Genomic DNA, 57,671 nt, shown 5'->3' on the forward strand with positions numbered 1-57,671 from the left:
TAATTCAAATACCTAAAGTATTTCCCATTCTTTTTGGAATCCTATTGTATACTGCCGTAACGCTAGTAAGTCATTACAACAAGAGCACTACTGAAACTATCAATCAACTATTCAATACCAATGTAGAAATTTCAATCAATATTCAACAATTAGATGTTGTTTTATTGGTTATTGCATTAGTAGTATCCATAAAATGTATCCTTTTCTTATTTTACGATAACATTCAAAAAATAAGCACTTCCTCTAAATATTTGTATTTATTAGGATATATAATGTTACCTTTTGTGTTTATCACTAAAATTTCTTTTGGGATAAATGATTATAATCCTAAAATTATAATTGGTTTATTTATTCTAATATGGACCAATGATACTTTTGCTTATATTGTTGGAAAATCAATAGGACGAACTAAGTTATTCGAAAAAATATCACCTAAAAAAACTATTGAAGGATTTTTAGGCGGAATACTTTTTGCCGTTTTAGCAGGATATTTAATCTCAAAATATTACATAAAAGCCAATCCTGAGTTTAGTGATAGATCCATCCTCATCTGGACATCTATTGCAGTTATTGTGGGAATTGCGGGAACAATAGGAGATTTAATCGAATCCAAATTCAAGCGTATCGCCGGTGTAAAAGATAGCGGAAGTATAATGCCCGGTCACGGAGGCATCCTAGATCGTTTAGATAGTGTTATATTTGTAGCACCAATAATTTTTTTATTTTATCAAATCTTAAACTATGTTTCATAAAGAAGGAACCCAATCTATTTTATTAGGCACAATTTTCACGGCTGTTGTCCTTTTACTGTCTGATAATTTTATAGACATCATTTGGCTTAAAATGGCCATTCAAATAGCAGCATTGCTACTGTTGATTATCATCTTACAATTTTTTAGAAATCCCAAAAGAGCGGCTATTAGCAATGAAAATCAAATCCTTGCTCCTGTAGATGGCAAAGTGGTAGTTATTGAAGAAGTATATGAAGGCGAATATTTCAAAGACAAACGCTTACAAATATCCATTTTCATGTCTCCAATAAACGTACATGTTACGCGTTATGGTTTAAGTGGACTTGTGAAATTTAGCAAATACCATCCTGGTAAATTTTTAGTAGCTTGGCATCCAAAGGCAAGTGAAGAAAACGAAAGAACAACTATTGTAATCGAAAATAAAACTTTCGGAGAGGTCCTGTACCGTCAAATTGCAGGTGCACTTGCAAGAAGAATTGTAAATTATGCCGAAGAAGGCATGCAGGTTATTCAAGGAACTGATGCTGGTTTTATAAAATTTGGCTCAAGAGTAGACATCTTTTTGCCTTTAGGCACCCCCATCAATGTCAGTTTAAATGAAAAAGCAATAGGAGGAAAAACAGTTATTGCGACCAAAGCATAATGATTGAAAAAAATTTAGATACTCGATTTCTGGAAGCAGTTAAAATAGCCGCTGACATGACTCAAGCTTCCTTACCGCAAGATGTACAGTTGCGGCTGTATGCTTATTACAAGCAAGCGACCTTGGGAATCTTAGATCTAAAACAAACCTCTTCCTACCATTTAAGAGATGCCTTCAAAACAAATGCGTGGATGCAAATAAGCCACCTGACAGCAGATGAAGCGAAACAGCAGTACATTGAAATGATTGAATCGCTGTTAAAAAAATAGTTCATTATGAAAAACAAATTATTTTTAATTCCTATTTCCTTTCTATTCGTTATTTCCATTTCTTGTAATAACAAAAAATTAATAGAAGTAGTTGAAGTTCCTTTACCTACCGTAGCTGAACAAACCACTACTATTATTGCTTCGCCTGATGACGTAAAAGCAAACGAAGGGTCATTTCAAATGGAAAAACTACCCTACGCATACGATGCTTTAGTACCCAGTATATCTTCAACCACTTTAGAAATGCATTATTCTAAGCATTATTTAACCTATACTAATAATTTGAACAAAGCAGTGTTAGGAACCCCACTAGAGAACCTAACCATAGAAGAAGTATTAACTAAATTAGATCCTAATGATGCTGCGCTTCGCAACAATGCGGGTGGATTTTACAATCATTCTTTGTATTGGAAATGCATGGCACCAAAAGCGGGTGGTCAACCTACAAATTCATTAGCTAAGGCAATTATTAGAGATTTTGGTTCATTTGAAAACTTTACTACTTTATTCAAAGTCGAAGCTACAAAACAATTTGGTTCTGGTTGGGCCTGGTTACTCATTGATCGCGCAGGAAAACTTCAGGTGACCAGTACATCAAATCAAGACAATCCTTTGATGCGAAATGCGCTTGTTTCTGGCACTCCAATACTAGCTTTAGATGTATGGGAACATGCCTATTATTTAGACTACCAATACCGCCGAAAAAATTATATCGATGGCTTTTTCAATGTGATTAACTGGCAAAAAGTACAAGAAAATTACGATGCTGTCGCAAAAAAATAATTTCTTCTTGTTTACAAAAAAAGCTGATAAATATTTATCAGCTTTTTTTTTGATTGTCAAACGCTTTCTTACAATTGATAAATAAAAGATTCTGATGGAGCAATTGTAATTTGTACTTTCCCTTCCCCATTCACTACCTGCAACAAAGCGGAACTTTTATTGTACAATTGGTCTGTTATAGTGTACTTTCCATCTTTCAAATTCCATTTTTCAATGATATCAGCAGGGATTTTTAATTCGAAATTGCTAGTGGTAAGCCATGAAAAATTAGTAATAACAATTAATTTTTGCGCAGCTGACCAGCGAGTGAAAGCATAAATTCCCGAATCATATCCCGCAGTAGTTTGGCGGTTCACCATTTGAATATCTTGAAATTTTCCCATTAAAGCCGAACTATTTAAAGAGAAATTCAATATTCTTTTATAAAAATCACGCAACTCTTTTTCGTCTTTTGTCAATAGACCGCCATCAAATGCACCTCCATTCATCCAACGCTGATGACTAGGAACTCCAATATAATCAAAGATTGACGTTCTGGAATGAGTCCCAAAACCAGCATTCTCATTTCCTGCTTCTCCTACTTCTTGGCCAAAATAAACCATCGTGGGAGAACTACTTATTGTCGTTGAAACGACCATCAATGGTTTTCCTTTTTGTGGTGTTCCGGCAAATTCTGGACTAGCCAAACGTTGCTCATCATGGTTGTCCAGAAAATGCAACATGTGATGCTCTATATCTGCCATTCCGTTTTGAATAGCTGATAATCCATCAGGCAACGCTCTTCCTTGTATGACATCTTTCAATTTATCGTAGGTTTCTACTTTATCATATAAGTAATCCATTTTACCCAAGTGGATGTAATTGCGATATTCTTTAGGATTATAGACTTCAGCCAACAAAAAGGCGTCTGGATTTTTTACTTTAATAGCGGAATTCATATAGCTCCAAAATTCGAACGGAACCATTTCGGCCATATCAAATCTAAAACCATCTACTCCTTTAGCGGTCCAATACAAAGCAATATCTTTAAATTTATCCCAAGAATCTGGAACGTCTTTTCCATTCCAAAAAGCATCATGTTCCTGATACGATTTCGTGTCAAATCCAGTAGGAAGTTCGGGAAAATCTTTGGATCCATCCGGGCGAATCCCATAATTTATTTTGACGGTTTCGTACCAGTCATTTTTATCTGGTTTAGCCATACGAGAACCATTTCCTGTCCATTTAGCTGGGTTTTCTTCAAACCTCCCATCTATTAATGGATTACTTTCTCCATTTAATGGTTTTGCCGCATCTGGAATTTCGAAAGAAGTATTTGGAATATAATAGAAGTTGTTGTTTCTTTTGTAATCTACCGTTACATCATCCGCTGCACCAAAATCTTTAACGCCCGACGGATTAGTCTTACCCTCGTATTGGCGCGCTATATGATTAGGAACAATATCTATAATCACTTTTAATCCTGCTTTATGAGTCCGGGCAATTAAGGACTCAAATTCCTGCAAACGATTCGCCGGATTTACTGCTAAATCTGGGTTTACGTTGTAATAATCCTTCACGGCATAAGGAGAACCCGCTCTACCTTTGACTACTTCTGGATCATCATTCGAAATTCCTATTGCGGTGTAATCCCGAATTAAAGCATGATGTGGAACTCCAGTATACCAAACATAAGTAACGCCTAAGTCCTTAATTTCATGTAGCGCTTTATCTGTAAAATCGTTAAACTTCCCTACTCCGTTTTCTTCAATAGTTCCCCATGGTTTATTGGTGGTAACTTTATTCCCAAATAATCGGGTAAAGACCTGATAAACCACTTCTTTTTTACCAGAGACGTCCTCTTTCTTTTCTCCATTCATTTTTAAATCTTTTGTTTTACAAGCCGATGCTAAAAGTACCGCACTTATCCCTGCAACAATAGTTATTTTTTTCATTGTATAAAAATATTTATGATGATTTCAATTCCTTTATCGTAAACTAAATATCAATTTTTAAATTTACTATTTTTTAAATAATCTCCGTCGATACGCATTAAAATTTAAGATTTGTATTTAATTGAGACGGAAACTACAACGAAGGAGTTTCATTAATTGTTAATAACTTTCAAAAGATGAAACATTCGCTATTAAGGCCCTTTGGACTGATTATAAATAATTCCTAATATGGATTAGGATTGTTTCCTTTTTCATAAATTTGACAAAAATTAAATCCATTGAAGAAATCGCTGTTTTTCCTTCGTTATTGTCTCCTACTGCTAATTACAAATTTAGTTTTGGCGCAAGCCCCGAAAAAAATTATAGTAGAAAACTCTGATTTTGCTGATGTAAATCAAGTAGAAATTCCTGATGCTTTATTACTTATAGGGAACGTTCGCGTGAATCATGATGGCGTTGTAATGACATGCAACAAAGCGTATTATTTCCAGAAGGAAAATTACATCAAGGCCTTTGGAAATGTACAAATGGTGCAAGGCGATACTTTATTTTTAAACAGCAAATATGCAGAATACAATGGAAATGTAAAAAAAGCTTATGCTTCTGGAGATGCTGTGATGAGTTCACCAGACGCAACTTTGGTAACAGAAATAATCAATTTTGACCGAAATATTCAAGAAGTATTTTACGATACTCCTGGAACAATTACAAACAAAGACAATACCCTCGAAAGTAATTCTGGAAGATATTATGTGAAACAAAAAAAATTCCAATTCCTGACGGCAGTTACCATCACAAATCCAACGTATGTCATAAAATCAAATCACTTAGATTATTTCAGTAATTCTGGGCATTCGTATCTTTTTGGACCTTCCACGATAACCAGTAAAGCCAATTATATTTACACTGAAAAAGGGTTTTATGACACCAAAAAAAATCTGGCCCATTTCCTGAATAAATCCTTCATTAAATACGATGATCGAGTGATTAAAGGCGACAGTTTGTATTATGACCGAAATCGGGAATTTGCATCAGCCACGCGCAATGTTAAAATAACAGATTCTATCAATCGTGGCATCGTAAAAGGACATTATGCCGAAGTATATAAAAAACTGGATTCCATGTATGTAACGAAAAGAGCTGTTGCGGTTAATTTTGTCGAAAATGACTCTGTTTACATCCATGGGAAGAAATTAATGGTAACCGGCAAAGAAGGAAACCGAGTCATTAGAGCATTCAATAACGTCCGATTTTATAAAACGGATTTGAGCGGCAAATGCGATTCAATACATTCGAGCTCAAAAACTGCTTTGACAAAAATGATTGGAAATCCAATACTTTGGAATGGAGAAAGTCAAATAACAGGCGATATCATGCATCTTATAGGCAATAACACCACCCAAAAGCTAGATTCACTAAAAGTCCTTGAGAACACCTTTATAGTCTCTAAAGACACCATAGGAACGGGCTATAATCAAGTCAAAGGACAAAATCTCTACGGTAAATTTGAGGAAGGAAAACTGCGTGACGTGGACATTGTCAAAAATGCCGAAGTTATCTATTATATGCGAAATGAAGCGCAAGAACTCATAGGCATCAATAAAAATGTAAGTAGTAAAATTAATCTCCTTTTAGAAAAAAATGAGATCGAAACCATTACTTTCTTTCAGCAAGTAGATGGCGATATTTACCCCGAAAAAGATTTACCTGAAAATGCAAGAAAACTGAGAGGGTTAGTATGGCGCGGAGACGAACGAATAAAATCGAAAGACGACCTCTTTCCACCCGAAGAAAATGAAGATAATGAAAAAATAGCAAAAGCAACTAAATCAGCCGAAGCTAAAGAGGCTATTCCTATGAAAATTCGGAAGGAAACTCTGAATTACGATAAGAAGAAAGTGAAAAAAAAGTAAAAAGTAAAGGGAACAGTGAAAAGTCTCAGTATTCAATCTAGGACACAGGGACAAAAAAACATCTTTTAAAACTACGTAAACTTTACAAACTTTGCAAAGTTAGCGGTTAAATTTCTAAAAAATTGAATAGTGATTTCTTAAAATACCAAGCACAAACAACTCCTTATCCATTGGGTATGGAAATCTCGCATGCCATAGGTTCATATATCTATGATACCGCTAATAAAAAATATTTAGATTTTGTTGCTGGAGTTTCTGCTTGTGCGCTTGGACATCAGCATCCAAGAGTTAATCAAGCCATAAAAGAGCAATTAGACAAATATTCACACGTGATGGTTTACGGTGAATATTCTCAAAGTCCGGCAGTCGAATATTGCAAATTATTAGCATCATTGCTACCCGCTCCTTTGGACAAAACTTACTTGGTAAATTCCGGCACAGAAGCGATTGAAGGCGCTCTAAAACTCGCCAGACGAACCACAGGAAGAAGTCAATTAATTTCGTGTCACAACGCTTATCATGGGAATACCATGGGCTCGATGAGCGTGATGGGTTTTGAAGAACGCAAACAAGTTTTCCGTCCTTTGGTACCTGATGTCGATTTTATCACTTTTAATAACGAAGATGATTTACAAAAAATCACCACCAGAACTGCAGGAATCATTTTAGAAACCATTCAAGGTGGTGCAGGATTTATTCAACCCCATGATGATTTTCTTAAAAAAGTTCGCCACCGCTGTGATGAAGTAGGCGCGATAATGATTCTGGATGAAATTCAACCTGGTTTTGGAAGAACTGGAACGCTTTTTGGATTCCAAAATTACGATGTTGTACCTGATATTGTAGTAATGGGCAAAGGAATGGGTGGCGGGATGCCCGTAGGTGCTTTTACCGCTTCAGCTACCATGATGGATCTCCTTAGTGATAATCCTAAATTGGGACACATCACCACCTTTGGAGGCCATCCTGTCATTGCGTCAGCGTGTTTGGCTACTTTGCAAGAAATCACTGAGACCAACTTAATGCCTGAAGCCTTAGAGAAAGAAAATCTATTCCGATCACTTTTGGTACATCCTTTGATAGAAGAGATTAGGGGAAAAGGTTTAATGCTTGCCGCAATGACCATAAGTGCCGATATTACGAACGAAGTGATTCTCCAATGTCAAGACAAAGGGCTCATTTTATTCTGGTTACTATTTGAAGGATGCGCCATCCGAATCACGCCACCGCTTACCATTTCTAATGAAGAAATCCGAGAAGGTTGTGCAATCATGCTAGAAGTAATGGATTCGATTTTGAATAAAAAATAGTTTCTTTAGGAGAATCCTGCGGGCAAACGTGCGGACTCTTATCCCATCCTAAAGAAAAAATTGCCGTTTTTTACCTTCGTTTAGAGAAGGACAGTAAAAAAGATTTCCACATGTATCAAGCATGGAAATCAGTACTAAACCAGCCCGGATTTTGTTAATTAAATTGTTTAAAACAATTCCCGTTCCTCCTCACATTAACAGTAAGGATGCCTACTTTTAATAAGGCCAAATTCTAAAAAAACAAAGATGCAATTAAGCAACGAAGAAGAAGACTATAACTTATCCCTGTCTAAATTTGAGTCGATGTTGAAAACCAACAAAGTGCTCTTTTTTGACTCCGAAGAATTTGAAGAAATTATTCTTCATTATCTCGATATGGGTAAGGCCGCATTGGCAAAAAAAGCGCTAAAGCTAGCATTAGACCAACACCCAAAATCAACTGGACTGAAATTAGTTCAGGTGGAGATGTTAGTCTTTGATGACAAACTGGAATTAGCCGAAAAATTATTGAATGAGTTGTATGCTATTGAGCCAACGAATGAAGAAATTTACATTCAAAAAGCCAATATCTATTCAAAAAGAGACCAACACGAAAAAGCCGTTGAGTTATTAAGAATCGCCTTAAAATACACGGATGATAATGCTGATGTCTATAACTTAATAGGGATGGAATATCTTTTTATGGACAACCTTGAAATGGCAAAAGAAAGCTTCATCAAATGTTTAGAGGAAGATCTAGAAGACCAATCTGCATTGTATAACGTAGTGTATTGTTTTGAATTTTTAGATCAAAACCAAGAGGCTATCAGTTATCTAAAAAAATACATCGACAAAAATCCGTACAGCGAAATCGCTTGGCACCAGCTGGGTAGGTTGCATTATGGAGTTAAAGAATATGAAAATGCCATTCGGGCCTTTGATTACGCTACATTAATTGACGATGAATTCCTAGGTGCATTCATGGAAAAAGCAAAAGCTTTTGAACGATTAAAAAAATATGAAGAAGCTATTGAAAGCTACAGCAGAACCATCGAATTAGATGATGCAACTTCGTATGCGCTGCTGCGCATGGGAAAATGCTATGAAAAACTAGGTAATTCTGTTTTAGCCTTAAAATACTTTAATGAAACGGTACATGAAGATCCCCTTTTAGACAAGGGATGGATTGCTATAACTGATTTTTATGTTCGCCAGAAAAACTTTCAAAAAGCGCTGTTTTATGTCAATAAAGCATTGGCAATTGACAATCAAAATAGGTTGTATTGGAAACGTTTTGCTTCCATAAACAAACAAATGAACTTTTTTGAAGAAGCGGAGTTTGGCTATAGAAAAGCAGTAGAGTTTGGTGATCATTCTTTAGAAACTTGGTTGTTCTGGGTAGACATATTACAATTTTTAGGAGAATTCGAAAGTGCTATTCAGACTTTATTGCAAGCATCCGAATATTTTCCAGAAGAGAATGAAGTGGAATACCGTTTAGCAGGGTTGTACTTTATGCTAACGGATACTACAAAAGCAAAATTCCATTTAAGCAATGCCTTGCGACTGAATTTTGAAAATTATATTCTTTTGGAAGATTTATTTCCAGTAGTTTGGGCAAAAAAAATGGTACAAAATTATATTGCAAAACATAAAAAATTATAATGGTTGATATCGTTAGAAAGCGCTTTGGATTAGTAGGTCGCAACATAAGTTATTCTTTTTCGAAAGGGTATTTTACCGATAAATTTGATAGCGAAAACTTTGAAGGTTGCACGTATGAGAATTTTGATATTCCAGAAATAAATGCCTTTCCCGAAGTTGTTAAAAACACACCCGACCTCAAAGGAATGAGTGTCACTATTCCGTATAAGGAAGCTGTAATTCCATTTTTGCATAAACTTTCGAAAAAAGCGCTATTAATTGGCGCTGTTAATACGATTAAAATCACCAAAAAAGGAAAGTTGAAAGGGTACAATACGGATTATTATGGTTTTAAAAAATCATTGCAACCGTTACTGGAACCACATCATAAAAAAGCACTGATTTTAGGTACCGGAGGCGCATCTAAAGGAGTTGCTTTTGCTTTAGACGAACTAGACATTCCCTATACTTTTGTTTCAAGAGAAGCCAGTGAAACGGCAATTGACTACAGCCGAATCAACGCAACAACATTTGATAATTACCAAATAATAATAAATGCTACACCGGTGGGAACGAGTCCAAATGTAGCTGCCTTCCCTTTACTTCCGTATGAATTTTTCACTGCGAAGCACATAGCTTATGATTTGATATACAATCCTGCCGAAACGCAATTTCTACAAAAAGCTGCAGCACAAGGAGCCAAAATTAAAAACGGCTTAGACATGCTGATTTTTCAAGCCGAAAAAGCATGGAAGATTTGGAATAAGTAGTAAAAAGCTACTCAAAGAATATACAAATTGTCTTGTTTTAAAATTGTAATACTCCTATTATGGTACTACATTTTTAAAACAAGACGTTTTTTTTATAACTAAATAAAAGACAGATTGAGGTTTGCCGTAAAGGAGTTGCTTATTTAATGCTTTAATTTGATTGATAATCAAATATTTGCCATTAATTTAACAACTTAAATTATGATCAAAAGAACAATTCTCATCGAAAGCAAATCTTCAATCACTACAAAAAATCAACAATTAGTAATCAAATCAGAAATAAGAGAAAGTACTATACCAATAGAAGACATTGGCTTTCTAGTACTTGATCATGTTGAAATCTACTTGAGTATTCCTGCCATGAATCTAGTTGTTGAACATAATACCGCTATTATTATTTGCGGTAGCAACCATCTTCCCAATGGAATGTTTCTCAACCTCAACAGCCATCATATTCAGCAAGAAATATTCAAAAATCAGATTGAAGCTTCCATTCCACTTAAAAAACAATTATGGCAGCAAACTATTGTTGAAAAAATTAAAAATCAAGGAGAATTACTAGCCAAGATAACGGCTAGCAAAAACACTTTTGAATTTCTAGCCAGTAAGGTTCTGAGCGGAGACACATCAAATATGGCAGGCGTTGCGGCACAACAGTATTGGAAAAATTTCCCGCTACCCAATCATGAAAAAGATGGAATAAAAAGAGAACGTTATGGCGATTATCCAAATAATTTTTTGAATTATGGTTATGCTATCTTGAGAGCTGCGACCGCACGAGCACTTTCTGGAAGCGGTTTATTGAATACTTTAGGAATCCATCATAAAAGTAAATACAATGCTTTTGCTCTTGCGGATGATATTATGGAACCTTTTCGCCCTATTGTGGATGAAAAAGTTTTTGACATTATGAAACGCTATCCAGAGCAAGAGCTGACCACTACTATAAAAGCGGAACTACTGCAATTACTAACACAAACTGTTTATTTCAAAGAGGAAAAAAGTCCGTTAATGGTTGGATTACAAAAAACAGCTAGCTCACTCCAACAGTGTTTTACTGGTGACCGTAAAAAAATTAAATATCCTAAATTATGGAACTTAACGGATACCGAATAATGTGGTTGTTCGTGTTTTTTGATCTACCAACAGAAACCAAAAAAGACAAAAGAAATGCCTCACAATTTCGAGGAAATCTCTTGAAAGATGGTTTTAGCATGATGCAATATTCTGTTTACGTACGCCATTGTGCGAGCAGCGAAAGTGCCGATGTACATGAAAAACGCATTCACCGACTATTACCACCCTTAGGAAAAGTGAGTATTTTACGAATTACGGATAAGCAATTTGGAAATATTTTAAACTTTTGGGGCAAAGCTGAAGTCCCAAAAGCACCGCAACCCACACAATTGGAATTGTTTTGAAACAATAGCGCGTATAGTCATTTTGAATGCTAAATATTTATAAAATAGTAGTGTGAACTCTTTGTATCTTGCTATTTCTGGGATTAATTTTCATTACTATTAATTCCGAATTATCGCAAACTATTTTTTTCTCTTACTATTTGTCACGCTGGAAGCGTCTCAATTATGTTGCTCTCTTGTTTTGTGCCATTTCCAAGTTGACAAATAGAGTCGCATGTGCGAATACACCATTTTTTACTTTTTTACAAAAGTTATAAAACCTTTAGAAAAATTACCACTACAAACAAAAAAATGCATCAATATTGGGTTATCAAACCAATAAAGAGGCATTTTTCTATACGATATTTACATTTAATACTATGAAAATCAGAAGGTAACAAGCCAACTGAATATCGTGTTTTCTAATCTTTAATCAAACCACAACTTGGGGAATGTATGAAAACTTTGTTCCGTTGAATATCGTGTTTTCTAATCTTTAATCAAACCACAACTAGTGACAAGCGTAGGGAATACAGACATTGAATATCGTGTTTTCTAATCTTTAATCAAACCACAACTATGAATTTATTACAAGCTCTAATCAGCAAGAATATCGTGTTTTCTAATCTTTAATCAAACCACAACTGGCCTTCCAATTTTGTGTTGAAACATTCAAATATCGTGTTTTCTAATCTTTAATCAAACCACAACTATCTAGCTTATCGGTGTAAAGCTCCGTGTAATATCGTGTTTTCTAATCTTTAATCAAACCACAACCAGAACTTGCAAGAATAGAAGCAGATAAAGGAATATCGTGTTTTCTAATCTTTAATCAAACCACAACGCTAAAAGCAAAACACGGATTATTGTATTTGAATATCGTGTTTTCTAATCTTTAATCAAACCACAACTGGTTTGTGTCTTGGTCATAAACTGATACGAATATCGTGTTTTCTAATCTTTAATCAAACCACAACTAAGTCATAAGGATAGTTTAAATTTAGAGAAATATCGTGTTTTCTAATCTTTAATCAAACCACAACTGGGCTTCTAATGGATGTTTTTTTTACAGCAATATCGTGTTTTCTAATCTTTAATCAAACCACAACTTGAGCAATCAGTATTAGAATATTTCGAAAAATATCGTGTTTTCTAATCTTTAATCAAACCACAACTAATAATGAAAAAACCGTGAAACATTCGGGAATATCGTGTTTTCTAATCTTTAATCAAACCACAACAATAACTACAAGTGTAATAGCACAGCATGGAATATCGTGTTTTCTAATCTTTAATCAAACCACAACTAGCACCAAAATGCTCCATTATACCGTCATAATATCGTGTTTTCTAATCTTTAATCAAACCACAACTTCCATTTGGTCATGGGCTAATCCTAGAGAATATCGTGTTTTCTAATCTTTAATCAAACCACAACTTTAATCCAAAAATAGGTAATTACTTTTCAAATATCGTGTTTTCTAATCTTTAATCAAACCACAACTGTAGCTCTCGTTATTCCTATCTTTTCCGAATATCGTGTTTTCTAATCTTTAATCAAACCACAACACATTTCTTCTCCGTAATCTTCTCCATATTAATATCGTGTTTTCTAATCTTTAATCAAACCACAACAACTATCTAACGAACTTACTTTTTCTTTTAATATCGTGTTTTCTAATCTTTAATCAAACCACAACAGAAAGCTACTGCATCCCTGCTGGGCGGATGCCATACCTTTCAGTTGTGGTTTGAGATGTTTAAGACGTTGAAAAACTTATGTCAAAGAACTTTTGTGCCTTTTTTATCATTCCAAAGAAGGAAAAATCACATTAGTTGCTCTACTGATGTGATTCCTTTTTCGTCGGAATGACAAAACTAAACATTCAATTTTTTCTTTATGTCAGCTAATAATTCTTCCTTTGTTTTGGTGCTAAAACCACTTTTCTCCGCTTTATCAATTTTTGCTTGAATCTTTTTGATTTGCTCTTCTGTTAATTTTAACTCATCCATAATCTTTATTTTTAAATTTGTACAAACTTACCTGTTGGCGAAATTTTAAAATCAATTCCTTCAATTAAAGCATTGAAATTGCTAACTTTAAACTTAATATATGGAAAATCTTTAAAATTATCTATAACATCCCCACCCTTTGGTGTTGTCAAACCACTTTCTTTAATCTTTACTTTTTTAATTGAACCTATTGAATCACAAACATTATTTTCAAAATAATGTTTGTTAAGTAAATCATTCAATTTTTTAAAAAAATCAGACTTTTTTAAATTATCATTTTTAAAATCAGAAAAAACTTTATCCCACAAACCTAATTTTTCCATTTCACTTTTTAATTCAAATAATTTTTGTTTATTAATAACATCGTTCATATAAGCAATATTTTCTGTCGAACCTTTTGCAGAAATACAATACATTAATTTTATTCCGTCTTTATCTAGCCCTGAAATCTTATACAATCTTTTAATGATACTATTAGGATTATTAAAGTCAATCTCTTCCTTTTCATTTTTGTATAGAATCACATTCAACCCTTTTTTTAAAATAATAGGTATTTTATTTGACCTTAATAAATTAAATCCAGTTTCTATATGCTTTTCGGGTACTAAAGAAATTATATCTTTTTTCCTTTCATTTTTATTTTTCAATTTATAATAATAACCAGCGTCCATATAATTAATTAATTCAAAAGCTCTTTCTGTCTTTCCTTTTTTATCTAACCCTTCATAAATTGCCATTGCAAAATTCTCATCATTTTGTCCATATACTTTTTGTTTGTGTTCGTGACGAGATTTTGATAAAGAACTATGTTCTTTTATTTCTAATGGATTTTTCACTGAATTCGCATACAGACGAACTTTGTTAATTGGAATTCCTTTTTCTTCGTTCATCCAAACTTTACCATCAATTTTATTTTTTTGTTGTGGATTTGAAGAAAGTATTAAAACCTTACTTGCTATGGCTTCTTTTACTTTTTCTTTTACCATTTCATCTACAATGTTATCAACATCAGATGCTTTTATACTTTCTAAATCTTTACGAATTACATAACGGATTTCTTCTGTCTTTAATGGGTTTTTAATTGCTCCATAAATACTGTCTTGATGCAAAGAACCTCGAATAGTATCACCTTGTTGTAATCTTGGAAGTTTTTTCCCATCCTTGTCTAATTTGTATATAACTTTTCCACTAATATCTTTTTTAGCAACAGCTTTTCCATTTACATCTCTTTCAATTTCAGCAACATATTGTTTTCTGCCTCGAACTCTAACAATCTTTTTAGATTGCTTTTTTACATTATCTGGCGTATAATGTGAAACTAAAATTCCTTCTTCAATCTTTTTTAAATCCTCTTTAAAAGTTTTCCAAGGTTTTGATTCCGCTACTATTTTTCTAGCTTCGGTGATTTGTTCTTTATCTTCTAACGTCCAAGCGTGTGCCAACACATCATACTTATCTTTAGTCATACACGCAATAGTAATAGCATCTATAGTGTGATGCGTATGTTTGCTTCTGTCTTTTTCTTTAAAATACTTTTTTCCGTTTTCTTGATAACTTTCCTGAATGCCCCAAATTTTCCTAAACTCGGCAACCATTCCGCCTTTTACACTTTCTACTCTATTGAAATACGATTTCAAATAGGCTTGTGCATATCTTGTAATAATTCCTGTGTCTGGAATTTGACTGTTTTTAAATCCTACTTTTGGCTCAGTCCAAATAAAACGATCGTATTTGCCTTGAAGATAATCGCGTCTTAAAGTCAAATAATGTCTTCTTCTTATTTTTTTGTCTTTAGCTTCTTTGGTTGCTGCTGTTTTTGTAGAGCGAATAATCATTTCTATTTCTCTGCTCAAATTATCAGCTTCTTCTTTCCAATGTGCAATTCTTGGTAAAATTTCTAAATGATTGCCTAATTCAAAAGGCATTTTTTGCTTTTTAACATCTCTGTTAAACTTCTGACTACAAAGCGTTTTATTCATTTGCGAATTATCTTGCGAGATACTTCTTGGAACCGTGTGTTCTATATCGTAGGCAGGATTATCTCCAATAATATCGCATATGCTAATACTGTTTCCATTCTCATAAATCTCTTTCCTGTCTTGCTCAATCCATAGTTGATAACGTAATAAATCATCAACCGTTGGCTCGATTTCTTTATTACATTCTGCTAAATAGAGTTTCTTAATTTCATCTCTATACTTTTCACGCTCTTTTTTATTCTCATTTTGATAATCCTGAATTCCTTTTCGTTTATTGGCATCGTTCAATTCACGAGCCATTTCAATATGAATTCGAGTAGATGAATCTACTTGTTCTTCAACTATCAATGTATTCAAAACTTTACGCAATTGATGCAAAGCACGCATTGCCATTGGATTTTTAATAGATGAAGTTAACGGACTTCCTAAAATAAGTTGCCCTGTTTCTGTTCCATCTTTATCTTTCACTATTTGTTTTTTAAAAACTTCAATGTCTGATGGATGATATAGTTTTTTTAACTGTTTGGCATTATTGCAAAAAACCTCTCCATCTTGATTTTCTCCTTTTAGAAATTCTAAAACTTTTTCATCTAAACGCTTTACTTTTATGAATTCATGAGCCTTTAATTGTTCAATAAAAACAGGAAATAATTCGTTTAAAATAGTTTCTTGCTTTATACCATCATCGATGTGATGAAATTTAAAAAAAGAAACGAGTTTTTTACTTAAATCCTTTCTATAAGTATCTGCTGCTTCTTTAGAGTAGTAGGCTCCATCAACTTTGCATTCTTTAATTAATCCGTTTACAACTTCCAGAAGTCCATTATCAACAATATTATTGGCTATAATTGCAGCAATCTTGTCTTGAATATATTTTCTTTGTCCTAAATCATTCCAAATTACCTCATCCACAATACTTTCAATATTTGCCATAAACACAGCGTGTGAATACAATAATCCTTCTCTCATATAAGGAAGAATCTTGTTTATCGCATTTAGACTCAAATTTCCAAAATCCTTTTTCAATTTAATCTTGCTGAAAGCCTTGGCATTTTTATCCTCCAATCCTAATTTATTTTTTGCATATTCGTACAAATAAATATCTGAAGTGGAAACAGATAACAAATGCCATAAATCCTTATAATTAACGGTTCTGGAAACTTCAATACCTTTTGAATTAGTCGTTTTATAGATAAATGATTTTGTCTTCCAATCTTCACCAACTACACTCTTTAATGAAGCTGAAACTGGACAACCCGAAACTGTATCTGTCGGCTTATAATTAAACCAATAATGAAAACTATCTCTTTTTGAAGATTTATAAAATCCAAAAGTTGCTCCTTTCTCAATCAATTCTTTAGCTAAATCTTCAAAATTGAAGTTGTCTTTTTTTCTTAAAAATTTAGGAATTAAATTTAATTTTTCTTCTTGACTTAAAAATCTCAACACTTTTTCAGACTGAGTACCTATTTTAATGGTATTTAAATATTCCCACATTCTTTTTTCTTCAAAATCAGGATGTGAAATAGCACAACGAGATTTGCTTTTTTCAAAGGAACATTTCCCTATTAATCCTTTTTGAGATTTTAAAGGACGTTGAAAAAAGATTGCTTTGTATAACTCTTTAGCCAAACCCTCAAACTTCTTTTCTGGTAGTTTTTCATTTTGATTAATTGAACCAATTCCTTGAAATTTACAAATTATTTTAAATTCTTCAAGATAGTGATCTTCTCTTGAAGTGTATTGATTTCTAATTCTTTCTTTATTATATAAGCTGAAAAAATATTGTCCTAAAGTTTTAAAATTTCCTTCAAGCATAGCTTGAGATATATCTTTAATTTTACCTTTTACTTTACCTAAAACATCTTTTTTGTTTAATCGTTCAATAATTTCTGCTTTGCCTTTTTCAAAATCAGTATCATTCTTTTTAACAATTGCTTGAATTGATCTATATAAAGAAACTAATTTTTTATCCCCTTCATCTAAATCTTTTGCAAAACCGCCTTTTTCATTAGCATCAAGAATTCCTGTATCAAAAAAATAATCTTTTAAACTTGTAAGAATCTCATCAGTAGAATTTAAATCTTCAACGAGTGCTTCAATTTTTGGACAATGTTCTTCTAAAATTCCTTCAGCAGATTGGTCTAAACGATTACTCAAAAAACCTCTTCTTTGGGCAATATGATAGAATGCACGACCTACTTCAAACAAAGTAACTTTTTGCTTACTTGCTTTATCTCTAAAAAAGTAAGGATTAATGTTTTCGTCATCACTAGTCCTTAACCATTCCAGAAATTCAGGATTAAGTGGATATTCTTTAAAACCAGATTTTTTCCACTCCTCCACTTCTTCAATGGAGAGCGGACACATCCCGTTTAAGGATAAAACTTTTAAAGTTTCATATTTTCTTAATTTTCTACGGTATTTTATTTTTCGAGCGCTTCTGTAACCTGTTCGTTCAGCAGCGCGAGAACTTTCGATTCCTTTCTCTGATTTTACTCCTTCCGAAAATATTCTAACTCCTTTATCAACTAATGAGAAATCATTTCCATCTTTTTCCACTATCGCCCACCCAATACTATTTGTCCCTAAATCCAATCCTAATATTTTTGCCATGTCAACTCTATTTTGTAAGAATTTTTAAAACTACAAAGAAAATATTTAATCGTTTTACGGTTTTCCTCATTGCAACTTAACTATTTTTTGTTTACGTTTGTATCTGATTAAAATTTCTAATCTTTAATCTTATCACAATAAGGCTATATGCCGTAGATGAAAATCTTTAGTCCTGCTTCGGTGGGACTTTTCATTTTATCAAAATTTCACTTATTCAATAGTATTGCAATAATTTGCTACAGCAGAGTAGATTAAACTCTTTATTCCTGCATCGATGGATTTTTTTTGGAAATAATTTACACTTCTAACCTCTAAACCCTAGCCCTGATGGCAGCGGCATCCTTTTTAGTTTGCTTTTTAGCAAACAAAAAGATACAGCGAACAGCAGGAAATGGCTCCAAATGAAAACATTTTTGAACATAAAATGACTATTAATAATGGTTTTATTTTGTACTTTCATACTGCTTTAGTATCTTTCGCAATAGATATAAATACAAACCTTACACATTGAAAAAATGTTAGAAGAAAAGAATGATAACCTGTCTCGTCAGGAAAACGAAGCAGATGGAAATTTAGAAAACAATGCGACGGCATCCGATCAGTCCCAAAAGGAACACCTTGAAGCAACGCCTGCAGCAGAACCAAGTGATATGCCAGCTGAAGATAACGCAGTTGTCCCTGATGAAGCCTCCTCCACTGATACTGCTATGGAAACTAAAAACCAGAAGGCTCTAGATGCCATTACGGATACTAACGCAGAAGAAAGTGAAGACGAGACGCTTAAAGATCGTCATGAAATTTCTATGCAAGATTATGATACTTTATCCTTAGAACAACTTGTTGAGGAACTGAAAAACCTAGTTTCCAATGAAAAAGTAATGTCTTTTAAAGATCACATAGAAGACGTGAAAAAAGCATTCTTAGCAAAATACAACCACCTTATAGAAGAGAAGAAAGAGGAATTTCTTGCTGAAAACCAAGATCCTAATGAAGATTTTCACTATCACTCGCCATTAAAAACCCAATTTGATAAGTTCTATTCTCAATTCAGAGATACTAAAAATACTCATTTCAAGAGTTTACAAACCAATCTAAAAACAAATTTAGAGCATCGTTTGGCTATTGTTGAAGAAATAAAAGAGCTGATTAATCCACAAGAGAACATCAAAGATACCTTGAAACATTTTAATGATTTAAGAGAACGATGGAAGAATGCTGGTCCGATTCCTAAAGACAAATACAACCACGTATGGAACAATTTCCATTTTCATGTGGAAAATTTCTACGATTATTTACACTTAGACAGAGAGGCTCGAGACCTTGATTTTAAACACAATTTAGAGCAAAAACAAAAAATTGTAGCCCGAGTGGAAGAGCTAGTAAATGAAGCCGATATTAATAAGGCTTTTAGAGAATTACAAGACTTACACAGGATTTGGAAAGAAGACATTGGCCCGGTTTCGAGAGAACACCGTGATGAAATATGGAACAAGTTCAGTGATTTAACTAAACAAATGCATGACAAACGCGAAGTGTTATTTGAAAATCAAAGAGGTACAGAACTTGAAAATCTAGAAAAGAAAAAAGAGATTATTGCTAAAATTGAAGTTTTGGCGACTGAAAAAGTCAATGCACATTCGCAATGGTTGGCACAGATAGAAAAAGTAGAGGCTTTACGCGCTGCTTTCTTCTCTGCTGGAAAAGTCCCTTCGGATGTAAACGAAGAAACTTGGGCTAGTTTTAAAACTGCCGTTAGAAATTTCAATTCGTTTAAAAATTCGTTTTACAAAGACATTAAGAAAGATCAAAATGATAATTTAAGTCTAAAAACTGCTTTAGTACTCAAGGCTAAAGAATTGCAAGAAAGCCTAGATTTTGCTGCTACAACACCAATCATGAAGCAAATTCAAGAGGAGTGGAAACAGATTGGCCATGTACCAAGAAAATATTCAGACAAAATCTGGAAAGAATTCAAAGACGCTTGTAATCATTATTTTGAAAAGTTAAAAGAACAAAAAAATGAGGAAAACAGCGAAGAAGTAGAAGCTTTTGACAACAAAAAAGCCTACTTAGAAGCGTTGAGAGAATTCCAATTGACTGGCGATCATAAAACTGATTTAGACGCTATTAAATTGCATATCGAAACTTGGAAAAACTTTGGAAAAGTCCCTTTCCCAAGAAGACATATTGAGGGGAAATTCAATAAAATTCTAGATGCCCTTTTTGAAAAATTGAGTTTAAGTAAAAAAGATACAGATATGATGCGATTTGCCAATAGAATGGATCATTTATCTGAAAGTCATGATACGCGCAAACTGGATAATGAAAAGATTTTCTTGATGCGTAAAATTGATGAAGTTCAGAATGAAATTTTCCAATTGGAAAACAACATTCAGTTTTTCACCAATACTCGCAATGCTAAAAAAGAGAATTCTATTGTGTTAGAAGTCCGTAAAAACATAGCTATCCACAAAGAAAGTCTTGATGTGTGGAAAGAGAAACTAAAACAATTGCGAAACTTGAAAATCGATTAGTGATTAATAAATACGATTAAACAAAAACCTCGAACAAGAACAGTTCGAGGTTTTTTTTGGATTAGAGTTTTGTAGGATCCTTTTTAGCTCACCTTAAATAGAAATAATATTATGTAGTCAGTGATGACTTTTAAATTTGCAGTGATGACTTGCATACAGAAAATCCTGTTTTTTATATGACTTTCAATAGTTTTGTTATTTGGGATTGAAGCAAATGAATCTTCTGTTCATCCCATCAAATTAGAAAAGTCACATTCTTCCGTTTTGCTGCATTACATTCCTACCTTTGTTTTTCTGCAGCCTCAAATCAGTACTGCATTCCTTTTACATCATAAAACTACCCATTGCTCGATTGCAAAATATCTGGGAAATTTTTGATAGCACGTCCAGATATTAAAAGTAATACCGTTTTCACTTGTTTTGCAAACCAAGACATCAACCGATATCAGATGATTTCGCTTCTACGCTATCCTTTCCATTCTTTTTGGTGATTTAAAGTGTGTTACTTAAAATAAAGGATGATTTTATTGTCCTTTTTTGAATTGACTCCTTTGCCTTTTCAATTGAACTTATCATGCTGTTTAAATGACCAAAAATAAAAAAAATGGATACATCCGTAACAATAGTAGGGTATTTACTAACTGTAATAATTGTGATTCCTCTTTTCTATTCGTGGAGGTCTGGTTGCGTCAATGTAGCAAAAATTAAATCCATAAAAAATAAATACATCCGAAACTATCATTTCAAATTTGCGTTAACGGAAGCGCTAAACAAAAAGGTTAGGGGTAAAAATTAAAAAAAAGGTTTCCTATTACTGGATTTTAACTCGACACCCAAAATAGCGAACTTCATAAAATTAAATACATTCAAACCAGTACAATAGCATTGATCACTGAAAACGGTACCAACGCCATCCATTGAAAAGCATTAGAATTTCACAATAAAGAAAATAACATAACAGATTTCGCTTTATTTTATGCAATTGAAAACGATCAAATGGGACTACTCCGTTTATTTGAAAACCATTAATTAACAAAAAAATGGAAAAAAATTATTGAAGGTTGTCTTCAAAACCATAAGTAAATAGTATTCAAAAAAGGGCTTCCGTTGAGTCTCTTGTTTTGCGCCGTTTTTAATATGATAATTATCATTTTACATCTTTAGACTTAATAGTACTTTTGGTCATACTAAACCCTTTTACTATGAAACATTCTTTAATTCAAAAATACAATGTTCCCGGACCTCGATACACTAGTTATCCTACCGTACCCTATTGGGATGAAGTTGATTTTTCATACGAGGCTTGGACAGCAACTCTAAAAAAATCATTTATAGAAAGTAATGGATCAGAAGGTATTAGTCTTTATATTCATTTGCCGTTTTGCGAAAGTTTATGCACTTTTTGTGGCTGTAACAAGCGCATCACAAAAAACCACAGCGTAGAACATCCTTACATCGAAGCAGTATTGAAAGAATGGGCCATTTACTGTAAAATCCTTGGAGAAAAACCAAGTATAAAAGAAATCCATTTAGGCGGCGGTACTCCTACTTTTTTCTCCACTAAAAACTTAGAAGACTTAATAAACGGTATTTTCACTTATGCCACGAAAGCGCCTAATTATGAATTTAGTTTTGAAGGACATCCTAACAATACCTCCCACGAACATTTGCAAAAGCTATATGATTTAGGTTTTAGAAGAGTGAGCTTTGGCGTGCAGGATTACTCCGTAAAGGTTCAAAAAGCAATTCATAGAGAACAGCCCTTCCATAATGTTGCAAAAGTGACGTTTTGGGCTAGAGAAATTGGGTATACTTCTATTGGCCACGATATTATTTTTGGTTTGCCATTTCAGGAAGTCGAAGATATTGTTGATACCATTGAGAAAACAAAATCACTACAGCCGGATCGATTGGCGTTTTATAGTTATGCTCATGTTCCTTGGATTAAAGGAAATGGACAACGCGGATTTAAAGATGAGGACATTCCAAAAGACGACAAAAAAAGAATGTTATATGAAACTGGTAAAAAATTACTTTTCGAAAACGGCTATCATGAAATTGGAATGGATCATTTTGCCTTAGAAACGGACAGTTTGTATGAAGCATTTCAAAATGGCACACTCCATCGCAATTTTATGGGATACAGTTCCTCTAAAACGCAGTTGATGATTGGCTTAGGTGTTTCAGCTATTAGTGATAGTTGGTACAGTTTTGCTCAAAATGTAAAAAATCTAGAAGATTATTATCAAATATTAGAATGGGATAAATTACCTGTTTTTAGAGGACACGTATTGACCAAAGAAGACCTCATCATAAGAAAACATATTTTGAATTTGATGTGCCAATTTAAAACCTCTTGGAATGATACGGAAGGCTATTTTAATGAAATCCCCAAAATAGTACATCAGTTAAAAGAAATGGAAAACGACGGCTTATTAATTACAACTAAAAACAGCATCGAGGTCACAGAAAACGGCAAACCTTATGTCCGTAATATTTGTATGGCATTTGATTTGCGATTGAAAAGAAAAGCGCCAGAAACCCAATTGTTTTCGATGACAATATAATTTTTTAAACTTTTTCATATAAAAAGCACGCCATTCAGCGTGCTTTTTATATGAAAAATCACAAATAAGTTAGTGACAATTTGGATCAGCTTGAATAAACAAGCTCATATTCGATGGGGAAATATAAGGAATGCCCAATCCCAATCCTCTTAAAATAAATAAACAACCAATAGCTATTGCCACATAAGGAATCGTTTTTTGGATTCTATTGCGAATAGGCACGGTAATAAAGGAGTTGATATATACCACACTGCTCATCAAAGGAACCGTTCCTAATCCAAATAAAATCATGTATAAAACGCCCAAACTTTCGCTTTGCATAGCAATAGCACCAAATAAAGCGACATAAACCATTCCGCAAGGCAAAAAACCATTTAGCAAACCAATAGTAAAGAGGGATTTAAAACTCTTGTTTCTAAACTGACTTCCTAAAGCAGTTTTGATTTTAGAAATTAATTTAAAAACCGGTTTTGAAAAGTTGTACTTCGCAAAAATTTTGTCTGGAATTAAAACAACACTAATCATGGCTACACCAATAAATATCGATAAATTCTGCTGCAGACCAGCCAATAGAAATCCTTTTCCCAACAATCCAAAAACAAAGCCAATGGTACCATAAGCCGTTAATCTTCCTAAATGATACGTGATGATTTGGATTGCTTTTTTAGTCTGATTAGTGCGATCTACGGGTAACATCATCGCAATAGGACCACACATTCCAATGCAATGAAAACTACTTATTAAACCGAAAATGAAGGCAGAGTAAAGCATTTTTATAGCTTGATGTCCAGAAGTCGAAAGTCTTAAAGTTTACGGTAACCTTAAAAGATTTAAGCTTCTTGACTAATTGATATATATTGTTTCTTTAGACAAATAAGATTTACCCTCATATTGCCATTCCATATTAATGTCCCAGCGACCGCCTGCCAAACTTTTTTTAGGTATGAGCAAAGTAGTAGCATCAGATAATGAAATTGGAATCTCAAAATCTAATTTTTTATTAGACGGTCTATAAAGGGACACTTTTCCTTTAATATTTATTGGAACAAATACAGTTGGAAAAACAATTGTAATTCCAGATGCTCCAGCCGTTACGATTGGCTTTGCTTTTAAATCCTCTGCATTTTGAACCCGTTCCATTTCCTCGCCAAAACGAGCATCATGTTTATAATATTCCTCCACGACCAAATCATTATCGTATTTCGAATCCGACTGAACCATAAAAACAAAATACAAAATGAAGGTCATAAACAACCCAAAAGCAATGACAATTGCTGTTCCCCAATTAATTTTCATACTATTCAATTTATAAATTTCAACTCGTTTGACATCAGTCAAAACTTCGCGGACTTAAAAAGCTAGTGGTACTGGTTTCGATTTTTTCTTTTCCGTTGTACACTTCTATTTTCAGCTTTGTTTTATCACTGTCCAATACGCTGTTATTAATTTCAACAAACAAGGTTCCGCCACTCATTCCTTGTTTAGGTACTTTTAAAGCTTGTTTTCCAACTACTTTTAAAGTTCCTTTTATACCAACTAATTTAAAATGAATGTCATTAAAATCATTGTTAGTTTTATTTATAATTTTAAAAGTGTAAATATTGCTGATATTATCCCCTTTGTGTTGAAACAACTGTCCTGGTAATCTCAAGATCGTCGCTTCGACATCAGTCCGCAGGAACAAAAGTCCAATTAAAATACCCGTTAAAATAAATAATACAGCTGAGTAACCTTTCATTCTTGGAGTAAACTTAAACTTTGCGTTTTTCTCAATTTCTTCTTCAGAGGCATAACGAATAAGTCCTTTGGGTAAACCCACATTTTCCATAATTGTATCACACTCATCAATACAGGCGGTACAATTGACACATTCCATCTGCGTTCCGTTTCGAATGTCGATTCCGGTAGGACAAACATTTACACACTGTTTGCAATCAATGCAATCTCCTTTTCCAGTTGATGCTCTGTCTTCTTGCTTGTTAAATTTGGCTCTGCCGGCTTCTTTTTCGCCTCGAACAAAATCATAAGCAACATTGATTGATTTATCGTCTAACAAAACACCTTGCAATCTGCCGTAAGGACAGGCAATAATACAAACCTGCTCTCTAAACCATGCAAAAATAAAGTAAAACACACCCGTAAAAATCAACAAGGAAACTAGGGTACTGATATGCTTTGCAGGCCCTTCTTCAATCATCAAAAATAGCTTGTCGCTACTGATAAGATAAGCCAGGAAAACATTGGCAATAAAAAAGGAGATAATTAAAAATAAAGTCCATTTAAGCGCTTTCTTTCTGATTTTCTCTACATTCCACTCCTGTTTTTCTAAACGGATTTGAGCGCCTCGATCTCCTTCAATCCAATATTCTATTCTGCGGAAAACCATTTCTAGAAAAATGGTTTGCGGGCAAATCCATCCACAAAAAATTCGCCCAAAAATAACGGTAAATAAGATAACAAAAACAATCCCCACAATCATGAAAAGAACAAAAAGATAAAAATCCTGTGGCCAAAAAGGAAATCCGAAAATATTAAATCGTCGCTCCAAAATATTGAACATCATGAACTGGTTGCCATTGATTTTTACAAATGGATTTGCAACAAGTACAATCAGTAAAAAATAGCTAACCCATTTCCTGTAATCATAAAACTTTCCGGAAGGTTTTTTGGGAAAAATAAATTTTCGGTTGCCCTCCTCGTCGATTGTTCCAATAGTATCTCTAAAAGCTTCATCTGGTAATTTTGACATTTCTTTTTTATTTAAAACACTGTTCAAATAATTAGTACTATTCTTAAGTTAAGTAAAAACGTGTGTTTATAATTTTTATTTAACTGCAACTTTTGCATTCTCATCTACCCAAACTTCTCCTTCTGGCGCTTTAGGATCAGCAGGATTACTTCCTTTTAAGGATAGAATATAGCTGGCTACTTTTTGCATCTCTTTAGGTTTCAAAGTTCCTTTCCAAGAAATCATTCCTTTTCCATCACGTCCTCCATTTACAAGTGTATGAAAAACATTTTTTATTCCACCACCTAAAATCCATTGATCATCAGTTAGATTAGGTCCAATTTGCCCTCCACCATCTGCTCTGTGACAAGCAGCGCAATTAGTAGTAAATATTACTTTTCCTGCCGCTAAATCTGCAGGGTCCGTTAACAAAGTAACTGTTTTTTCATCCATCATATCTGGAGCAGTTTTCATGTACTCTGCGACTTCAATTTTAGCTTGGGCGATTTCTTTTTTAAGTTCCATTTCCTGATTATCAGCACCTAAAATTTCAAATCTAACCATATATACTACTCCAAAAATTATTGAAGCGTAGAATAAATAGACCCACCATGGTGGCAAATTGTTATCTAATTCTTTGATGCCATCGTAGTCATGGTCCAGTAATAATTGACCCTCATCAGCTAATGGAGCTGTTTTAGTCAATTTTTCCATTAATTTTTTATACCATTCTTTATCCTTGAAGCTCAAATTATTTGTTTCATTTAATTTGATTTTTTCTTCTTCTGTCAATAAATGATAAGTGATATTATCTACTGCTGTCATTGTAATTTCTATTGCGATAATAAGAAAAAGAAATACAAATAAGAATAGTGAAACCATTGGAAATTTTATAAAAGCAGGTCGGTCTCCTGAGTCTATAAAGAATTCGATTGCTCCAAATACAGCAAAGAAAATAACGGTTACACTAACGTATGCTGGAATAAATTTTTTCATTCTCTAAATTTTAAAAAATTATACTTTTTAATTGTCTTTCAATGGAATTTCACTCAATTCATCAATTGTTTCTTTCTTATAGGAGAAAACCCAGATCCCTAGTCCTACAAAGAAGAAGAAAAAAATTAATAATGATAAGATGGGATATATCGACACGCCATCGATTGTCTCCATATTGTGTTTTATTTGTTCAAACATGACTCTTAATTTTTAGCACTATTTTTAACTTTAATGTCCGTTCCAAGTCTTTGCATATATGCAATCAGAGCTACAATTTCTCTTTCATTCATTGGGACAAATTTTTCTCCTCTTGCTGCTGCTTTTTTCTTGCTTTCCACATAACTTTTAACAAAGTCAGGATCGTTTTTCAAGTTTTCTTCAATTGAAACAGCTTGTTTTCTCAAATCATCTAGACCACTTGCCACTTGAGCCTCTGTATAAGGTACTCCTAGTGTAACCATTGCTTGCATTTTCTTTTGAGTCAAAGAAATATCCATTGGCTTGTTATCAAATAACCACTTGTATCCTGGCATAATTGAACCTGCAGATATACTTTGTGGATTCCAGAAATGGTTAAAGTGCCAGTTGTCATTGTATTTACCACCTACTCTTAATAAATCTGGTCCTGTACGTTTTGATCCCCATAAAAATGGATGATCGTAAACAAACTCACCTGCCTTAGATTGTGGCCCGTAACGTTCCACTTCACTTCTAAAAGGACGAACAGATTGAGAGTGACAACCTACACAACCTTCGCGAATGTATAAATCACGACCTTCTAGTTCTAAAGGAGAATAGGGTTTTACGCTCGTAATTGTTGGAATATTAGATTTTACCATAATAGTAGGTACAATCTGAATCACACCTCCAATTAAAATAGCTACTGTAGCTAAAATTGTTAATTGAATCGGTTTTCTTTCTAACCAAGGATGAAATTTTTCTCCTTTTATTCTTCCAGAGCTAATTCTTATTAAAGCTGGAGCTTCGGCTAATTCATCTTCAATTGTAGATCCTGCTCTCAGAGTTTGAACAATGTTATAGACTAAAACAAGCATTCCCGTTAAATATAGGGTTCCACCAATCGCTCTCATCCAATACATAGGCATAATTTGAGTAACAGTTTCCAGAAAGTTACCATAAGTTAAAGTTCCGTCTGGGTTAAACTGTTTCCACATAGAAGCTTGTAAAAAGCCAGCTACATACATTGGAATCGTATACAATATAATCCCTAAAGTACCTATCCAAAAGTGAAAGTTAGCTAATTTCAAAGAGTATAAGTTCGTTTTAGCCATTCTAGGAACCAACCAATAAATCATACCGAAAGCCATAAATCCATTCCACGCCAGAGCACCTACGTGAACGTGAGCAATAATCCAATCCGTGTAATGTGCAATAGCATTGACATTTTTAAGAGACAACATTGGCCCTTCAAAAGTGGCCATTCCATACCCTGTAATAGCTACAACAAAGAATTTTAAAACAGGATCTACTCGTACCTTATCCCAAACACCTCTTAACGTTAAAAGACCGTTTATCATACCACCCCAAGATGGTGCTAGCAACATTATCGAAAAGGCAACACCTAAATTCTGTGCCCAGTTTGGCAATGCAGAATACAATAAGTGGTGCGGTCCAGCCCAGATGTAAATAAAAATTAAGGACCAGAAGTGAACAATTGAAAGCCTATAAGAATAAACCGGACGATTAGCCGCTTTTGGAACAAAATAATACATCAGTCCTAAGAAAGGAGTCGTCAAGAAAAAAGCTACTGCGTTATGTCCATACCACCATTGCACTAAAGCGTCTTGAACACCTGCATAAACAGAGTAACTTTTAAATGCAGAAACCGGTAATTCTAAATTATTGAAAATATGCAAAACCGCTACCGTAACGAATGTTGCTAAATAAAACCAAATCGCAACATATAAATGGCGTTCTCTTCGTTTAATCATGGTACCAATCATGTTGATTCCCATTACCACCCAAATCAGTGTGATTGCAATATCAATTGGCCACTCTAATTCAGCATATTCCTTTGAAGAACTATAGCCTAAAGGTAATGTAATAGCCGCAGCAACGATAATTATCTGCCAGCCCCAAAAGTGAACATTACTTAAAAAATCACTGAACATTCTCGCTTTAAGCAAGCGCTGCATGGAATAATACATTCCGGCAAAAAAAGCATTTCCCACAAATGCAAAAATAACAGCATTTGTATGTAGCGGCCTCAACCGACCATAACTTAACCAGGAAATACCATCGGTCATGTTAGGAAAAAGAAACATAAAGGCCAATGTAAGCCCAACTAGCATTCCTACCACTCCAAAAAGGATCGTGGCGTAAATGAATTTTTTTACAATTTTGTTGTCATAATAAAACTGCTGCATTTCCATAATTCAATTGGTTTTTATTTTAATTTAAATGTTCAAGGTCAATAGTTTTGGATTCAAATATCCAATTCCTTTTCCTCATTATTTTCAACTTTATTTTCATTTTTAGTTGACTTTAACAGCTCATCATCAAATAGCATTCTGACTGACGGCGTATAATCATCGTCATATTGTCCGGTTTTTACTGCTGTAATAAAAGCAACAAAGAACCCAATGGCGATTAGTATACTGATGGAGATTAATAAATAAATGACACTCATACCTTAATTTGTGTTAACAAAGTTACTTCTCCGTTTCCGAGTAAAATATGACATTTGTCATACTTATACATAATTGTTAAAATTATGTGAAAACGAAAACCAAAAACTTATATAATTCTATTTTTTACTTGCATAATAACTACTCATCAGGGTTACAAAACTTACAATTGTTATCGTGCTTAAAGGCATTATAATTGCGGCAACTAAAGGCAATAAATTCCCTGTGATAGCAAATGCTAATCCCACCACATTGTACAATAAAGACAAAGTAAAACTCATTTTGATCGTAGTTATGGAGTTCTTAGATAACTTCAAAAAATAGTTTAATTTTTGAAATTCATTCGCATCCAAAATTGCATCACAGGCTGGCGAAAAAACATTCACGTTTTCGGAAATCGAAATCCCTACGTTGCTTTGCGCCAAAGCTCCAGCATCATTTAATCCATCCCCTACCATCATTACGTTATTCCCTTTATCTTGCAAATTCTTAATGAATTCTAATTTTTGTTCTGGTTTTTGATTGAAAATTAATTCCGTGCCTTTCGGCAAAAGCTGTTCAAGAGTGCCCCGTTCGCCTTCATTATCACCAGATAAAACTTTAACTTGGTAACCACTACTTAAGTTGTTAAAAAGGGCGGCAAGTCCATCTCTATATTGATTATTAAAAATGAATTTCCCGTAATAAACCCCATTAATCTTAATATGAACTGACGTTTGTTGCAGATTATTTTCTTCTGTTTTCTCTACAAAAGCAGCCGATCCTATTTGAATTTGGTGGCCAAAAATATGAGCTTCCATTCCTTTGCCTGTAATTTCCTCAAAAGCACCCACGCTCCACTTTTTGGCATCATTCGCTGATGTATTTGTCAAAATTAAAATTGGCAAATAATCATATAACATTCTGCTTAACGGATGATTTGAAGCTCTCAACACATTTTTTATCAGCAGCAAATATTCGTCGGAAAGTATATCTCCTTCATACGAAATGTTGGATTTTTTATTAGTTGTAATTGTTCCTGTTTTATCAAAAACAATGGTATCTACTTTCGCTAATTGTTCAATCACCAGCGCATTTTTGAGATAAAATTTCTGTTTGCCCAAAATCCGTAATACATTACCAAAAGTAAAAGGCGCCGTTAATGCCAATGCGCAGGGACACGCAACAATGAGGACTGCTGTAAAAACATTAAAAGCAATATTCGCATCTATGAAAATCCAATATCCAAATCCTGAAAAGGCAATTAACAAGAGAATTGGAGTAAAATAACGAGAAATACTATCGGTAATGGTCTTGTGTTTTTGTACGACATTTTTTTGAAAAACATCATTGCTCCATAATTGTGTCAAGTAACTTTGAGAAACTGAATGCAAGACTTCCATTTCAATCACTTTCCCTATTTGTTTTCCTCCTGCAAATACTTTATCTCCTGATTTTTTGGTTATAGGAATGGCTTCTCCAGTGACAAAACTATAATCAATTTCGGCTTTTTCTGAAATTAAAATGCCATCAACTGGAATTAGTTCTTGATTTCTAATTAAGAGTCTATCCCCTTTTTCTACCTCATAAATAGGAACACTTTCTTCTAAAGAATCCGAATTAATTTTAGTGATGGCGATTGGGAAATAGGATTTAAAATCTCTTTCAAAACTCAAGAAACTGTACGTTTTAATTTGGAACATTTTTCCCAAAAGCATAAAGAAAATTAAACCAGTTAAGCTATCGAAAAAACCAGAACCATAATCCATGACAATATCAAACGTACTACGCACAAACATTACAACAATTCCTAAAGCAATAGGAATATCGATATTCAGCATTTTAGATCTCATACTTTTAAAAGCAGAAACATAATACCCACTCGCAGAGTAAAAGAAACTAGGGAGTGCCAAAGCAAAAATCAACCATCTAAAAAAACCACGGTATTGATCCAGCCAATATTCTTTAACTTCAAAATATTCTGGAAAGGAAAGTAGCATGATATTTCCAAAACAAAAGAAAGCAACGCCCAATTTATAAGTTAAACTTCTATCAACGTTATTAGCACCTGTTTCATAATTTTCTAAACTAATGTAGGGCTCATAACCAATGGAACTCAACAAATAAACAATAGTTTTGATTGAAACTTCCTCCGGGTTGTAGGTGATTCGAACCTTCTTTTCAGGAAAGTTAACTTGCGAAGAACTTATTCCCTTTTGAAGACGCTGTAAATTCTCCAAAATCCAAATACACGAGCTGCAATGAATATGTGGAATGTTAAGTGAAATAATAGCGGTCGAATTCTCTTGGAATTCCAAAAGTTTGGATACAATGTTCTCATTGTCTAAAAAATCATATTTACCATTAATATCTTGCGGGGTTGCTCCAGGGGATTTTTCAAAATCATAATAACACGTCAGATCATTGAGACTAAAAATTTCGTATACCGTTTTACAACCGTTACAACAAAATTTCTTTTCATCAAAAATTATTTCTTCTGCTTTTACAATATTCAAACCACAATGGAAACAGTTTTGTGTGTCCATAACTTTGCTCATTTTACCTAGAACAAAGAACCTAAACAATTGTTAATTAAAACATGACATTTATCATATTAAAGGCTTACTTTTGTGTCACCCAAAAACATCATTATTATGAGCAAATGTGAACAATGCATCGTCAGAGAATTTAGCTCACTAAAAGCACTTACAAAAGAAGAACTGTTGAAACTTTCCGACTGCAAAACATCCCATATTATTAAGAAAGGGGAAGTTATATTTGAAGAAGGGGAAAATGTAAATGGTATTTTTTGCATTAAAGACGGCATTTGCAAACTGACAAAACTTAGTGCAAATGGTAAAGATCATATTGTAAAATTAGTTACAAAAGGAGAATTACTGGGACAACGATCCATGATTAGTGACGAACCGGTCAATTTGAGTGCGGTTGCTCTTGAAGACATGCAAGTTTGTTTTATTCCAAAGTCAGACGTAATGGGATACTTTGACAAGAACAATCAGTTTTCTATGAATGTCATGAAAACGATCTGTGGTGATCTAAAAGAAGCCGATGATCACATGGTTAATTTAGCACAGAAAACCGTCAAAGAAAGATTAGCAGAAACACTCCTTTATTTACATGATTCCTTTGGAAAAAACGAAGATGAGTCACTAAGAATTCAACTTTCCAGAGATGAATTAGCTAGTATCATTGGCACGGCCACAGAAAGCTGTATCCGTTTACTATCTGACTTTAAGAAATTAGGTTTGATTGAATTATCCGGCAAAAAAATCGTTCTGCAGGATATTGCGAAGCTAAAAAAAGTAGCAGAATAAAAGAGTACTTCTTTTACTCCTTCTTAGTCATAACAAAATAATATACAGGAATTCCAAGAGCGACAATACACAAACCTAACCCCGTATTGAACGTATCGTAAAGGAGCAAAGTGAGACATATTCCTGTTGTCACAAGAATATAAATTGCTGGAACTATAGGGTAGCCAAACGCTTTATACGGTCTTTCAGCATTTGGTTCTTTTACCCTTAGGATAAAAACGCCCAAAATTGTTAAAATATAAAACAACAACGATGCAAAAGTAGCGTAGGTTAGTAAATCCCCAAATTTTCCCGAAACGCACAGTACACAAGCCCAAATGCATTGCACCCACAAGGCCTTAGCCGGAACCTGATTTTTATTAAGTTCAGTGGCTTGTTTAAAAAATAATCCATCTTTTGCCATAGCAAAGAACAATCTTCCTCCCGACAGAATAAGTCCACTATTACAGCCAAAAGTAGAAACCATAATAAGTGCCGCCATTACAAAAACGCCTATATTCCCCATAATCATACTTGCTGCAGCCGCTCCTACTCTATCGTTACTGGCGAACATAATTCCATTACTACTAATGTCACCTGCGGCTGGAGTTCCTTGAAGCGGTAATAAGGCCAAGTAAGCCAGGTTTGCCAAAACATAAATAACCGTAACAATCAATGTTCCTAGAAAGAGACTTCGTGGAATATTTCTTTTGGGATCTTTTATTTCTCCCGCAATAAAAGTTACATTATTCCAAGCATCACTAGAAAAAAGTGAATTGATAATTGTGGCCCCTGCAGCTCCTAAAAGTGCCATTCCAGCTAGTTTTGTTACTGTGATAGTTCCATCTGGATTAGCAACTGTTTTACTTGCTTCCCACATATTGGCAAAATTATCAGACAAAATAGTAGTGTTTAAACCCACATACAATCCTAAAATTATTAATGCAAAAAGAGCGATTAATTTTGCAGAAGTGAATATTAATTGAACAGTTTTTCCGCTTTCAACTCCTTTAGTATTGATGTAGGTTAGCAAAATAATACTGAAAATCGCCAAAACTTTTTGGTATGAAAAAACAAAGCCGGCACCAACCGTAAAAAGAACCTTGTCCAATACAGGAAAGAATATTGCTGCATAATTAGCAAAAGTAACCGCAATGGCGGCAATAACACCCGTTTGGATGACCGTAAAAACAGTCCAACCATAAAGAAAAGAAATTAGCCTTCCGTAAGCACGCTGAATATACACAAATTGTCCGCCCGCATTAGGCATCATTCCAGCCAATTCACCATAACTTAATGCTGCAGCAACGGTAATCAAACCTGTAACAATCCAAATTACTAATAACCAAGCGGCAGAACCAATATCTCTTGCCATGGCTGACGTTACGATAAATATTCCTGATCCTATCATGGAACCCGCAACTAAACTTGTGGCATCGAGTAATCCTAAGGAACGTTTTAATTCTGTTTTATTTTCTGGCATTGGATAATTAATTGCTTCTATTGTTTTTTATAATTGTGTTCTCTGTTTTCTGTTCTCTGTTTTCTGTTCTCTGTTTTCTGTTTTCTGTTTTCTGTTCTCTGTTTTCTGTTTTCTGTTCTCTGTTCTCTGTTCTCTGTTCTCTGTTCTCTGTTTTCTGTTTTCTGTTTTCTGTTTTCTGTTCTCTGTTCTCTGTTCTCTGTTCTCTGTTCTCTGTTCTCTGTTCTCTGCATACTAACAATAATAAACACTGAACACGATAATCTTTTCGCTTCTTCCCAAAATTAATATAGTTGAAAATCATAGATTTTCAATTCCTATTTATTTCGGAAGCCGCTTCGCTTCTTCCCAAAATTTAATTAGGTGAAAATCACAGATTTTCAATTCCTATTTATTTCGCAAGCCGCTTCGCTTCTTCCCAAAATTTAAATAGTTGAAAATCACAGATTTTCAATTCCTATTTATTTCGCAAGCCGCTTCGCTTCTTCCCAAAATTTAAATAGTTGAAAATCACAGATTTTCAATTCCTATTTATTTCGGAAGCCGCTTTGCTTCTTCCCAAAAAACATCCATTTCAGCGAGGGTCATGTCCATTAAAGGTTTTCCTAATTGTCCTGCTTTACTCTCCAAATATTGAAAACGTTTAATGAATTTTTTATTGGTACGTTCCAATGCATCTTCGGGATTCACATTAAGGAATCTTGCATAATTAATCATTGAAAATAAAACATCGCCAAACTCCGCCTCAATTTTATCCTGATCTCCAGCCTCGACCTCAACTTGTAATTCCTCTAATTCTTCTTGTACTTTATCCCAAACCTGATGGGATTCTTCCCAATCAAATCCAACACCTTTTACTTTATCCTGAATTCTACTTGCTTTGACCAAAGCAGGCAAACTTCTTGGAACACCTTCTAAAACAGATTTTTTACCTTCTTTAAGTTTTAGTTTTTCCCAGTTTTGTTTGACTTCTTCTTCATCTTTTACCACAACATCACTGTAAATATGCGGATGACGATGAATGAGTTTGTCGCAAATTTCATTGCAAACATCGGCTATGTCAAAATCATTGGTTTCACTTCCAATTTTTGCATAAAAAACCAAATGCAACAACAAATCACCTAATTCTTTCTTCACCTCGGTCAAATCATTATCTAAAATCGCATCTCCTAATTCATACGTCTCTTCAATAGTTAAATGGCGCAAGCTTTGCATGGTTTGCTTTTTGTCCCAAGGACATTTTTCACGCAATTCATCCATAATGTCTAATAATCTTTCAAAGGCTTGCAATTGGGTTTGTCTTGAATTCATTGAAAATGTTTTTGGTAAAAATAAAAAAAATCCTGTTCGCCGCAGCAAACAGGATTTAATATTATTGTAAGAGCAAAATTATTCTTTTTTTGCTTTTACTTTTTTTGCTGGAGTTTTTACTTCTGTAGCTGGAATTTCATCTAAACTACTAACTACTTCATCTGCAACAGCAGGAGTTGGTACAGCATCAACAATTAGTCCTTTTGCTTGTAGCATGTTGTACCAGTTTAAAACTTTCTTGATGTCTGACGGATAAACTCTTTCTTCATCATAATCCGGTAAAATTTCTTTAAAATACGCTATTAATTTTGCATTATCCTCTTTATGAGACAGTGCAGGACCTTTGCTTTCTTTATCTGCCATTTTCTGGATAATTTCAGCTAATGGTTTTTCACCTTCGTATGTATAAATGGAGATTTCGGATAATAAACTTACGTTACTTTTCAAATTTACTGTGATTTTTTTACCATCAACTAATGACTCGGCTACAAATCCTGTTCTCGTTTGTACTTGCAATACATATAAACCCGGTTTCCCTGAGATGGCTAATATTTTTTCTAAATTCATGTTTTTTGTAATTATTATTAAGAATTTGACTTACTATTTTTTCTGTTTTAAACCAAAAATCATACCAAGAGAAGCTATGTGCGGTGTTTTTATCTTCCCTTTTTGGCAAAAAATTTCATTCGGTACTCTTGGAACGTTTTTCCCTCTAATATATTTTTTAATTTCTTTTGAATCAATCGTTTTTTTAGCGAAGATATTTTATCAGTAAATAAAATTCCTTCAATGTGATCGTATTCATGTTGAATAACTCTAGCAATTAACCCGTCAAAAACTTCGGTTTTCATTACAAAATCTTCCTCGCAGTATTCAATCGTTATTGTTGGATTTCTAGATACATCTTCACGCACATCAGGAATACTCAAACAGCCTTCATTAAAACTCCATTCTTCGCCTTCCTCGTTTATCATTTTTGCATTGATAAACGTTTTTTTAAAACCTTTAAGTTCTTTTTGTTCCGCGTCTCCTAATTCTTCATCATCACTAAAAGGAGTGGTATCAATTACAAATAAACGAAGAGCTAATCCTACTTGTGGCGCAGCAAGTCCAACACCATAGGCATTATACATTGTATCGTACATGTTAGCAATCGTTTCTTTCAAATTTTCATGTTCCTTTGAAACAACTTCTCCTGTCTTTCTTAAAACCGGATCGCCATATCCTATAATTGGTAAAATCATCGTGTCGTATTAAAAATTATCTTCTGAACTTGGAATATATTCCCATTTGTTTCAGTTTGCAAAAATAGTAAAAAAATAGACAATGAATAATCCTCTCTTAATAATTAGCTAATATTTACACTTTAAGGCAAAAGACATCCTTTTATCCTTTGTATAATTCATACAAATCTTACCTTTGCACGTATACAATTATATGTTTTATAAAATACTAAAATTTGCCGACAGTACTTATTTTACGAATGCTGTAAAAGTTACTATAGCGGCGGTCATTCCGGTTGTAGTATTTTCCTATATAGGTAAATTTGAGATGGGTTTTGCCATGGCTCTTGGTGCATTTTTTACGTATCCAAGTGATATTCCAAGTAGTTTAAAACACAAAATAAATGGTATTTTTGTCACTGCTTTGCTGGTGTCTGGTATTAATCTCCTAGTTAATATCGTTTATCCTTTATCGTGGATTTTCTATCCTTTTTTAGCTTTATTGATTTTCCTGATATCGATGATATCCGTTTATGGGCAGCGAGCCACCATGGTTTCTTTCTCTTGCTTGATTTCTGTGTCATTGGCCTTTGCCAGCATCAACACAGGTTGGATAATGGTACTGCATTCAGGTTTAATTCTTGCCGGCAGTCTATTCTACCTTTTAATTTCCCTTATTTTTCATTACGTAAGACCACATCGTTATATCGAATTACAAATTGCTGATTGTATTAAACTAACTGCTAAATACTTGAAACTGCGGGGTGATTTGTGGACTGTAAATGCTGATAAAAAATCGATCATAGAAAAACAATTGCATCTTCAGGTCGAACTAAATACCATTCACCAAAACATAAGGGAAGTGCTCATTAGTAGTCATACTACTTCCGGCTCTTCTAATCAAAATCGTAAAATGCTTTTGGTTTTTATTTCATTAGTTGAAATTCTTGAAGTCGCTTTATCTACGGCATTCGATCATGATAAATTACATCAAAAATTTGATGACCATCCGAATGTTTTATCAAGCTATCAACGTTTAGCTTACAATTTAGCAGCAAGTTTGAAGCAATTATCCAAAAGTGTTAAAAAGCATACGAAGTATACTTCCAAAAATACGTTGTTGCGTGATTTGAATTCCTTGCAACTTGCTATTGCAGATTATGAAAATGATTTAAAAAAAAATACTGCATCAGAAGGTGTTTTTATGTTGACAACCATGTTACAATATGCTGAAAAACAAGTAGAGAAAATAAAAATTGTCGAACGTGCATTCACGCTCAATTCTAACTCGTACGATTTGAAAGGCCTTGATAAGGATTTAGAGAAATTTCTAACACCACAGTATTATCCGTTGATTACATTAACCGAAAACCTAAGTTTTTCCTCAACTATTTTCAGGCATTCTTTGCGGTTAACAATAACATTGATGGTCGGTTTTATTATCGGAAAAATTTTACCGTTCCACAATGTATATTGGATTTTACTGACCATAATTGTCATTATGAGACCCGGTTATGGCTTAACAAAAGCCCGTTCTTTTCATAGAATAATTGGTACTGTTTTTGGCGGATTAATTGCTTTTGGAATCCTTTTTGTCGTTAAGGATATTAGGGTCATCAGTATTCTTTCCATAATTTGTATGCTATTAGGATTCTCTTTTACGCAAATAAACTATAAGGTAAGTGCGACTTTTATAACCATGTATGTCGTCTTTATTTATGGAATAGTCACCCCAAACATAGGCGATTTAGTTCAATACCGAATATTAGATACCGTTGTAGGAGCTGTTTTAGCGTTTTTAGCAACTCACTTTTTATGGCCTTCGTGGGAATTTTTAAACGTACCCGTTTATTTAGAAAAAGCGATCAAGGCGAATCAAGATTACCTAAAAGAAATTTCTATTTTTTACAACAAAAAAGGCAGTATTTCTACTTCCTATCGTTTGGCACGAAAAAACGCATTCATCGAAGTTGGGAATTTGATGGCTTCGTTTCAAAGAATGGTGCAAGAACCTAAATCCAAACAAAAACAATTACCCCAAGTGTATAAACTAGCGGTTTTAAATCACTCGCTTTTATCCTCTTTAGCTTCTTTAGGCACTTACATTCAATCCCATAAAACTACAAGCGCTTCTGAAGCGTTTAATGTAGTGGTTGATACTGTTCTTAAAAACCTAGACAATGCTATTTCATTGCTGAAAGACAACAACTTAAACCTACAAGCAAACCTTCCAAAAGAAGATTTAGCGATGCGGTTTTCAGAATTAAAAAGCATTCGAGAAAAAGAACTAAAAGAAGGATTTCCTATTGATGAAGAGGCATTCCAATTGAAAATGCAGGAAGCACAATTAGTAATAGAACAATTAATTTGGTTAATTAATTTATCTCAAAGCATCGTCAAAACGACAAAAATTATTAAAGAAAAAGGCGCTGAAAGTAGATAAAGTCTACCATTCAACGCCTCTTATTTATTTTGAAAAATTTCTAATTATTCAGTTTTAAAACAGCAGCCGTTTCTTTTCTAACTTCTTCTAATAAAATAGGATTATCATTCAACTTTTGACCATAAGAAGGAATCATTATTTTTAATTTTTCTTGCCACTCCGGAGTTTCAAATTGCTCCTTAAAACACCTTCCAATTAAATCTACCATAATTGAAACAGCAGTTGATGCACCGGGAGATGCACCCAGCAAAACAGATAAAGATCCATCGGCCGTAGTAATCACTTCTGTACCAAACTCCAGAATCCCACCTCCTTTTTCATCTTTCTTGATAACTTGTACCCGTTGTCCCGCTCGTTCTAAAACCCAGTCTTTTGATTTAGCGCCTGGAACATATTCTCTCAAAGCATTGATCCTGTCTTTTGGAGACTGACGCACTTGCTCAATCAAATATTTTGTAAGCGGAATATTTTTTATACCGGCAGCAATCATTGGTATAATATTATCACTTTTTATGGATAAAGGCAAATCAGAATACGAACCATTTTTTAAAAATCGAGTGGAAAAACCAGCAAAAGGACCAAAAAGCAACTGTCTCTCTCCATTTATCATTCGGGAATCAATATGAGGAACAGACATTGGTGGCGCACCCACACTTGCTTTTCCATACACTTTGGCTTGGTGTTTTGCAATGACTTCCGGATTAGTACATTTAAGCCATTGTCCACTTACCGGAAATCCACCATACCCTTTTCCTTCAGGAACATCTGCTTTTTCTAATAAGGGTAAAGAGCCTCCGCCAGCTCCAATAAAAACAAACTTAGTGTATGCTTTCCTTTTTTGGCCTGAAGCCAAATCAGTAATTTTTATTCTCCAAGATTTATCCTCTCGTTGTTTTAATTTTTGAACTTCATGGTTGAAATGAATGGTTACGCCTTCTAATTTTGTTAAATAACCAAAAATGCTCCGGGTTAACTCTCCAAAATTCACATCGGTACCTATTGCCATCGAAGTGGCGGCTACTTTATCTGAATCTTTTCTGCCTTCCATAACTAAAGGCATCCATTTGCTTAACTCTGAAAAATCAGTGCTAAAAACCATTTGCTTAAAAAGAGGATTTGACTGTAAAGCCTCAAATCTTGTTTTGAGATAGTCTACATTTTTTTCGCCCCAAACAAAACTCAGGTGAGGAATACTTTTAATAAAATTTTCTGGAGATGGAACTTTATTTTGCTTCACTAAGTAAGCCCAAAACTGTCGTGAAATTTCAAAAGATTCTGCAATACTAATTGCTTTTTTAGGATCAACACTACCATCAGCACTTTCAGGAGTATAATTAAGCTCACAAAAAGCAGAATGACCTGTTCCTGCATTGTTCCAAGCATCAGAACTTTCGGCAGCAGCAATATCTAATCTTTCGTAAATTTCAATTTTTAGATCTGGCTGTAATTCTTTTAAGATTAACCCTAAAGTGGCGCTCATAATACCAGCACCTATAAGGACTACTTCACTATTTGTACGTATGGTTGTATCAGACATAACATGATTTTATAGCGCAAAGATAAATTATATAATTCCTAAAAAAAGCATAAAATTAGACTAAAAAGTTACATTTATCAAACCGCTTTAGCAGAAAAAGCTTTATCCATTTGCTATTTTAAATCCTTTTTCGAGTTAAATAGTCTTGCAACATAATTGTTGCTGAGATTTCATCGATGAGCGCTTTGTTTTGCCGTTGTTTCTTGTTTAGTCCACTATCTATCATAGATTGGAAAGCCATTTTTGAAGTAAATCGTTCATCTACCCGTATCACTTTCATATCCGGAAAATGGTTAGTGAAATGGGTTACAAAACCCTTAATGATCGAAGCACTTTCTGAAGGTTCTCCATTCATTTGTTTGGGCTCCCCAATAAGTACAGCTTCTACTTTTTCTTGGAAGAAATAATCCTTTAAAAAAACGATTGCTGTTGCACTTGGAACCGTTGTTAATCCGGAAGCAATGATTTGCATTTCATCCGTAACAGCTATTCCAGTGCGTTTTTGTCCGTAATCTATAGCTAGAATTCTTGGCATTTATTTATATTTTTTTTCAAAGGTAAAAATGATGATTAATAAAACTAAAGTGAAGCTTTGTGTTTGATACATCCGAAAACAAAGATGGTGTTTTGTAGTACATTAATTTCATAATCACAAATATACCCCTTGAAAACGTAATCTCTTATATTTTCATTATCAAAATAAATTGACTTTTTGTAATGAAAAGGGTATTTTAAATCTTTTTTGATATTTTTAAGTAATTCTGATTTAAACTTTCTAGCTGCAGCTGGTTTATCTCTCGAAATATAATCAACCTGATTATTTAAGACAAACAAAAAATCGTCTTGAAGTCTAATTTTCATATTTAGAAATTGTTTCTTCAAATATGGCATCTGCCTCTTCTATAGTATAAAATTTTGCTGTACCACTTTTCAATTTATTATAAGCGATATTCAATTTTTTCTTATTTTCATCAAAATCTTCATCTTCCTGAACTATTTTCAATTCATCCGAAGAAAAAGAACTCAATAATTCTAAAATTTTCACTTTGATATTCGGATTAAATTCAAGTCTTATAGTTTCCATAGCACATCCATTTTAATATACAAATATATAACATTTTGAAATCAAATTGACTTTTTGCTTTTGGTTAAAAATCCTATCTTTGTCAAAAATTATCAAAAAAATGAATCCATTACAACTGATTATAGAACAAGCTTGGGACAACCGTGCTTTGTTACAAGAAACTACAACTACTGATGCTATCAGAGAAGTTATTGAATTATTAGACACCGGAAAATTGCGTGTGGCTGAACCAGTAGCTGAAGGTTGGCAAGTAAACGAATGGGTAAAGAAAGCGGTTGTTATGTATTTCCCTATTCAAAAAATGGAAACGTTACATTCCGGTATTTTTGAATATCACGACAAAATGTTATTAAAAAAAGACTTTGCCGAAAAAGGAATTCGCGTAGTTCCCAATGCAGTCGCGCGTTATGGAGCATACATTTCAAGTGGTGTAATTTTGATGCCAAGTTATGTAAACATAGGTGCTTATGTTGACGAAGGAACTATGGTGGATACATGGGCAACAGTAGGAAGTTGTGCACAAATAGGCAAGCATGTTCACCTGAGCGGTGGTGTAGGAATTGGTGGTGTTTTAGAACCGTTGCAAGCCGCTCCTGTAATAATTGAAGATGGGGCTTTTATTGGTTCTCGTTGCATTGTAGTTGAAGGTGTTCATGTGGGTAAAGAAGCGGTTCTAGGTGCCAATGTTTGTTTGACAGCCTCTACAAAAATCATTGATGTCACGGGCGAAACTCCGGTTGAAATGAAAGGATTTGTTCCTGCTCGTTCTGTAGTGATTCCGGGTAGTTACACTAAATCATTTCCTGCAGGAGATTTTCAAGTTCCGTGCGCATTGATCATCGGACAACGAAAAGCGTCCACTGATTTAAAGACCTCTTTGAATGATGCGTTGCGCGAATATAACGTAGCGGTTTAATCCGTCTTGTTCAAAAACACTAATAAAAAAGACCTATTGGATATTTCAATAATTATTGTTAATTACCGTGGTTGGAAAGCCTTAGATGACTGTTTAGTCTCTATTGAGTCCATCAATACTAACACTTTAACTTTTGAAGTCATAATTGTTGACAATTTTTCTAATGATGGGCAATTCGCTGTTTTTAAACAAAAGTATTCTGGTTTTACATTTATAGAAAATTCTGGTAATAATGGTTTCTCAAATGGGTGCAACTTTGGTGCAAGTATGGCTCAGGGAAACCATTTCCTTTTTTTGAATCCAGATACAAAACTCACTTTTGAAGCCCTAGAAATTCTTTTGCAAACCGCTATTTTACATCCTGAAATCGGAATTTTATCTTGTTTGCAAATAAATGAAAATGATGTTTTTTACAAACAGAATAATTTATTTCCTGCTTTCGGTCGCTTTTTTGGTATTTCAAGATCCCTTTTTAGAAAGTGGAACAAAACAAAACTGCAAAAACGTTTCAATACTACTGATGCTCTTTTTTATCCTGATTGGGTAACGGGAGCCGTTATTTTTATAAGTCGGGAATGGTTCCGAAAAATAAAAGGCTGGAATGAAGATTATTGGTTGTATTTTGAGGATGTAGACCTTTGTAAAAAGATAACGCACGTTGGAGGAAAAGTAGCGGTCACGAGAAAAACAAGCATATTCCACCAACATGGTGGTGCGTCCCGATTAAATGTTAAGACAAAAGCCCTCACAAAAACGGAAGTAATCATTTCGAAACACGTTTATGTTAGCAATCAATTTTCAACAGGAATTCAATTATATTTACAAAGTGTATTGATTATAGGAGTTCTTGCAGAGAAAACATTCTTATCTCTTTTAAGTCTATTTTTATTTTTTATTCCAAAGTTAAAAGTGAACCGTTTAATGCTTAAAAACCTAGCTGTTTATTATTTCAATGCACTGCAAAACCAAACATGGATTAGTCCTCGTGCTATGAATTACTTGAAAACAAAAGTATAATTTTTCTAAATTCACGTCAAATGAAAATACTTGTAATTCAGCAGAAGATGATTGGAGATGTTTTAGTAAGCTCCCTATTATGCGATAATTTGCGCAAAGCGTATCCAAATGCTCAAATAGATTATATGGTTTATGAATCTACACGAGCCGTTGTAGAAGGCAATTCAAGTTTTGATAGTTTAGTCCTTTTTGAAAAAAAGCATCAAACAAGCAAATGGGAATATTTTAAATTATTAAAATCCATTCGTGCCGAAAAATATGATATCGTTATCGATGCTTATTCCAAGTTAGAAAGCTGGCTGGTAGTACTATTTTCGGGAGCAAAACAAAAAATTTCCTACTGGAAAAAAGGAAGAGACTTCCTTTACACCGATACAATCAAAAGAAAACAAGCATCAAGTACAAATTTAGGTTTAATCATCGAGCAGCGCTTGTCGTTACTAGATCCTCTGCATCTCGATATTAAATTAGAAACTTTCCCTAGAATTTATGTTTCACAAAAGGAAAAAGAATTTGCAACATCGCTTTTTGAATCACAAGCAATAAATAGGTCAAAAAAAACAATCATGCTTAGCATTATTGGAAGCAGTTTGGATAAAACCTATCCACTGGACTACATGTCAAAACTCATTGATTTCATAGCTGAAAAAGGCGATGTTAATTTGCTCTTTAATTACATGCCACAGCAATCTGGAGAAGCCAAACTAATTTACGATGGATGTAAAGAAGCAACTAAATCTAAAATCTACCCTACAGCTTTAGGAAAAAATATAAGAGAGTTTATTGCCATAATGGATTCTTGTGACTTAATAATTGGTAATGATGGTGGCGCTATAAATATGGCAAAAGCTTTAGAAAAACCTTCCTTTATCATTTTTTCCCCGTGGATTGATAAAAAAGGATGGGCTACTTTTGAAGATGGTGTTAATCATGTTTCACTGCACCTCCAAGAATTCAAACCCAATTTATTTGAAGGAATATCCGCTAAAATTATAAAAAAAGAAACTGCAGCCTTTTATAAAGAGTTTACTCCAGAGTTGATTTATCCTGCATTAAATACTTTTTTACAAACACATTTAAAATAATGACTAACGTCAAAGTTTGAAGTACAACAGAATATTTTATTTTTGTAAAACAGACAAAACTAATGAATCATAATTCCAATACTGAAATTTCAGTTTTAATAATCACTCTAAACGAGGAGAATCAAATTAGGGAACTATTAGCTGACTTGGATTTTGCTGATGAAATTATTGTTGTGGATTCATTTAGTACAGATCAAACAGCAGCGATTTGTCGCTCATTTAAAAAGGTAACTTTTATCCAACATAAATTTGAAAATTATTCTTCACAAAGAAATTTTGCTGTAGCTCAAGCAAGAAACGACTGGGTTTTATTTCTTGATGCAGATGAAAGACTAACTCCTGATTTAAAAAAAGAAGTTATAACGACAGTAAAAAATAACGAAACAATTGCTGCTTTTCTTTTCCAACGTACCTTTATGTTTCAAGAACAAGTACTGCATTTCAGCGGAAATCAAACAGACAAAATATTTAGACTTTTTAACAAAAACAATGCAGAATACAGTAAAGATAGACTTGTGCACGAAAAATTAAAAGTACAGGGAAACGTAGGTATTCTAAAAAACAAACTCATTCATTATTCCTATTCCAGTTATGATGGGTATAAAGAAAAAACCATCCGCTACGGAAAACTTAAAGCACAGGAGAAGTTTCTTAAAAATCAAAAGCCTTCCTTTTTATTGCGCTTTTTACATCCCGCATATAATTTTATGTTCAATTATATTGCGCGATTAGGATTTCTTGATGCAAAAAAAGGGTTGATTATCTGTTATCTAAATGCCAATTCTGTTTATATTCGATACCAAGAATTAGAAGTACTTTGGAATAAAAAGTCGCTATCTCCAAAACAATAATTTCTTTTTACGAGCAATCTTCTTGTGAAATTGTGTCTGAAAATCATTGGTATAAAAACACATTTTAGCAAAAACAACATCGTATTTTTTATGATATAGTTTTGCATACGCATCACTCATCACCGCCAACATCTCTGTTTTTGGCGTAAGCCGATTAAAATTTTTCATACGCATCTCAAAGTCCATCGCGCCGTGAAAATTCATTCGGTTTAGATCCACCAAGAAAAATTCATATTGATTCCCACTCCTCTTTTTAATCAACGTATTTCCAGGCGAATGATCCAGAAATTCAATTCCTTTTTCATGTAAATCGAAAGTGAATTTAGTGAACTGACGTAAAATATTTTCATGATCGGGATACTCTGGATGCAGCACTAATTCTCTAAAAGTTAGATCGGACAGAAGGTGTTCGCTAATATAAAAGCTTTCTTCGAGACCAGAGAATTTAAAATTTTCAGCGTAAGCAATTGGTTGTGGTGTTCCAATACCATTTTCAATCAATCGATTAGCATACTCGAATGAGCGTCTGGCCTTTGATTTTCTAAAATACTTGTACGCCACCTGATTAATAAGATTTGGTATTTTAAAAGACTTGATATTAATCGTTTTATCCCCTAAGTCATACAGTTTAATCTTATTTCTTTGACCATCACCAAATAGTTTTCCTTCTGAATCAAAATTAGTAACACAGGTTTTAATTCGTTTCTCAGAAGATTGAAAAGAAGGATTAAAGATATATTTCATAAAAAGAAGAATTGAATGACAAAAGTAGGTATTGAATTCAACACTTAAAAAATTTAATGTAATTTTACCAAAAAATTTAACTAATCCCTTTTTTTAGTAGCGATCCTTGAGGATACAACGGGTGTTTTGCTGCGTATTTCTCAGCAATCGGAATTGGATTTTAAGTTAAATAGTGATGTACAAAAAAGTAAAAAACCAGCTTTAAATAATAATAAAAGAATGACAATTTTACATATTTCAGCAGTTAAAAGTTGGGGCGGCGGTGAAAACCATATCGAAAATCTATGTTTCGAGTTGGCAGCATCAAATCCAGAAGTAAACAATGTAGTGCTATGCGTAAAAGACGAGCTTTTTCATCAGCGACTTTCTAAAACCAGTATCACAACAGAAACAGCTCCTTTATCTATTAATCTAGATGTTCGTTTTGTATTAAAAATAATAAGGCTGAGCAAAAAATATAAGGCTGATGTTATTCACCTGCATGATCCTTCAGCGATCGTTTTAGCGATTATTGCCGATAAATTTTCCAGTTTACCCCCTTTTGTTTTCAGCAAAAAGACATCGTTTCCCATCAAAAATAAAAAGGGAACACTTTATAAATATAATTATTTTAAAATTAAAAAATATTTATGCGTTTCAGAAGAGACTAAAAGAATCACGGCGGCATCAATAATTGATAAAGAAAAGTTGATAACGATTTACCACGGGACCAATATTAGTACTAAAAGTACACAAACTCCTTTTTTATTGAGAGAAAAATTTACTATTGATCCTTCTGTAAAAATAATTGGAGTTATTGGCAATCACATTCGAGCAAAAAATTTCGAAACATTGATTGAAACCGTGAATATAATAGTGAATATTCAAAAGAGAACTGATTTTATTTTTATTCAAATTGGAAATTATACGGATCGAACTGACGATTTATTAGCAAGCGTAAAAAACTTGAATTTGGAAAAAAACATTCTGTTTTTAGGATACATGCCAAGTGCTTCGAATTTCATCCCGCAATTTGACGCTCTAGTACTGACCTCTCAAAGCGAGGGAATTCCACAAGTTATTTATGAGAGTTTTTATCATAAAATACCCGTTATCAGCACTGATGTTGGCGGAATTCCTGAAATTATAAAAGATGGAATAAATGGCTTATTAGCCCCAAAGCAAAGCCCAGAAATAATAGCAAGTCAACTTGAATATCTATTCAAAAACGAGAATTTGATAGCTGATTTTGTTGCTATTTCGAGAGAAAATCTCATGAAGTACTATACTACGACCATAATGGCACAAAAGACTTTAAAAGAATATAAAACTATTGTAAATGGAAATTAACGACGAAGTATTCAAAGCCCACGAAATAATAAAAGAAGGCGGTATAATCCTTTATCCAACTGACACTGTTTGGGGAATTGGTTGTGATGCCACAAATCCAGAGGCTGTTGCCAAAATCTATAAACTCAAGAAAAGAGCACAAAGTCAAAGCATGATTGTTTTGATGAATGGAGATAAAATGATGTACAATGTTTTCAAGGAAATTCCAGAGGTGGCTTGGCAAATCATAGAATTATCTGAAAATCCAACAACCTTAATTCTGGATAAGCCCCGAAATGTAGCCGCAAATTTAATTGGTCCAGACAACACACTGGGAATCCGAATCGTAAAAGAGCCTTTTTGCTTTAAACTACTGGAAAAGATGAAAAAGCCATTAGTTTCTACTTCGGCAAATATTTCAGGGCAGCCAACACCAAAAAGTTTTAAAGAAATTAGTCCAGAGATTATAAAAGGTGTGGACTATATTGTAAATTTGCATCGCGATAAAATTGCTGGAAAACCGTCTACAATCATAAAACTGAGCGCTGATAGCCAGGTTAAAATTATTCGAAAGTAGCTTTTTTTTTGCCAATGATTCACTGATTAAGAAATATAAATTTTAGTAGTAACAAAGAATCTATTTTAATCACAAAGTATTTTATTTAAAGATCAATATATGTCGAACTACTTATACGAAGAAGATACCTATAAAATCATTGGCGCTTTGATAGAAGTTCATAAAAATCTTGGCAAAGGCTTTTCAGAAATTGTGTCTAAAGATGCATTTGAATATGAGTTAAACAAAATTAATATTCCTTTTGAAAGAGAAAAAAAATATGTAGTTCCTCATAAAGGCACTATTTTAAATCACAAATTCTACTCTGATTTTGTCGTTTTAAATAAAATAATACTTGAAATAAAACCTACTGATTCACTCCATGAAAAACATATTTCTCAATGTTGAATTATTTGCATGTTTCTGGTTATAAACTTGCAATTTTAGTAAATTTCAATAAGACCTCCCTTGAATACAAAAGAATAATCAAATAATATTTTGAAAAAAATCTGTGAATCTGTGACTACTTTAAACAATTATAAATCGGCATTACATAATAAAATTTTCGAAGTCATCGCTCAAGCTTCCCAAGAACTAAACATTAAAAGTTATGTAATTGGTGGTTTTGTGAGAGATTTGATCTTAAACAGAGACTTTAAAAAAGACATTGATATCGTAGCCGTAGGAAGCGGTATCGAACTGGCACTTAAAGTTTCTGAATTACTTCCAAAGAAACCAAAAGTTCAAGTTTTCAAGACGTATGGTACTGCCATGTTGCGTTTTGAAGATACCGAAATTGAGTTTGTAGGCGCAAGAAAAGAATCGTACCATTTTGAAAGTCGGAATCCAGTTGTCGAAAATGGAACGCTGGAAGACGACCAAAACCGACGCGATTTTTCGATAAATGCTTTGGCACTATCTTTAAACAGAGAAAATTTTGGAGAACTATCCGATCCATTTGACGGTTTGGTTGCTTTAGAAAATAAAATAATAAAAACGCCTTTGGATCCGGATATTACTTTTTCTGACGATCCCTTACGTATGTTACGAGGCATTCGTTTTGCCAACCAATTGGGCTTTGAAATTGAAGAAAATTCGTTACAATCGATTACAAAAAATGCGGCACGAATCAAGATTATTTCGGGAGAGCGGATTGTTGATGAACTCAACAAAATCCTTCTGACAGATAAACCTTCCATAGGATTTTTGCTTTTGTTCAAAACAGGACTTTTAGATATTATCTTGCCAGAATTGACCGCTTTGAATCAGGTAGAGGAAATTGAAGGACATACCCATAAAAATAATTTTTACCACACACTCGAAGTTGTTGATAACATTTGTCCTTATACAGATGATGTATGGCTGCGATGGGCAGCGCTTTTGCATGATATAGGTAAGGCTCCAACAAAACGTTTCAATAAAAAACAAGGCTGGACTTTTCACGGGCACGAATTCTTGGGTGGTAAGATGGCAAAAAAGATATTTGAACGGTTACACCTGCCTTTGAACCAAAAGATGAAATTTGTACAAAAAATGGTGGTGATGAGTTCACGGCCTATCGTCCTGTCCCAAGATACGGTGACGGATTCTGCGGTGCGTCGCTTGGTATTTGATGCAGGCGAAGATGTCGAAAATTTAATGACATTGTGCGAAGCAGATATTACGACCAAAAATCCCAATAAATTCAAAAAATACCACAACAATTTTGAAATCGTCCGCAAGAAAATTGTGGAAGTAGAGGAGCGTGATCAAGTGCGTAATTTCCAACCGCCTATTTCAGGAGAGGAAATTATGGAGCTCTTTAACTTGAAGCCGTCTAAAGAAATTGGGACGCTGAAGGAAGCGATTAAAGAAGCGATTCTAGAAGGTGAAATACCAAATGAATATCAAGCTGCTTATGATTTCATGTTGAAAAAAGCAATAAAATTAGGATTAATTAAAGTTTAACTATTGTGTATTCTCTTTCCAAAACAAAAAAAGATAATTTTACAAAAATTTATTTCCAATGCAAAAATACTTTTTAAAATCAGCCAAAATAGCTTTAGTTCTTGTATACTTAGTCATTTTTGCAGGTGCATTTGTGCGACTCACAGGTTCTGGAATGGGATGTCCTGATTGGCCAAAATGCTTTGGATATTACATTCCACCAACAGAACAAAAAGAATTACTGTTTACTGCTGGCAAAGAATATGATAAAGGTCAAGTGATCATTAAAGAAGAATCGCTACTAGTTGCTAAAACTGATTTTACCTCCAAGCCAACTTTTGACGCATCCAAATGGGAAAAATATACCAAACACGATTACGCCATCTTCAATCCCTTGCATACCTGGGTAGAGTATATCAATCGTTTATTAGGCGCATTAGCTGGAATCGCATGTATCATCACTTTTATTTTATCTTTTGGCTATTGGGCAGCAAATAAAAAACTCATCTTACTTACTTTTTTGGTTTGTATTTTGATGGGATTTCAAGCGTGGTTAGGCAAAACAGTGGTGGATTCTGATTTAAGTCCTTTTAAAATAACTACTCACATGCTGGCGGCTTTGTTAATCGTAGCCTTTCAATTAATTGTTATTTACACAGTACAAAAAAATAGAAAACAAATTATTTTTAATACCAAATTCAACTTTATTCTAGTTCTCTCTTTGGTTCTTACACTGATCCAAATCGTATTGGGAACAGATGTCCGAGAACAAGTCGATATCATAGCAAAAACTGGTGCACCAGAAATTATGTGGCTTCAAAATCCTACGATCATATTTTATATTCACCGTTCTTTTTCAATAATAGTATTACTAACAAATTTGTATTTATTTTTACTAAACAGCAAGTTAGGTTTAGGCTTTTCGAAAATAAAATGGGTAATGGTAATACTATTGATAGAGATTCTTTCTGGAATAGCAATGTACTATTTTTATTTCCCATTTGGCACCCAAACCATACATATCGTATTAGCAACAATCTTATTTGGTGTACAATTTTATACTGTTTTAGAATCTAATTCGAAGAAAATTGCCTTATAAAAAATTTTCACCGTTGACTATATTGTCACATTTACCTTTGTTTACGAACTATTAAAATGTCAAAACTAGCTGCTCAAGATAAATTTTTAGATTTATCAGACTATGGAAGAACCTTCGGGAACTTTCTAGCCAATCAATTAAAAAATACCCGCTTTACACCCATACATGTTACGTTACTTTTTGGTGTTTCAGGTTTATTTGCTATCTACAGCATTCTTGACGGATCGTATTTTTGGGCTGGATTTTTTATCGTTTTAAAATCAGGAATCGATGCTGCTGATGGCGAATTAGCACGGATAAAAAACACACCATCTTACACAGGAAGGTATCTTGATAGCGTTTTCGATATAATTCTTAATTTTCTATTTTTGATGGCGATTTGTTATGTCTCAAAAACGAGTATCTGGCTGACAATTTTAGCCTTTATCGGCATCCAATTGCAGGGAACATTATACAATTATTACTATGTGATTTTAAGAAACAAATCGGTTGGCGGAGATACAACTAGTAAAATTTTTGAATACAAATCCCCTCGTGCTTTACCTGGAGAAACTCAAAAATCTGTTAATATCTTATTCTTTGTTTACACAATCGTTTACGGTCTATTTGACAAAATAATTCACACATTAGACAAAGATGCGTACAAAGTAAAAACCTTTCCTAACTGGTTTATGACCGTAGTCAGTATTTATGGATTGGGCTTTCAATTACTCATTATAGCTGTCATGCTGTCTCTCAATTTAATAGAATACATCATCCCGTTTTTTATAATCTATACCGTTTTAATTTTTGTGATAATTGGGATTAGAAAGGCGTGTTTTAAGGTCTAAAACCATTATAGATGTAATCTATACTAATAACTTAATACACGCATTACCATACCTTTAAACTAAACCACTTTAACATTTACTACAACCGTAGTTGCAACAAATTTGAGTAGTACAATTTAAAATAAGAAAACGTATTCTATAGGAATTATGAAATAGTTCAATAGAATTATATAACATTTTTAGCCTTTAAATTAACGAAATTTGTAAAGAACAAATAGTAATTTAAAACTTAGATATTATGCCAAATTCAAAAGAGATTGAAGGAAACTGGAATGAGTTGAAAGGAAAACTGAAACAAAAATTTGCTGATTTGACGGACGATGATTTACTTTATGATGAAGGTAAAGAAGATGAAATGTGGGGTAAATTACAGCAAAAATTAGGTAAGACAGAAAAAGAAATTAAATCATTATTTGATTAATTTTTAATTCCTAAACGGACTTAAAACTGTTTCAATTGTTAGATTCAAAAATTTCCTTTTGGGGCATTTTGACTTTCAATTGAAACAGTTTTTTTTATGTTGTAAAACTATCCAATCCACGTCTTAAAATCGGATACTTTTTCTCTACTCACAATCACTTCTTCCTCTTTATACGAAGGCAAAATAACTTTCAAACGAGAGTTGCTGTACACGACAATTTCTTTGATTGCTTTCAGCGGAATTATAAATTTTCTACTGATCCGAAAGAAATCTGCGGGATCTAATTCCTGCTCTAAAAGTTCCAAAGTACATTCGATTAAATAATTCCTTTTGTCAAAAGTATGCAAATAGGTTCCTTTATTTTCACTAAAAAAACATTCAATTTCATCAATGGAAATCACTTTCAAATGTTGGCCTATTTTTACCGTAAACCGTTTTTTATAATTTTTATCAAACGGATTGGTCAGCATCCTTTTGATTTGCTCAAAATCGATTCCAAGGCTTTGAGGTTGTAATTCTTGCTTTGGCAAAAGCGACTTGAATTTAGCAACAGCAACTTCGAGATCATCTTCGTCAATGGGTTTCAAAAGATAATCGATGCTATTCAATTTGAAAGCACGAAGCGCATATTCATCATAAGCTGTTGTAAAGATTACGGCGCTTTTTATGGCACACTTAGCGGATATGAAGTATTCAAATATTTCAAATGATAAACCATCGGACAATTGAATGTCTAGAAAAATTAAATCTGGATGCGAATTTGTAGAAAACCACTCAATAGCTTCCTCGACTGAATGCAGCATCACTCCCACCTTAATATCTAGCTTTTCCAGTTTTCGTTGAAGCAATCGCGCTGCGGGTTTTTCGTCTTCGATTATAATTGTTGTCATTTTTTAAAATTAAGTTTATACAAAAAATTAGAGAACTAGATATTAAACACTTGCTCTTATTCCCATTTCTCTTTTTTTTCTTTCTCCATCAACTCTTTAATTTTTTTTTCTTCCCATTTTTTTCCAAAAAATATATTTCCTCCAAAAACAGATACGCCATGAACCAGTAATCCTATTCCCCAAAAAAATGCAGTAAAGAAGTTCTCGATTTTAAAATAACTTTCTTCTGGCGCCAAATCATTGCTATTTAGAAAAAATATTAAAATATTAACCACTACGTAAATCATTAAATGAGTATAAAAACCTTTCAATTTTTTCACTCTCCGTCGTGCTACTGCGTATTTATCTTCGGGTTGATGGCTGTCAGAGTCCATCTTATAGGTACTTCTCATCTTGTTTGCTTTTTATGAAATAAATTAGGCTTTACTGGTTCAAAAAATCTAATTTCAAAATTAGTACTTGGGATTACTCCTCCTTGATATTTTTGTCTTTTTCAATTAATTCTCGAATCTTTCGCTCTTCCCAATCTTTGTTAAAAATTAAATGCCCACCAAAAACAGATACTCCATGTGCAATTAATCCAATTCCCCAAAAAAATACTGTGTTCCAAGTTTGCCAACGCCAAAAATTTTCCACTCCAACTTCAGATTTATTAAACGATAAAATAAGTAAAAAAGAATTTACGAGTACATACACTACTACATGAACATAAAATCCTTTCATTCGTTTTACTTTTTTGTAAGCCAAATCATAGCGAATATCTGGATTATAATTCCCCATTTCACTCTCCTTTAGCAACTGTCTTTTTAAGCGTTCCATGTTGATTTTGTTTTAATTATTCCCAATTTCCTTTACTCTCCTTATCCATCAACTCTTTAATCTTTTGCTCTTCCCAATCTTTACCTAGGAAAGGCATGTAGTTGAACACTTTCATCCCATGAATGATTACTCCAATTCCCCAACCCAATAACGGCCAATAAAACCATAAGTGATTAGGAGATGTTACAAGATTGATTACGAGTAATACTAAATTAAAGACAATATATGAACTCAAATTTCCATAAAATCCTTTTATTTCTTCAATTTGTTTTTTCGCCTTAAAATAACGCTCTTCGTTTTGATAGGTATTTCCCATAATTTTTTTATTTACAGAATTAATTCCAGTTTTGGCTCTGATCCTCTTTTCGCAGTATTTCCTGAATTTTCCTTTCTTCCCAATTCGAACTGTATCCAAAAACTTTCAATCCATGCATGATCAATCCAAAACCCCATCCACCGGCAGAAAACCAAAACCATTGAAATTGTGGCGAATACGTTAGGTTTATAAATATCAAAAAAGGAATGACACAACAGTACGAAATCAGGTTTCCGTAAAATCCTTTTAGTTCTTCTACTCTTTTTTTTGCTCTAAAATAAGCATTGTTTTCGCTATAATTTTTTGTCGTTTCCATAACCGAAATCTGTTTTGTCAGAATGGGTATTTTTACAGTAAATGTATTCTCGTTTTGAGAAATTAACACTTTCCTTTTAGTGATGATCCCATAGCGATTGATGATATTTTGCAACCCTACGCCTTGACGATCCTGCAAAACTTCTTTCTTTTGATAATCATTTTGAACGGCCAAATAATCTCCTTCAACATAAATCCGAATATGCAATGGTCTTTGCTCACTGACCACATTATGCTTCACCGTGTTCTCTAGTAAAAGCTGCAAGGAGAGCGGAACCACTTTAGCTTCTGTACTTATAACTGCTGTTGGTAATTCATAGAATAAGCTATTTTCAAAACGCATTTTCAATAAATTCATATACGTTTTGGCGAAAGCCAACTCCTCAGCAACACTCACTAATTCTTTGTCTTTTTGTTCTAAAACATAACGATAAATTTTAGACAACGAGGTTGTAAACCGCTGTGCATTTTCCGGATTTTCTTCGATCAGGGAACTCAGCACATTCAAGCTATTAAAAAGGAAATGAGGATCAATTTGATTTTTTAAACTTTCAAATTTTGCGTTGGCCGTTCCTGCAATGATTTTCTGTTCTTTAACTTTGTTTTCGTTATACGCTTTATAAAAATAGATGGCATGTATTGCTAGAGTAACAAAAAAAGTAATAATAATTGGTACAAGATAGTTCTCTGGTTTTTCGTTTTTGAGAAACTTTTGCAGACTTTGGTTGTTATACACTACTTCTTCAAACAAGTGCAATAAAAAAATTACCATTAAAGACAAGACAACCGAGCCCGCGAAACCAACAAATAATCTCATTTTTGAAAAACGATCAACAAAGAGAGCATCCAATTTCATAAAAAACAGTGAATTGGTGCCATACAACGTAAGCGTATATAAAGCCGTAAAGAAAAACTGGATTAGCAATCTTTTGCCAAAATGGATTTCACCATCCATAATCAGATTGATAATTTGCATTACTACAAAAACAACCAGAGTTAGTTTTAGTGCCTTTTGTAGTTGTTGGAATAGTAGATTCATTTGTATCCTTTTTGATGTCGTTTATATTGTTTAAACCAGTTTAGAACCTCAGGTTTTATTTGCAATTTTTCTGTGCTTCGATGGCTCTTTCTAAACCCCATTTTGGAGAGAAAGGTGTTTCTGGTTTAAAAGTAGCAAAAAGTCCAATAGCTTTTTCAATTTGAGCGCACATTGGTTTGGTATCGGTTCCCCAAAATTGCGCTCCACCAATTTCAAACTCCGCTTTTCCAAAAACTACTCTTGGATTTTCTGGCGCAATTGCCTGCGCTTTTCTATACAATTCCATCACGGTTCCTGATAATTTTTGTCCATTTGTCATTGGGTCAAAAGCAATCCAAGCAGTGTGAATCATAGCTTGCATCACCAATAATTCGGCATTATTTGGATTTTTATCCATTTCTATATCCAGTGATTTTTGTGCTCTTGAAAGCAATAAATTCATTTGATCTTTGTCTTTTGTTTTAAAAGCAGTAGTTGTATTTATTAATGCAACATAATAATTAGGCAACCAACTTGTTTTTTCGGCAGCTGCAATTCGTTCGAATAGATCTGAAGCTTCCGTGTTTTTTCCTTCGCCCCATAACTGGAAGGCTTTTCCCATTCCTTGCTCAAATTGCCCCTGAGCGGATACTAAACTGCAGATGAAAAATACGATTGTGGTGATAATTTTGGTCATGATTTCTTGTTTTTAAATGGTTATTTTTTTTGATGATTGAAACGTTGTGTTATTTATACTTCAAAAGTATCTCGGTTTTCATTGGATTAAAATTTATAAATACTGAACTGTCAATTTTGATGGATGAGTTGTATTCTGATTAGAAATTAATTTGTAATTTTGATAAAAACACTTGAGGATGAGTACTGCTGAATTAAAATTAAAATTATTCCGTGAAATCGATAATCTGGAAAAAACCAAATTAGAGGAAGTTTACGGGCTATTATTAAATTTCATAAACGCTGAGAAAATTAGCAATGAATGGGACACAATGCCACAAGCGAAACAACAAGGACTACTAGATGCAATTGAGGAATTGAATTCAAATGATGGTCTTGCTCATCAATCAGTTTTGGATAAGTACAAAACAAGGTATGCATAAATCTATCAAGTGGTCATCATTTGCAGATAAAGATCTAGCTAAACTGTTAGAATATCTTGATTCAAAATGGAATAAATCAGTTTGTTTAAAATTTATTAATCATTTAGATTCTTGTATCACTTTGATCCAACAAAACCCTAAGCAATTCCCAGTTATCAATAATGAATTACAAATAAGAAAGTGTGTGATCACAAAACAAAATTCACTTTATTATAGAGAAACTGATACTAGAATTGAGATTTTACGATTATACGATACGCGTCAAAACCCTGAAAATTTATTATTTTAAAGTAATTTTCAATCGTTAAAATAGGCAACTTAAATCCATTACAAATTCCTCAATTGATTGTCTTTTTTGTCGTTGCTAATCGTCCAAAAGAAGCCTACAAAGAAAAACCGATCCGCTGTAGGAATGATTTCTTTTCGTTTGTAAAAACCTGCATTATCTGGATTGTTAGCGTATTCATAACCAAATACATTTTGAGTTCCTAAGACATTGGAAACTGAGAAGTACAAAATCTTTTGTTGGCTCAATAAATACGCCCAGTTAAAGCTTAAACTGTTATACGATTTTGTTTTTCCATTCATGAATT

The 57,671-nt window shown here is 33.6% G+C and carries 55 protein-coding genes, 1 pseudogene and 1 CRISPR repeat array (2 of these 57 running past the window's edge); of the genes and pseudogenes, 28 read left to right on the plus strand and 28 right to left on the minus strand.

Going from position 1 to position 57,671, the window contains the following annotated elements; all coding sequences use genetic code 11:
- The 4 genes in view from BUA03_RS04675 to BUA03_RS04690 are tightly spaced (at most 6 nt apart) and all read left to right on the plus strand, a layout consistent with a single transcriptional unit that may run on beyond the window.
- Positions 1–752: the 3' portion of a phosphatidate cytidylyltransferase gene (locus tag BUA03_RS04675; protein ID WP_066078321.1), read on the plus strand. It extends 139 nt beyond the left edge of the window; the window shows 752 of its 891 coding nt (coding positions 140–891); its start codon lies beyond the left edge, outside the window; it ends in the stop codon at positions 750–752.
- Positions 742–1,395 carry a phosphatidylserine decarboxylase family protein gene (locus BUA03_RS04680; RefSeq protein ID WP_066078318.1) on the plus strand — a complete coding sequence of 218 codons (654 nt, stop codon included), beginning with the start codon at positions 742–744 and terminating at the stop codon, positions 1,393–1,395. The genes BUA03_RS04675 and BUA03_RS04680 overlap by 11 nt, the downstream gene beginning before the upstream one ends.
- Entirely contained in the window at positions 1,395–1,664 is a 270-nt protein-coding gene (locus BUA03_RS04685; RefSeq protein ID WP_066078314.1) for an acyl-CoA-binding protein, read from the plus strand. The genes BUA03_RS04680 and BUA03_RS04685 overlap by 1 nt, the downstream gene beginning before the upstream one ends.
- 6 nt (positions 1,665–1,670) lie before the next feature.
- On the plus strand, positions 1,671–2,447 hold the full coding sequence (locus BUA03_RS04690; protein WP_066078310.1) for a superoxide dismutase: 777 nt from the start codon (positions 1,671–1,673) through the stop codon (positions 2,445–2,447).
- Positions 2,448–2,515: 68 nt separating this feature from the next.
- On the opposite strand, the gene BUA03_RS04695 is transcribed toward BUA03_RS04690, so the two are convergent.
- Positions 2,516–4,381 carry an alpha-amylase family protein gene (locus tag BUA03_RS04695; RefSeq protein ID WP_066078307.1) on the minus strand — a complete coding sequence of 622 codons (1,866 nt, stop codon included), beginning with the start codon at positions 4,379–4,381 and terminating at the stop codon, positions 2,516–2,518.
- Between the two features lie 338 nt (positions 4,382–4,719).
- Here BUA03_RS04695 and BUA03_RS04700 point away from each other — a divergent pair, with 338 nt between their 5' ends.
- The 6 genes from BUA03_RS04700 (at position 4,720) to cas2 (ending at position 11,418) form a co-directional block, all read left to right on the plus strand.
- Positions 4,720–6,294: an OstA-like protein gene (locus tag BUA03_RS04700; RefSeq protein ID WP_245792559.1), complete on the plus strand. Its 1,575-nt coding sequence runs from the start codon at positions 4,720–4,722 to the stop codon at positions 6,292–6,294.
- Between the two features lie 122 nt (positions 6,295–6,416).
- Entirely contained in the window at positions 6,417–7,604 is a 1,188-nt protein-coding gene (locus tag BUA03_RS04705) for an aspartate aminotransferase family protein (protein ID WP_066078301.1), read from the plus strand.
- Positions 7,605–7,850: 246 nt separating this feature from the next.
- Positions 7,851–9,248, plus strand: coding sequence for a tetratricopeptide repeat protein (locus BUA03_RS04710; protein ID WP_066078298.1), 1,398 nt, complete (start codon positions 7,851–7,853; stop codon positions 9,246–9,248).
- Entirely contained in the window at positions 9,248–9,997 is a 750-nt protein-coding gene (locus tag BUA03_RS04715; protein ID WP_066078295.1) for a shikimate dehydrogenase family protein, read from the plus strand. Before BUA03_RS04710 ends, BUA03_RS04715 begins: the two co-directional genes overlap by 1 nt.
- Positions 9,998–10,198: 201 nt before the next feature.
- Positions 10,199–11,113, plus strand: a complete 915-nt coding sequence (gene cas1, locus BUA03_RS04720) for a type II CRISPR-associated endonuclease Cas1 (protein ID WP_066078293.1) — start codon at positions 10,199–10,201, stop codon at positions 11,111–11,113.
- Positions 11,089–11,418 (plus strand): CRISPR-associated endonuclease Cas2, encoded by a 330-nt coding sequence (cas2, locus tag BUA03_RS04725; RefSeq protein WP_072675722.1) that lies wholly within the window; start codon positions 11,089–11,091, stop codon positions 11,416–11,418. The genes cas1 and cas2 overlap by 25 nt, the downstream gene beginning before the upstream one ends.
- Positions 11,419–11,806: 388 nt before the next feature.
- Positions 11,807–13,098: a CRISPR direct-repeat array (repeat unit 37 nt; unit sequence AATATCGTGTTTTCTAATCTTTAATCAAACCACAACT).
- Positions 13,099–13,275: 177 nt separating this feature from the next.
- Here the strand turns inward: cas2 and BUA03_RS17050 are convergent.
- Together BUA03_RS17050 and cas9 are read right to left on the minus strand one after the other, a co-directional pair.
- On the minus strand, positions 13,276–13,410 hold the full coding sequence (locus tag BUA03_RS17050) for a hypothetical protein (protein ID WP_262489198.1): 135 nt from the start codon (positions 13,408–13,410) through the stop codon (positions 13,276–13,278).
- 11 nt (positions 13,411–13,421) lie between these two features.
- Positions 13,422–18,005 (minus strand): type II CRISPR RNA-guided endonuclease Cas9, encoded by a 4,584-nt coding sequence (cas9, locus tag BUA03_RS04730; protein WP_082854299.1) that lies wholly within the window; start codon positions 18,003–18,005, stop codon positions 13,422–13,424.
- 515 nt (positions 18,006–18,520) lie between these two features.
- On the opposite strand from cas9, the gene BUA03_RS04735 reads away from it, so the two are divergent.
- From BUA03_RS04735 to hemN, 3 genes are all read left to right on the plus strand, one after another.
- Complete coding sequence (locus tag BUA03_RS04735) at positions 18,521–20,539, plus strand: DUF349 domain-containing protein (protein WP_066078286.1); 2,019 nt, start codon at positions 18,521–18,523, stop codon at positions 20,537–20,539.
- A gap of 604 nt (positions 20,540–21,143) precedes the next feature.
- Positions 21,144–21,335 carry a hypothetical protein gene (locus BUA03_RS16460; protein WP_139255606.1) on the plus strand — a complete coding sequence of 64 codons (192 nt, stop codon included), beginning with the start codon at positions 21,144–21,146 and terminating at the stop codon, positions 21,333–21,335.
- A gap of 406 nt (positions 21,336–21,741) precedes the next feature.
- Positions 21,742–23,106, plus strand: coding sequence for an oxygen-independent coproporphyrinogen III oxidase (hemN, locus tag BUA03_RS04745; RefSeq protein WP_066078280.1), 1,365 nt, complete (start codon positions 21,742–21,744; stop codon positions 23,104–23,106).
- Positions 23,107–23,175: 69 nt separating this feature from the next.
- Here the strand turns inward: hemN and BUA03_RS04750 are convergent, their stop codons facing one another.
- The 8 genes from BUA03_RS04750 to BUA03_RS04785 all read right to left on the minus strand — a co-directional run bounded on the left by BUA03_RS04750 (position 23,176) and on the right by BUA03_RS04785 (position 32,003).
- Positions 23,176–23,877, minus strand: coding sequence for a sulfite exporter TauE/SafE family protein (locus BUA03_RS04750; protein WP_066078277.1), 702 nt, complete (start codon positions 23,875–23,877; stop codon positions 23,176–23,178).
- Between the two features lie 72 nt (positions 23,878–23,949).
- The gene (locus BUA03_RS04755) at positions 23,950–24,402 is read right to left on the minus strand and encodes a FixH family protein (protein WP_066078901.1); all 453 of its coding nucleotides are present in this window, start codon (positions 24,400–24,402) and stop codon (positions 23,950–23,952) included.
- 34 nt (positions 24,403–24,436) lie between these two features.
- Positions 24,437–25,855 carry a cytochrome c oxidase accessory protein CcoG gene (ccoG, locus tag BUA03_RS04760; RefSeq protein WP_066078898.1) on the minus strand — a complete coding sequence of 473 codons (1,419 nt, stop codon included), beginning with the start codon at positions 25,853–25,855 and terminating at the stop codon, positions 24,437–24,439.
- Between the two features lie 75 nt (positions 25,856–25,930).
- The gene (locus BUA03_RS04765; RefSeq protein ID WP_066078274.1) at positions 25,931–26,830 is read right to left on the minus strand and encodes a cbb3-type cytochrome c oxidase N-terminal domain-containing protein; all 900 of its coding nucleotides are present in this window, start codon (positions 26,828–26,830) and stop codon (positions 25,931–25,933) included.
- 27 nt (positions 26,831–26,857) lie between these two features.
- Positions 26,858–27,028: a CcoQ/FixQ family Cbb3-type cytochrome c oxidase assembly chaperone gene (locus BUA03_RS04770; RefSeq protein ID WP_072675714.1), complete on the minus strand. Its 171-nt coding sequence runs from the start codon at positions 27,026–27,028 to the stop codon at positions 26,858–26,860.
- A gap of 5 nt (positions 27,029–27,033) precedes the next feature.
- Positions 27,034–29,223 (minus strand): cytochrome-c oxidase, cbb3-type subunit I, encoded by a 2,190-nt coding sequence (gene ccoN, locus BUA03_RS04775; protein WP_066078271.1) that lies wholly within the window; start codon positions 29,221–29,223, stop codon positions 27,034–27,036.
- A gap of 53 nt (positions 29,224–29,276) precedes the next feature.
- Positions 29,277–29,480: a cbb3-type cytochrome oxidase assembly protein CcoS gene (gene ccoS, locus BUA03_RS04780; protein ID WP_066078268.1), complete on the minus strand. Its 204-nt coding sequence runs from the start codon at positions 29,478–29,480 to the stop codon at positions 29,277–29,279.
- A gap of 117 nt (positions 29,481–29,597) precedes the next feature.
- Positions 29,598–32,003 carry a heavy metal translocating P-type ATPase gene (locus BUA03_RS04785; RefSeq protein ID WP_066078895.1) on the minus strand — a complete coding sequence of 802 codons (2,406 nt, stop codon included), beginning with the start codon at positions 32,001–32,003 and terminating at the stop codon, positions 29,598–29,600.
- 108 nt (positions 32,004–32,111) lie between these two features.
- Between BUA03_RS04785 and BUA03_RS04790 the strand changes: the two genes are divergently transcribed.
- Positions 32,112–32,792: a Crp/Fnr family transcriptional regulator gene (locus BUA03_RS04790; protein ID WP_066078263.1), complete on the plus strand. Its 681-nt coding sequence runs from the start codon at positions 32,112–32,114 to the stop codon at positions 32,790–32,792.
- Between the two features lie 13 nt (positions 32,793–32,805).
- On the opposite strand, the gene BUA03_RS04795 is transcribed toward BUA03_RS04790, so the two are convergent.
- From BUA03_RS04795 to def, 5 genes are all read right to left on the minus strand, one after another.
- On the minus strand, positions 32,806–34,254 hold the full coding sequence (locus BUA03_RS04795) for an APC family permease (protein WP_066078259.1): 1,449 nt from the start codon (positions 34,252–34,254) through the stop codon (positions 32,806–32,808).
- Between the two features lie 7 nt (positions 34,255–34,261).
- A complete protein-coding gene (locus BUA03_RS16625; RefSeq protein ID WP_175542098.1) occupies positions 34,262–34,555 on the minus strand; it encodes a hypothetical protein in 294 nt (97 codons plus the stop codon).
- A gap of 227 nt (positions 34,556–34,782) precedes the next feature.
- Positions 34,783–35,562, minus strand: a complete 780-nt coding sequence (mazG, locus tag BUA03_RS04805) for a nucleoside triphosphate pyrophosphohydrolase (RefSeq protein WP_066078256.1) — start codon at positions 35,560–35,562, stop codon at positions 34,783–34,785.
- Between the two features lie 78 nt (positions 35,563–35,640).
- Positions 35,641–36,129 (minus strand): DUF5606 family protein, encoded by a 489-nt coding sequence (locus tag BUA03_RS04810; protein ID WP_066078252.1) that lies wholly within the window; start codon positions 36,127–36,129, stop codon positions 35,641–35,643.
- Between the two features lie 89 nt (positions 36,130–36,218).
- On the minus strand, positions 36,219–36,806 hold the full coding sequence (gene def, locus BUA03_RS04815; RefSeq protein ID WP_066078249.1) for a peptide deformylase: 588 nt from the start codon (positions 36,804–36,806) through the stop codon (positions 36,219–36,221).
- Positions 36,807–36,999: 193 nt separating this feature from the next.
- Here def and BUA03_RS04820 point away from each other — a divergent pair, with 193 nt between their 5' ends.
- Positions 37,000–39,228 (plus strand): FUSC family protein, encoded by a 2,229-nt coding sequence (locus tag BUA03_RS04820; protein ID WP_066078246.1) that lies wholly within the window; start codon positions 37,000–37,002, stop codon positions 39,226–39,228.
- Between the two features lie 40 nt (positions 39,229–39,268).
- Here BUA03_RS04820 and BUA03_RS04825 read toward each other — a convergent pair whose 3' ends face one another.
- The 4 genes from BUA03_RS04825 to BUA03_RS04840 all read right to left on the minus strand — a co-directional run bounded on the left by BUA03_RS04825 (position 39,269) and on the right by BUA03_RS04840 (position 41,849).
- Positions 39,269–40,765 carry a malate:quinone oxidoreductase gene (locus BUA03_RS04825; protein WP_066078243.1) on the minus strand — a complete coding sequence of 499 codons (1,497 nt, stop codon included), beginning with the start codon at positions 40,763–40,765 and terminating at the stop codon, positions 39,269–39,271.
- Between the two features lie 118 nt (positions 40,766–40,883).
- Positions 40,884–41,300 carry a Holliday junction resolvase RuvX gene (gene ruvX, locus BUA03_RS04830; RefSeq protein ID WP_066078240.1) on the minus strand — a complete coding sequence of 139 codons (417 nt, stop codon included), beginning with the start codon at positions 41,298–41,300 and terminating at the stop codon, positions 40,884–40,886.
- 44 nt (positions 41,301–41,344) lie between these two features.
- The gene (locus tag BUA03_RS04835; RefSeq protein WP_066078237.1) at positions 41,345–41,626 is read right to left on the minus strand and encodes a type II toxin-antitoxin system RelE/ParE family toxin; all 282 of its coding nucleotides are present in this window, start codon (positions 41,624–41,626) and stop codon (positions 41,345–41,347) included.
- Positions 41,616–41,849: a hypothetical protein gene (locus tag BUA03_RS04840; protein WP_066078234.1), complete on the minus strand. Its 234-nt coding sequence runs from the start codon at positions 41,847–41,849 to the stop codon at positions 41,616–41,618. Before BUA03_RS04840 ends, BUA03_RS04835 begins: the two co-directional genes overlap by 11 nt.
- A gap of 100 nt (positions 41,850–41,949) precedes the next feature.
- Here BUA03_RS04840 and BUA03_RS04845 point away from each other — a divergent pair, with 100 nt between their 5' ends.
- The 4 genes from BUA03_RS04845 (at position 41,950) to BUA03_RS04860 (ending at position 45,718) form a co-directional block, all read left to right on the plus strand.
- Complete coding sequence (locus BUA03_RS04845; protein WP_066078892.1) at positions 41,950–42,765, plus strand: 2,3,4,5-tetrahydropyridine-2,6-dicarboxylate N-succinyltransferase; 816 nt, start codon at positions 41,950–41,952, stop codon at positions 42,763–42,765.
- Positions 42,766–42,801: 36 nt separating this feature from the next.
- Positions 42,802–43,782: a glycosyltransferase family 2 protein gene (locus BUA03_RS04850; protein WP_169807435.1), complete on the plus strand. Its 981-nt coding sequence runs from the start codon at positions 42,802–42,804 to the stop codon at positions 43,780–43,782.
- 20 nt (positions 43,783–43,802) lie between these two features.
- Positions 43,803–44,867 (plus strand): glycosyltransferase family 9 protein, encoded by a 1,065-nt coding sequence (locus BUA03_RS04855; RefSeq protein ID WP_066078228.1) that lies wholly within the window; start codon positions 43,803–43,805, stop codon positions 44,865–44,867.
- A gap of 62 nt (positions 44,868–44,929) precedes the next feature.
- The gene (locus BUA03_RS04860; protein WP_066078225.1) at positions 44,930–45,718 is read left to right on the plus strand and encodes a glycosyltransferase family 2 protein; all 789 of its coding nucleotides are present in this window, start codon (positions 44,930–44,932) and stop codon (positions 45,716–45,718) included.
- On the opposite strand, the gene BUA03_RS04865 is transcribed toward BUA03_RS04860, so the two are convergent.
- Positions 45,701–46,462, minus strand: a complete 762-nt coding sequence (locus BUA03_RS04865; RefSeq protein ID WP_066078222.1) for a lipopolysaccharide kinase InaA family protein — start codon at positions 46,460–46,462, stop codon at positions 45,701–45,703. The genes BUA03_RS04860 and BUA03_RS04865 overlap by 18 nt on opposite strands.
- Before the next feature lie 219 nt (positions 46,463–46,681).
- Between BUA03_RS04865 and BUA03_RS04870 the strand changes: the two genes are divergently transcribed.
- The 7 genes and pseudogenes from BUA03_RS04870 (at position 46,682) to BUA03_RS04900 (ending at position 52,602) form a co-directional block, all read left to right on the plus strand.
- Positions 46,682–47,791: a glycosyltransferase family 4 protein gene (locus BUA03_RS04870; protein WP_066078888.1), complete on the plus strand. Its 1,110-nt coding sequence runs from the start codon at positions 46,682–46,684 to the stop codon at positions 47,789–47,791.
- A complete protein-coding gene (locus BUA03_RS04875) occupies positions 47,781–48,347 on the plus strand; it encodes an L-threonylcarbamoyladenylate synthase (RefSeq protein ID WP_066078219.1) in 567 nt (188 codons plus the stop codon). The genes BUA03_RS04870 and BUA03_RS04875 overlap by 11 nt, the downstream gene beginning before the upstream one ends.
- Before the next feature lie 99 nt (positions 48,348–48,446).
- Positions 48,447–48,820, plus strand: a pseudogene (locus tag BUA03_RS04880) (GxxExxY protein).
- A 25-nt stretch (positions 48,821–48,845) separates the two neighbouring features.
- On the plus strand, positions 48,846–50,273 hold the full coding sequence (locus tag BUA03_RS04885) for a CCA tRNA nucleotidyltransferase (RefSeq protein ID WP_066078216.1): 1,428 nt from the start codon (positions 48,846–48,848) through the stop codon (positions 50,271–50,273).
- A 58-nt stretch (positions 50,274–50,331) separates the two neighbouring features.
- Positions 50,332–51,351 carry a COX15/CtaA family protein gene (locus tag BUA03_RS04890; RefSeq protein WP_066078213.1) on the plus strand — a complete coding sequence of 340 codons (1,020 nt, stop codon included), beginning with the start codon at positions 50,332–50,334 and terminating at the stop codon, positions 51,349–51,351.
- Positions 51,352–51,407: 56 nt separating this feature from the next.
- Positions 51,408–52,181 carry a CDP-alcohol phosphatidyltransferase family protein gene (locus tag BUA03_RS04895; protein WP_066078210.1) on the plus strand — a complete coding sequence of 258 codons (774 nt, stop codon included), beginning with the start codon at positions 51,408–51,410 and terminating at the stop codon, positions 52,179–52,181.
- 238 nt (positions 52,182–52,419) lie between these two features.
- Positions 52,420–52,602, plus strand: a complete 183-nt coding sequence (locus BUA03_RS04900) for a CsbD family protein (protein WP_066078207.1) — start codon at positions 52,420–52,422, stop codon at positions 52,600–52,602.
- 107 nt (positions 52,603–52,709) lie between these two features.
- Here the strand turns inward: BUA03_RS04900 and BUA03_RS04905 are convergent, their stop codons facing one another.
- From BUA03_RS04905 to BUA03_RS04930, 6 genes are all read right to left on the minus strand, one after another.
- Positions 52,710–53,492 carry a LytR/AlgR family response regulator transcription factor gene (locus BUA03_RS04905; RefSeq protein ID WP_066078204.1) on the minus strand — a complete coding sequence of 261 codons (783 nt, stop codon included), beginning with the start codon at positions 53,490–53,492 and terminating at the stop codon, positions 52,710–52,712.
- 56 nt (positions 53,493–53,548) lie between these two features.
- On the minus strand, positions 53,549–53,884 hold the full coding sequence (locus BUA03_RS04910) for a 2TM domain-containing protein (RefSeq protein WP_245792561.1): 336 nt from the start codon (positions 53,882–53,884) through the stop codon (positions 53,549–53,551).
- 73 nt (positions 53,885–53,957) lie between these two features.
- Entirely contained in the window at positions 53,958–54,311 is a 354-nt protein-coding gene (locus BUA03_RS04915; RefSeq protein ID WP_066078198.1) for a 2TM domain-containing protein, read from the minus strand.
- A 16-nt stretch (positions 54,312–54,327) separates the two neighbouring features.
- Positions 54,328–54,627 carry a 2TM domain-containing protein gene (locus tag BUA03_RS04920; RefSeq protein ID WP_066078194.1) on the minus strand — a complete coding sequence of 100 codons (300 nt, stop codon included), beginning with the start codon at positions 54,625–54,627 and terminating at the stop codon, positions 54,328–54,330.
- A 19-nt stretch (positions 54,628–54,646) separates the two neighbouring features.
- Positions 54,647–55,981: a histidine kinase gene (locus tag BUA03_RS04925; protein ID WP_066078192.1), complete on the minus strand. Its 1,335-nt coding sequence runs from the start codon at positions 55,979–55,981 to the stop codon at positions 54,647–54,649.
- A 55-nt stretch (positions 55,982–56,036) separates the two neighbouring features.
- Positions 56,037–56,657: a tetratricopeptide repeat protein gene (locus BUA03_RS04930; RefSeq protein ID WP_066078189.1), complete on the minus strand. Its 621-nt coding sequence runs from the start codon at positions 56,655–56,657 to the stop codon at positions 56,037–56,039.
- Positions 56,658–56,835: 178 nt separating this feature from the next.
- Here BUA03_RS04930 and BUA03_RS04935 point away from each other — a divergent pair, with 178 nt between their 5' ends.
- Together BUA03_RS04935 and BUA03_RS17165 are read left to right on the plus strand one after the other, a co-directional pair.
- Positions 56,836–57,078 (plus strand): hypothetical protein, encoded by a 243-nt coding sequence (locus tag BUA03_RS04935; RefSeq protein WP_066078186.1) that lies wholly within the window; start codon positions 56,836–56,838, stop codon positions 57,076–57,078.
- A complete protein-coding gene (locus BUA03_RS17165) occupies positions 57,071–57,367 on the plus strand; it encodes a type II toxin-antitoxin system RelE/ParE family toxin (RefSeq protein ID WP_066078183.1) in 297 nt (98 codons plus the stop codon). The genes BUA03_RS04935 and BUA03_RS17165 overlap by 8 nt, the downstream gene beginning before the upstream one ends.
- Before the next feature lie 38 nt (positions 57,368–57,405).
- Here the strand turns inward: BUA03_RS17165 and BUA03_RS04945 are convergent, their stop codons facing one another.
- Positions 57,406–57,671: the 3' end of a TonB-dependent receptor gene (locus BUA03_RS04945; RefSeq protein ID WP_066078180.1), read on the minus strand. 1,894 nt of this gene lie beyond the right edge of the window; only the last 266 of its 2,160 coding nucleotides appear in the window; its start codon lies off the right edge, out of view; it ends in the stop codon at positions 57,406–57,408.

This window comes from Flavobacterium fryxellicola, assembly GCF_900143245.1.
Taxonomy (GTDB): domain Bacteria; phylum Bacteroidota; class Bacteroidia; order Flavobacteriales; family Flavobacteriaceae; genus Flavobacterium; species Flavobacterium fryxellicola.

Excerpts from the sequence above, each read along its gene's own strand:
- BUA03_RS04680 (WP_066078318.1), top strand. The coding sequence starts at position 742 with ATGTTTCATAAAGAAGGAACCCAATCTATTTTATTAGGCACAATTTTC.
- BUA03_RS04685 (WP_066078314.1), top strand. The coding sequence starts at position 1,395 with ATGATTGAAAAAAATTTAGATACTCGATTTCTGGAAGCAGTTAAAATA.
- BUA03_RS04690 (WP_066078310.1), top strand. The coding sequence starts at position 1,671 with ATGAAAAACAAATTATTTTTAATTCCTATTTCCTTTCTATTCGTTATT.
- BUA03_RS04695 (WP_066078307.1), bottom strand. The coding sequence starts at position 4,381 with ATGAAAAAAATAACTATTGTTGCAGGGATAAGTGCGGTACTTTTAGCA.
- BUA03_RS04710 (WP_066078298.1), top strand. The coding sequence starts at position 7,851 with ATGCAATTAAGCAACGAAGAAGAAGACTATAACTTATCCCTGTCTAAA.
- BUA03_RS04715 (WP_066078295.1), top strand. The coding sequence starts at position 9,248 with ATGGTTGATATCGTTAGAAAGCGCTTTGGATTAGTAGGTCGCAACATA.
- cas1 (WP_066078293.1), top strand. The coding sequence starts at position 10,199 with ATGATCAAAAGAACAATTCTCATCGAAAGCAAATCTTCAATCACTACA.
- cas2 (WP_072675722.1), top strand. The coding sequence starts at position 11,089 with ATGGAACTTAACGGATACCGAATAATGTGGTTGTTCGTGTTTTTTGAT.
- BUA03_RS17050 (WP_262489198.1), bottom strand. The coding sequence starts at position 13,410 with ATGGATGAGTTAAAATTAACAGAAGAGCAAATCAAAAAGATTCAAGCA.
- cas9 (WP_082854299.1), bottom strand. The coding sequence starts at position 18,005 with ATGGCAAAAATATTAGGATTGGATTTAGGGACAAATAGTATTGGGTGG.
- BUA03_RS04735 (WP_066078286.1), top strand. The coding sequence starts at position 18,521 with ATGTTAGAAGAAAAGAATGATAACCTGTCTCGTCAGGAAAACGAAGCA.
- BUA03_RS16460 (WP_139255606.1), top strand. The coding sequence starts at position 21,144 with ATGGATACATCCGTAACAATAGTAGGGTATTTACTAACTGTAATAATT.
- hemN (WP_066078280.1), top strand. The coding sequence starts at position 21,742 with ATGAAACATTCTTTAATTCAAAAATACAATGTTCCCGGACCTCGATAC.
- BUA03_RS04750 (WP_066078277.1), bottom strand. The coding sequence starts at position 23,877 with ATGCTTTACTCTGCCTTCATTTTCGGTTTAATAAGTAGTTTTCATTGC.
- BUA03_RS04755 (WP_066078901.1), bottom strand. The coding sequence starts at position 24,402 with ATGAAAATTAATTGGGGAACAGCAATTGTCATTGCTTTTGGGTTGTTT.
- ccoG (WP_066078898.1), bottom strand. The coding sequence starts at position 25,855 with ATGTCAAAATTACCAGATGAAGCTTTTAGAGATACTATTGGAACAATC.
- BUA03_RS04765 (WP_066078274.1), bottom strand. The coding sequence starts at position 26,830 with ATGAAAAAATTTATTCCAGCATACGTTAGTGTAACCGTTATTTTCTTT.
- BUA03_RS04770 (WP_072675714.1), bottom strand. The coding sequence starts at position 27,028 with ATGTTTGAACAAATAAAACACAATATGGAGACAATCGATGGCGTGTCG.
- ccoN (WP_066078271.1), bottom strand. The coding sequence starts at position 29,223 with ATGGAAATGCAGCAGTTTTATTATGACAACAAAATTGTAAAAAAATTC.
- ccoS (WP_066078268.1), bottom strand. The coding sequence starts at position 29,480 with ATGAGTGTCATTTATTTATTAATCTCCATCAGTATACTAATCGCCATT.
- BUA03_RS04785 (WP_066078895.1), bottom strand. The coding sequence starts at position 32,003 with ATGGACACACAAAACTGTTTCCATTGTGGTTTGAATATTGTAAAAGCA.
- BUA03_RS04790 (WP_066078263.1), top strand. The coding sequence starts at position 32,112 with ATGAGCAAATGTGAACAATGCATCGTCAGAGAATTTAGCTCACTAAAA.
- BUA03_RS04795 (WP_066078259.1), bottom strand. The coding sequence starts at position 34,254 with ATGCCAGAAAATAAAACAGAATTAAAACGTTCCTTAGGATTACTCGAT.
- BUA03_RS16625 (WP_175542098.1), bottom strand. The coding sequence starts at position 34,555 with ATGATTTTCAACTATATTAATTTTGGGAAGAAGCGAAAAGATTATCGT.
- mazG (WP_066078256.1), bottom strand. The coding sequence starts at position 35,562 with ATGAATTCAAGACAAACCCAATTGCAAGCCTTTGAAAGATTATTAGAC.
- BUA03_RS04810 (WP_066078252.1), bottom strand. The coding sequence starts at position 36,129 with ATGAATTTAGAAAAAATATTAGCCATCTCAGGGAAACCGGGTTTATAT.
- def (WP_066078249.1), bottom strand. The coding sequence starts at position 36,806 with ATGATTTTACCAATTATAGGATATGGCGATCCGGTTTTAAGAAAGACA.
- BUA03_RS04820 (WP_066078246.1), top strand. The coding sequence starts at position 37,000 with ATGTTTTATAAAATACTAAAATTTGCCGACAGTACTTATTTTACGAAT.
- BUA03_RS04825 (WP_066078243.1), bottom strand. The coding sequence starts at position 40,765 with ATGTCTGATACAACCATACGTACAAATAGTGAAGTAGTCCTTATAGGT.
- ruvX (WP_066078240.1), bottom strand. The coding sequence starts at position 41,300 with ATGCCAAGAATTCTAGCTATAGATTACGGACAAAAACGCACTGGAATA.
- BUA03_RS04835 (WP_066078237.1), bottom strand. The coding sequence starts at position 41,626 with ATGAAAATTAGACTTCAAGACGATTTTTTGTTTGTCTTAAATAATCAG.
- BUA03_RS04840 (WP_066078234.1), bottom strand. The coding sequence starts at position 41,849 with ATGGAAACTATAAGACTTGAATTTAATCCGAATATCAAAGTGAAAATT.
- BUA03_RS04845 (WP_066078892.1), top strand. The coding sequence starts at position 41,950 with ATGAATCCATTACAACTGATTATAGAACAAGCTTGGGACAACCGTGCT.
- BUA03_RS04855 (WP_066078228.1), top strand. The coding sequence starts at position 43,803 with ATGAAAATACTTGTAATTCAGCAGAAGATGATTGGAGATGTTTTAGTA.
- BUA03_RS04860 (WP_066078225.1), top strand. The coding sequence starts at position 44,930 with ATGAATCATAATTCCAATACTGAAATTTCAGTTTTAATAATCACTCTA.
- BUA03_RS04865 (WP_066078222.1), bottom strand. The coding sequence starts at position 46,462 with ATGAAATATATCTTTAATCCTTCTTTTCAATCTTCTGAGAAACGAATT.
- BUA03_RS04870 (WP_066078888.1), top strand. The coding sequence starts at position 46,682 with ATGACAATTTTACATATTTCAGCAGTTAAAAGTTGGGGCGGCGGTGAA.
- BUA03_RS04875 (WP_066078219.1), top strand. The coding sequence starts at position 47,781 with ATGGAAATTAACGACGAAGTATTCAAAGCCCACGAAATAATAAAAGAA.
- BUA03_RS04890 (WP_066078213.1), top strand. The coding sequence starts at position 50,332 with ATGCAAAAATACTTTTTAAAATCAGCCAAAATAGCTTTAGTTCTTGTA.
- BUA03_RS04895 (WP_066078210.1), top strand. The coding sequence starts at position 51,408 with ATGTCAAAACTAGCTGCTCAAGATAAATTTTTAGATTTATCAGACTAT.
- BUA03_RS04900 (WP_066078207.1), top strand. The coding sequence starts at position 52,420 with ATGCCAAATTCAAAAGAGATTGAAGGAAACTGGAATGAGTTGAAAGGA.
- BUA03_RS04905 (WP_066078204.1), bottom strand. The coding sequence starts at position 53,492 with ATGACAACAATTATAATCGAAGACGAAAAACCCGCAGCGCGATTGCTT.
- BUA03_RS04910 (WP_245792561.1), bottom strand. The coding sequence starts at position 53,884 with ATGAGAAGTACCTATAAGATGGACTCTGACAGCCATCAACCCGAAGAT.
- BUA03_RS04915 (WP_066078198.1), bottom strand. The coding sequence starts at position 54,311 with ATGGAACGCTTAAAAAGACAGTTGCTAAAGGAGAGTGAAATGGGGAAT.
- BUA03_RS04920 (WP_066078194.1), bottom strand. The coding sequence starts at position 54,627 with ATGGGAAATACCTATCAAAACGAAGAGCGTTATTTTAAGGCGAAAAAA.
- BUA03_RS04925 (WP_066078192.1), bottom strand. The coding sequence starts at position 55,981 with ATGAATCTACTATTCCAACAACTACAAAAGGCACTAAAACTAACTCTG.
- BUA03_RS04930 (WP_066078189.1), bottom strand. The coding sequence starts at position 56,657 with ATGACCAAAATTATCACCACAATCGTATTTTTCATCTGCAGTTTAGTA.
- BUA03_RS04935 (WP_066078186.1), top strand. The coding sequence starts at position 56,836 with ATGAGTACTGCTGAATTAAAATTAAAATTATTCCGTGAAATCGATAAT.
- BUA03_RS17165 (WP_066078183.1), top strand. The coding sequence starts at position 57,071 with ATGCATAAATCTATCAAGTGGTCATCATTTGCAGATAAAGATCTAGCT.